Source organism: Nocardia jinanensis, assembly GCF_014645735.1.
Taxonomy (GTDB): Bacteria; Actinomycetota; Actinomycetes; order Mycobacteriales; family Mycobacteriaceae; genus Nocardia; species Nocardia jinanensis.
This window is the reverse complement of the sequence record NZ_BMMH01000026.1, coordinates 1-57,671: the sequence shown is the minus strand read 5'-3', so window position 1 is coordinate 57,671 and position 57,671 is coordinate 1. Positions and strand designations below refer to the sequence as shown.

The window sequence follows — 57,671 nt, the reverse complement described above, 5'->3', positions numbered from 1 at the left end:
TGACGATCTCGTCGTCACAGCGCACGGCCAGCACATGGTGTTCTCCCCGGCGGACCAGCGATACGCGCAGCATAGTCGGGGTCTCCCCCCCGCGGCCGTTGTCGAGTACCCGGATGACCAGCTCGGTATCCGGTCGATCCAGGCACCGCAGCCATCCGGCCACCACCGGGTCCACCTCGCCATCGGAGATGATCCCGTCGGCTGTGAGTTGTGCCGCGACCACGGCCCGGACCCGGTCGCGGTCGGAGATCCGGTAGATATTCGGCGTGATCGACAGGACAAGCGGGTAGGTGTCGATGCCGACCATGTCTTTCAGGACAAGGGCGGCATCGACATTCAGATCCACCGATACCGGATCGCCGGACTCCACCTCCGCCGATGCTGTACCCACCGGCGTATATTCGGTCAAACCACCACTCGCCTCAGAGCAGGTTCTGGAACATGGCGGCGACCCGCGTGTCCGCATCGCCGATCAGCGAGGCAGCGTGGTCCGTCGCCTTGTTGAGATCGCCGAGACTACCCGCGTAGGCGTTGACCCGCGACTCCAGCTGATTCGCCACGCTCTCGTAGCCCGAGGCACCGGAGCCTTTGAATTCCTCGAGCAGCATCTGCTTCAGCCCCTGCAGCTGCCCGAGATTCTCCTGCATACCTCCCACGACGCTGCGCACCTGGCCCAGCGCAGCTTCGATTTCGCCTTTATTGGTAAAAATTGGTTTGGTCATTGAATCGAACCTCTCGAATATGAAATGTCAACGAATTCGGTGATCGGACGGGAAAACCGTCACCAATCGATACTCGCCTTGCTCGGACCCGTCGTGTTCTCGAGCCCGGTGTTGGCCCAGGTACCCGTGGCGCCCGCGGTACTCCCGGTGAACGTACCGTCGGCGGCATCGCCGAGCTGGTTCGCGATTCCCTGCATCGCCAACCGGTCCTCTTCGTCGAACTTCGAGCTCGCGCCGATGATCTCCTGCATGATCTGTTCGATGAATTCCGCGACCTTGGAGCCGGTCGTGAGGACGTTACCGAAAGCGTTGTACACAGCGTCACCGGCGTTGCCCTTGAACGCGGTCTGCAGGGTGCCCTGCGAACCGGCAAGAGACTTGAGATGACCTTCCAGAGTCTGCAGTGGCGTCGCCATTTTCTTGGAAACCGCTACCAGGGTATCCGGATCCGCCTGTGTAAGTCCCGCCACACCGTCAGCAGCCATGGTGTTCTTCCTTTCGATAATTCAGTGAACCCCGGCCACTCACCGGGTGCTGTATCCATTCTCCGACTCGGTCTCTTCGTCGAGCCGATCCAGTACTCCCACGAGTGAGGAGTCCGCGACCAATTCGGTATCGGGCTCGTCGTCCTCGTATTCGATGACACCGATCACCGGTGGACGCTCGAGCTCCGGAACCTCGAATTGCTCGCCCGGGGTGAACACCTTCCCCGTTCGCTTTTCCTCGTCCCTGCGGCGACGCCGCATTCGCGCGGTCGGTGCCGATACACGCCTCGCCGCACTGCGGGCCGGGGCGGCCTGGGCCGCCGGATTGGCTGCACCGAAAGCGGTGCCCGAGGCGGGATTCCAGGCGCCCGGTAACCGGAAACCGGTTGCCGCACCCGGCATCGAGCCGATACCCCCGCGGGCCATCCCGAAGCCGGCCAGCACACCCCCACCGCCGAGGGCCGCCAGTGTCGAGGATTCCGAGGAAACTCCCAGCAGCGGACTCGAATACGTCGAATCGGCTCCGTAACCGTTCGATCCGGAATCGAACCCGGATTCGGATCCGATCGGCTGCTGAGGATCGGTGAGCGACTGCTCCGACCCCGACGGTCCCGGATCCGTCCCGTCGCCTCCGGTGCCCGAGTCCGAACCACCGGGTTTCGAATCGCCCGCGGATTCCGTTCCGTTGCCGGTGTGCTGCTGCGTCGTTGTCGGTTTGTTTCCGGGATAGTAGGTGCTGTCGGGCCCCTTGGTGATCAAGTCCTGTAGCGGAGTCACCGCGTCCTGCCCGACCGGTGGGACCGAACCAGGGCTCGGCACGACGATCGGGGGAGGTGGCGTGAACGCGCCTGCCACCCCGACGAGATCGACGAGCAGACCCAGGGCTCCTATTTCGTAGCCCATCATCGTAGCGGCGGCCTGCAACTTGAGGCGGTGGTACTGGATCTCCGCCGCGGCGTGCCACGCGGTCGCCGCCCCGAAGACCACGAGGGCGCCGGCGGAGACAGGCCCGGCCCCCGCGGCGGCGACCGTACCGGATGTTGCCATCAGAGAAGCCGATGCGGCCAACTGCGCGATGGCGGCTTCGATCTCGAGCCGCGACGGCATCGCCCCGAGGGCGCTGTTGTGCAGATGCGCCCCTTGATCGGCCAGCTGGGCGATCTTCGCCGCGTTTCCTGCCTGGTCACGTACCCACTGGTTGTGCTTGCCGAACGCCGCCTGCGCACGCTGGGAACTCAATCCGCGCGGCCACGCAACGCCCATGTTTCGGATCAGCTGGTCCGAATTGGCCGCCGTGGCTTCCAGCGCATTGTCCATCGCCGAGTAGGCCCGTGAAGCATTGTTCAGTGGTGCCGCGCCGGCCCCGGAATCGATCAGATCTCGATTCTGAAGCGGCTCCAGGGCGAAATATTCGAAGAACGGCATAGCATCCCTGCTCCGAACTAGTTACCGGTCAGCCGCCGAACACTCTGCCCGAAACGGCACTTCCGACCGCCGACACTCCCGCGCTGCCGGCCGTATCGGTGGACTCGAAGGTCACCGACACGGGCCCGAGACTGGCCCCGAAGAGTCCGCTTTCGGTGTTGCAGGCGGCGAGGTAAGCGTTCATTACGATATCGACGACACCGAGACCTGCCGTCATATAAAACCCCGGCGCACAAGCAACTGAGGGTTCCGGCACCGTGTACGGCGCCACCGATTGCAGGAACGAGGCCAGGCTGGATCCTTGGGCGTTCACCGCGGCGCCGATGGCCGGAAGCTCACCAGGATTGACTTCGAAGGGGATCATCGACAACTCCGATCGATCAGCGTCCGCGCCCGTTGCGGTTCGCGCAACACAGCAGTACATCAAGTACGCTAAGCCATTCCCATTTATGGGAAGTCCCACTGACCGGCCACGAAAGGCGGTCAGTCCGGCGGAATCCAGGCCGACTGCACCAGATCCTTGGTCGAGGTCAGCGGCTCCACCAGAATTCCCCGGCCCACCGGCTGTTTGGTGGGCTTCGCATCGCCGATGAGCATTCCGTCCATCTTCGTCCCGTCCATGATCAAACCCGAGGAGTTCAGGTTCTTCACCTGTCCGAGAACGCTGTCGTACATGGCCGTATCCGCCTGTGCGATATTGCGGGCGGCGATCAAGTGGAAACCGGTGTCGCGTCCGTCGACGATGATGTCCTTCAGCGGATCCAATGGATTCATCTGCCCGCGCTGGGCAACCATATGGTAGTCGTCGACCACCACGAAGATCTCCGGGCCGGTCCACCAGGACCGCTCTTTGAGCTGCTGGGACGTCACCTCGTCCGGGGGCCGGCGGGTTCGCAGCCGCTGCGCGACAGCCGGCAGATTCTCCACCAGGTCGCGGCCGCTGGTCAGATATCCGACCATCATCTCCGGCGGCAACGCGTCCATATGCTGGCGGCGGTAGTCGATCAGCAGTACTCGGGCCTCGTCCTTGGTGAAGCGTGCCCGGATGGATTCCAGTATCGCCGCCAGCACGGTCGATTTCCCGCAGCCGGACGATCCGAGGATCACGAAATGGGTGGAGACGCCGAAGTCGATGACGGCCGGTGCCAGATCGGATTCACGGACACCGAACGGAACCGCGAGGCGTTCGGCCAGATTCGTCGGATGGGGGACCCGGGCCAGGATCTGGGGCATCGTCACCTGAGCCGGCAGCAGCCGGACCTCGGGCGCCTGCCTGCCCGAATATGTCTGGCTCACCTGGGCGATCGCCGCACTCAATCCGGCGGCCGCGGTATCCGCGTCACCGTTGCCGTCGACACGTGGCAGCGCGGTGAGCATATGGAGGGCGTCGTTCGAGACACATCGGCCGGGCCGGTTCGGGGGTACCGCGGCCACCACTGCACGGTGGGCGTTGAACACCGTATCGGTCAGGTCACCGAGCCGCATCTCCAGACGGGTCTGGATCAAGTCCTTGAGCTGGGGCCGGATCGCGGCCCACCGGGAACTGGCGACCACCAGGTGCACACCGTAGTTGAGTCCCTGCAGGGCGATGGACTCCATGGTCGGCATGTACTCGTCGTAATACGGGCCGTTGATGGCGAATCCGATATCCCAGCCGTCCACCACGACGAAAACGTCGCCGTGGTCGTCGCCGTAGGACGACAGCTCGGCCGAACCCTCGGGCGTGTCCCGGCGGCGCCGGAATTCGCGCATGGAATCGATCCCGAGGTGGTCGAACAGTGATTGCCGGGAGGCGATCACATTCCGGATCAGCGCGAATGTCCGCCTGATCCGATCCACATCGCGCGCCGAGGCGACCGAGCCCACATGCGGCAGCGCACGCATCGGGGACAGGCCACCGGAGAAGTCGAAGCAGTAGAACTGCACCTGCTCCGGAGTATGGGTCAGCGCGGCCGACAGGATGAGGGTCTGCAGGGCGGTGGACTTACCCGACTGCGGACCGCCGACGACCGCGACATGGCCGCCCGCGCCGGAGAGATCCACCGACCAGACGTCCTGCCGCTGCTGGCGCGGTTTGTCGATGATCGCCCACGGCAGTACGAGCGTGCCGAGGTCGACCGCGGCGGTCAGCCGGTCCAGCGTGGGCGGAACACCCAGCGGTGGCAGCCACATCTTGTGGGCCGGACGACCGTGCCGCGAGAACTGCTGCAGCACTGTCTCCATCACGCTCACCGGTTCGCTGTCGGTGTCCTCCGGTTCGGGCGATTGCACGGCCGCCACCGGCGCCGGACGCGATTCGGCGATGAACGCGGCGGTGAACCGCTGCGGCGGCTTGTATCCGCCGCCCGGCCGGCGGGCCCGCTGTGCGCTGGAAGCGGTCGCCTGCGCGGGTGCGGTATACGGTCCGCCGACATAGGCGGCCTGGAATCGCTGCAGATCACCCGCGCCGACCCGCAGGTACCCGGATCCGGGCTTCTTCGGCAGGTGGTACGCGTCCGCGGTACCGATGGCATCACGGGAGTCGCTGGTCTGGTTGGTGCGCAGCGCGATCCGGTAGGACAGGTGCGCCTCGAGCTCACCCATCCGGTTCGCCGGCACCTTCTGTGAGGACAGCAACAGGTGGATTCGCAGCGAGCGGCCCAGCCGGCCGATGGCGACGAACAGCTTCGAGAAGCTCGGATGCTGCTCCAGCAGTTCGGCGAACTCGTCGAGGATGATCATCAGCGTGGGCAGTGGTTCCAGCCGGGCTCCCTGCTCCCGCGCCTTCTCGTAGTCGGCGACACTGGCGAAGTTCCCCGCGTCGCGCAGGATGCGCTGACGGCGGCCCATCTCACCGTTGATCACGTCTTCCATACGAGTGACGAGGTCGGCCTCCTCCTCCATGTTGGTGACGACCGCGGTCACATGGGAGAGCCGGTCGAAACCGAGGAAGGTGGCACCACCCTTGAAGTCGACGAGCAGCAGGTTGAGCACGTCCGGGGAATGCGAGGCGATCGCGGAGAGCACCAGAGTGCGCAGGAATTCCGACTTACCGGAACCAGTGGCGCCGATGCACATTCCGTGCGGGCCCATACCCTCTTCGGCGGATTCCTTGATGTCCAGATGCACCAGCTGGCCGGTGGGATCATGGCCGACCGGGATGTTCAGCCGGTTCCGGTCGGCGTCGCGACGCACCGGCCACTGCCGATCCACCCGGATATTGCCCGGATCGGCGATGCTGACCATATCCTCCCAGGAGGTGCTGCCGCTGGCCTGCTCGGCGGCCACCGCCTCCACCACGGTGGACAACCGGTACGGCGACAGGTTCCGGGCTACGGCGGTGGCCTGCGGGATCGACATCGCGTCGGCCGTGCCCACCAACCGGCTCCCGCGCGGCGTCAACTCCTGAAGTGTGCGATCGGCGGTGACGGCGAACTTCAGTGACCGCGGCAGCGTCTGCTCGGACTCGCCGAGCCGCAGCCAGGTGCAGCCGTCGATCCCGGAGATATCGCGGTCGGTGTTCGCAGCACCGGATTCCACGATCAGCACATAGTGCGATTTGTCCAGCGCCGGTTCGTTGTTCGCCGAGAACGGGCCGCGGTTGAGTCCGGCGAGCACCTTCGTCCGCAGTTCGGCCACGGTCCGGTACACCATGCGGCTGGAGCCGACAGCATCGGTTTCCGCGGGGTGCTGGGTATGCGGCAGCCATTTCAGCCAGGCCCATTGCGGCTCGTCCGGATTGTTGAGCACCGCCGCTACCGCGACCTGGTCCGGTCCGTGCAGAACCGCGATCTCGGCCAGCATGGCCCGGACCAGACCGGCCACCGCGTCCGGGTCGCCGTCGAGTCCGACCAGCGGCGCCGACAACAGATTGATCGCCACCGGCATGCCGCCGACCGTGGAATACGCTTTCGCGAAGCGGGTCAGCTCGACCACACCGACCGGATCCAGATCCGAGGTGGGCGCCGCCTCCGGAACGATGACCCGGACCTGGTTGGCGATCCGCCCCCGCCCCATCCGCACCCGCAGGAACTGAGGATTGGCGACCTGCACCTCCCACATCCGCTTACCGCCGACCAGGCGGCCCAGGCCGGCCGGGCCGGGATGGGTGTAGGAGAGGTATTCGTAGAGTTCGGTTTCGGCCTCGTGCACCGTTTTGCGGTTATCGGTGATCGAGCGCAGATAATCCTTGCGTTCCTCGTTCAAACCCGCGGCGGTGCTGTTGGCTCCGCCGCCGCCGCCGAGCTGGCCGCCGACCATGCCGAACATCGACACGATCATCATCATGGGGAACATCAGCATCATCGGCGACATGGCACGGCCGCCGGAGAACATCATCGCCATCATGCCGACCATTGCCGCCACCATGATCACGGGCATGATCATCTTGAGCTTGGACATCGGCACCGGCCGGGGCAGCTCGGTGGGTGGTTGCAGCCGGAGTTCGGTGACGGCGGGAGCCTTGGGGCCGCGGACCATACGGGCGGGGCGGACGAAACGGCGCGTCGCGGTCATTTGTTACCCGTCATCTGCACACCCGTCATATTGGGCGGTATCCCGTCGTGCTGGATCATGGCGTCGCCGACCGAGAGCGCCGGGCCCACGGCGAACAGCGCGACGATGCTCCACGGCGCCGGTACCGGATCTTTGAGAGCCAGCGCGGACAGTGTCGGGTCGCTCCGCCCGCCACCCTTCAGATCCGCGTCGATTCCGTAGCGGACACCGCTGTCGGATACCCAGAACAGCGATTCACGCAGCGGCGAGCCGGGTTCGGCGCCGGTGACCTGCACGAACTTACCCGAGGTGCGGGGCAGGTAGGCGTAGTCGGCGGTCGTGCCGCCCGAGTAAGGGGCGGTGACCAATCCGACGGTACGGCCCTGTTCCTGCTTCGTGAGCGGTAGCTGCCGGCCGAAGAGCAACCGGGTGTGCGCGTCCGGATCGCTACCGGTGCGTTCCCAGTGATAGCAGGTGACCAGATCACGGATGGGGTCGAGTATCTCGACCGGCTCGGCCGGATAGGTCGCGGTGCCCGGCCAGTCGCCCGGGCGCAGGTTCGCCGCCGCTACATCGGGCCCGATCGTGCTGGTGGCGACCGCACCGTGCGAGTTCGCATTGCGCACGATCGACGCCAGCACCGCGCTGACCCGCACCAGCCCGGCATTGGACACCAGGTAGTAGGTGGCCGGTTGATTCGGGGTGGACACCGTGACGATGGACCCGACCACCGCGTCGAGCGCCGGTTTCAGGGTCGTGGGCGTACCGGAGGCGGGAACATCCGGTACCCGGATCGGCGCGACCTCGGGTATCGCCCCCAGCAACCCCGGCGACGCGGCGGCCACCTGCGCGCCGCTGTCGATCCCGAGGGCCAGCATCACCGGCGAATCGGCGAGATTGATCTCGGCACGTACCACCCCCTGTATCGGATCGGAATATACGAGCCAGGTCGCGTCGTCGCCGCGTAGCAGCCGGGCCTGGTGACCGCTCAGCTCGTGGACGGCATCGTCGTCGACGGTGAGCGGCCCGGCGATGGCGGTGGTGAGCACCGCCGAACGCAACAGTGTCGGCAGGCCGGTCTTCTGGTCCACGGGTGCCGCGGCACCGGTTCGGGCGGTATCACAGACCGTCCATTCGGAATCCTTCTCGGCCTCGTCGTCGACCTGCCCGGGCGCACCCGGTATTCCGACCCACGGGCCACGCGGATACTTCGCGAGCTCGGACTGCGATACCTCCACCGGATTGGCCGCCTGCCCCACGATGAGCCGGGCCGAGGGGAGGTTGAGTGCGGGATGCAGGCGCTCTCCGAGCTTCACATACAGCGCACCGCTGTTCTTTTCGGCGAGGATCGGTGAGTCCCCAACGGGTTTCGCGGGTTTGAAGAACGCCAGCACAGCTGCCGCGGCGATACCCACGCAGGCCAGCGCGACCCCGATCGCCAGCGCGGTGGAACGGCCGCGGGACGGGTCGTCGATCATCGAGGCATCGCGGCGGACCAGGGCGTGTTCGATCCGGTGTAGCAGAAACCGCCAACCCGAAACCTGGTGCTTGGTCACCACCCGGAAGCGTGCCACCGGTATACGTTCCCTTCCGCCGACCTCGGCCACAACCTAACGCGCACGCCTGAACCGGCCACTCCCCAAAGTTGGGAACAGCCGGCCGGGCGGGTTTCGGGCGCTACTTGTCGACCGGCGCCAGCCCCTGGAGCGCGGTGGAGATATCGAAGGCGTCGACGGTCATCAGCTCTTCGTCGGTGAGCGCGGCGATATCCACATTGTCGCGGGTGAAGCGGAAATCGCGCTCCGCCTCGGCAGCCTCCACCACATTGCGCACGAAGCGACCGTTACCGGCGAGATCGATGAGACGGCGGCCGTTCCTGCTCTGCTCCGACATCACCGTGCACCGGTCACGCAGCACCTCACGGGCCTGATCCGACAGGATCGAATCCTTCTTGCCGGCGATATGGTCGGCGATCTGGACCAGTTCGTTCGGGTCATAGCTGGGGAACCGGACCCGCTTGGTGAAACGCGAGGACAGACCTTCGTTCGACTGCAGAAACCTGTCGATCTCGGCCTCGTATCCGGCGATGATCACCACCAGCTTGCTCCGGTCGTTCTCCATCCGGGCCAGCAAGGTGTCGACGGCTTCCTTGCCGAAGGCGTCACCACCGGACAGGCCTTCCTGGATCAGGGTGTAGGCCTCGTCGATGAACAGCACCCCACCGAGAGCGGAATCGATGAGCGCATTGGTCTTGGGCGCGGTGTGACCGAGGTGGGTGCCGACCATATCGTTGCGCGAGGCCTCGATGACCTCGGCGTTCTCGACCACGCCGAGACCGGCGAAGATCTTGGCGATGACCCGGGCGATGGTGGTCTTACCGGTACCCGGGGGGCCGGAGAAGATCAGGTGATTGGATCGCGAGTCGACCGCGAGACCACGCTTGGCCCGGACCTGGTCCATCAGCACACCGGATTTGAGCCGGTCCACCTGCTCCTTGACCGAGTCCATACCGATCTGCGATTGCAGCAGATTGGAGGCTTCTTCGAGCAGTTCGTCACGTTCGGCCTTGGCCGCGCTGGCCGCTACCTCGGCGGGATCGTCGCCGGATTTCGGATCCCAGATATCGGTCCGGGAGGCGACCACCGCCGGGGTCGTCACCTCGAGCCGGAAGTTCTTGTCCCGCACCGCCTGCTGCCAATGTGGGCGGTTCGGCCACAACCCCGAGCCCTGCAGACCTTTGAGGATCTTGTCGGCAGCATCGTGTTCGCCGTTGTGCCGCAGGACCATTCCGAGCAGATAGTGGGCGTCGGCCCAGATGTAGGACAGATTTCCGGACTGACTGTCCTCCACGATCCGCTGCGCCCGCGGCATCGCCTCCCCGAACCTGCCGAGATGGGCGAGCGCACTGGCCGACATCAGTTCGGCGGCGATATCCAGCAGCCCGTCCTCGATCACCGTTTTCGCGGCGCGCGCGGTGAGGACATCGGGCCAGCGCCCGGTCCGATAGAAGAAGGCGATCCGAGCGAAGTCCGCGACATCGTCACCGCGCACCTCGTCCAGGATCGCGACAGCTTCCTGCCATTCCCCACCGTCTGCGTACGCGCACGCCTGCGCGATGGCGATCTGATCGCGATCGGCCATCGCGACCCGCAGGCCGAAGACACCGATCTCGACCTGACACCACAGCGCCCGATCCACCAGACCGGCACGCTGCTGATCACGGTAGAGATTATGTGAGGAGCGGTAGGCCCCGTAGATGACCTCGGACGTAACCTCCCCCGCCATCGCGCGACCCAGCCATGCGTCGCACATATCCGGATCGATATCCGTGGCCGCCGTGAACGCTGCGCGAGCGTGCTCTTCGTTGCGCACCCCACCGGCGACCAGTCCCAAACTCTGCACGCCCGTGTAGAACGCGTCTTCGGCCGCTGACACCTCGGACTTCCCTTCCGCCAACCCTCGTCTGCTGGCAGGGTAAGCCACCCGGGGCCGGCGGTAGACATCGGGTATTTCCCGACGCTGGGAAGTAAGTCCGACTCACGAACGCGCAAGTGGAGTATTCGGAAGCCGTACTGGAACGGGCGGACCGCACCGGTGGGGATACGGACGAAAGCCGCAAACCTCCACGATTCACATTCCCATCAGCCAACGAGCCGTAATTCAGCGATAAAGTACTACTCCGGTTTCATGCCGTACCTTCGGCGCGGCCGGTCGGCCACTGCGGACCGACGCCTGGGAATCACATGAAATAGGTTGATACCGAAGGCTTTCAGCTCTGCGATCGGCAGATCGGCCGGCAACCCGGCCGCTACCCGAAGCCGACGGAATTCCCTCCCCTGAAAATAGTGCCGTTGTTGAACGGCACATTATTTGCGGCTATAGTTGGCGCCAGGTCACCAGTTCCCTCATCCCTGATGACCTCACCCGCGGCGGCCGGTGGAAACAGCGAGCCACCGGCCGCCGCACCTATCAATTCACCCGCGCGGCGGCGGCCCTTCATCTGCGCGAACCGGCGCAGACACCGCCGGCGCGACGACTTCCGGCCGGTGCGTATTTCCCGCCGATTCCCGTGCGGCACCATCCTTCCCCTCGGCACCGGGCGTCCGATCCCGATCGGACGATACGACGGGCGCCGGAGTGTCCCCCTCGGCCGCCACAGCGGGAACCGCCGGTTCGGCGCGCTCGGAAGGCTTGCCCCACGGAGTGCGCGCCGGTTGGGACGCCGCGGCCGGGCGGGCCGACCACGGGTTCGGCCGGGCGGCCCGGCGCCGCCGGCCGCCCGCGGTACGACCGGGTTTATCGCTGTCGGGCGCACGGCGACGACCGCGTCCCGCGGGTGCCGGGTTCCCTGGTCCGCCGGCCGGACCGCCCGTCGCGGACGGCTGCCGATTCCACGGACTGGCCGGACCGCCAGCACTTTCGGTCGAAGCGCCTCCCGGACCACCGATCTGCCCGGCCGAAACGCCGGGGGTTTCCACCGCCCGAACCGAATCCGTGCCGCCGGATCCCCCGGCCGGTGCCTCCGATCGCTCGACCGGCGCCTGGAGATCCGCGATACCCGCCGCATCGCCCACGGCCGTCCGGGCGGCGGCCGAGCCGGTTTCCTGGCTGCCCACCGCCGGTGGGCGCTCACCACGGGATTCGGCAGATTGCGCATCGGCGGAGGCTGTCCCGTCCGCGGGACCAGCGGTACGGAGGTCGCCCGGCCCCGCACCGGTCCCGGTGCCCGGCGCACCAGCTTGCCCGGCCGAGCCGGGCCCCGCCGCAGGCGATCCCGCCGCACTGTTCGGCGGCGCCGCCACCGGGGATTCGCCATCGGCACGGCCGGACGTTCCGGCATCCTGGGCCGGCGTGGCGCCGGCGGCTGCACCCGGTATCCAGTTCCGCGGCGCAGCGGTGGCTTCCGGGGGCACACCCTGCTGGGCCGGCACGTTCACAGCCGGGGTATTCGAGGGTCCGCCCGACTGGACCCCCGGACCACTCACGCCGGGCATCCCGACCGGAGTGGTGAAGTCGAGCGCCGCGACACCGTTGGCGAACTTCTCCGCGTGTTTCATGATGTCGTCGGCGTGGTCGTCGAGGACCTGGGCGTAGCGGCGCACCTCGTCCGGATCGATGTACACGATGTTGTTTCCGCCGCCGTCGACACCCAGCAAATCGGCAGCGGCGTTGTAGACCACACCGTTGATCATGTCCGCCACCGCGTCCTCGAGCGGTTCGATGGCCCTACCCAGCACCTCGGCCACGATGTACCCGATGAGCATCTCTTCCATGGCCTTGACCAGACGCCGGGCCGCGAGCGATATGGACTGGCTCAGCGCCACGGATGCGCCGGAGGTCACCACGGTGGCCGCCATGGCCGTGGCGAAGGCGGCGGCGAGCACCACGAGCTCGGTCAGTACCGCCACTTTCACCGCGGTGATCACATCAGCGGCGATCTCCAGAGCCCTCGCCACCCCGCGGCACAGTTCGTCCAGCCTTTCCATATGCGACGAGCTCAGACTCGCCCAGGACGCCACCAACGCCCGATACGACTGCCCCTGATAGACCGACCCCATCTCGCCGATCGCCCCGGTAGCCGCGTTGTGGGTCCCGGAGACCTCGTCGGCGAAAGTGCGTACGTGCCCGGCCAGCTCGCGGACCTGATCCTCGTTGATATCGGGATAAGGGACGCCGATGAAGTTCAGGAACATCGCCACTTCATGGGGTATTTCGATAGCCAAGGGCGAATGTTCCGCTCAGACGACTCGTACCACGACAGCGCTGTCCGGCATGGGCGAATATGTCACGGTGGCGCCCGAATAAGGCGCCTCGATCACCATACCGTTGCCCGCGGCGAGTTGAACATGTTCCGGCCCGCGGGAACTGAACGACGAGGCCGGGAACACGAGATCGCCGGCCCGCACATCGCGCGGGTCGATCCGTTCGCCGGCGTAGATCTGTTCGTATGTGGTCCGGGGCAGGACCACTTCCCCGTTCGTGGCCTGCGCGACGGCGTACTGGGTCAGCCCGGAGCAGTCGAAACCGCCCCCGCTGGGACCGCCGGCCCCGCCTCCGCCCCAGATATAGGGCAGGCCGAGCGCGCCGTCGGCGGCCTGGGCGGCCTTGCCACCCCGGGACTTGTCCCAGTTGCGCCGGATACCGCGGCGCGTCGGCTGGTGAGTGACCTGTTGCCCGGACACCATGCGAGGTCGCCGACGCCGTCGTTTCCGGGGTGTGGACGACGCCGTTCGGGCGCGCTCGGCGAATGCCACCGGCGGCATTATCTGAGCCGCTTGTCTACGTGCCGCGTCGATATCGGCGTTCACCTGCCTGGTCGCGTTCGTGATGGTCTGCTGGGCCGAATCGAGAAGCGCGGGACCGCTGAACCGGGTGTCACCGATGGTGGTGATGGCCTGGATCCGCGCTTGGAGATCGGAGATCTGGCTGCTCAGTACCCCGCGCCCGTTGAGCGTCCCCGTGCCCGACTCACCGACGGTCTTGGTCATGATGCCGTCCCGGCTGTATTGGGTGTCGAGCACGGTACGCTGGGTTCCCAGCGCGTCTCCGTAGCCACGGGCACCCCCACCGGACAATCGGGTCAGATCCGCCGCCATGGACTGCGCGAGGACGGCGGACGCACGCTCCGACGGCTGCCCGGCCCCGTACAGCCCGAGCAGCTCGCGCAACACACCGTGCACATCGTCGGTCAGTGCCGGCATGCGATCAGCTCGCCATCGCTCATCGCCCCGACTTACCTCTCTGCCCCAGCACCCCGGGCAATTTCTCGGCAATCAAGCCTTTGTTGTCCGTTCGACTATGCGACAACATGCGAATGAACGGCGCCCCTCCTATTCCCACCTCTAGGAAGACAACACAATGAAAAAGGACATCACGGGAGGCGACGACAGCGGATGGATACAGCGACGGCAGACGCGGATACCGACACCCCCGGGACGACAGCGGATAACCGGCGGCCGCCCGGCTCCCGGCCGGGCGATCCTCGCCCGGTCAACCCGGATCCCGGCACAGCCCAGGACCGGCTGACCGATCCGACGGGCACGAAGGATCCCGCAACCGGCGAGATCGTCGCGGTGAGCGCCGACGGACAGACCACCGAGGGCGGAATGCAGGTCATCGCCAGACCCGGCCCCGCGAAGCCGATGCACACGGTCGACCTGGTTCGGATGAAGGTGGAGACCGAAACAAACATCATTGTCAACAATTTCATCGCGGATGCCGAGGACGCGATGCAGAAATCGGTCAATGTGCTCGGTTTCGGCCGGTCCGATCCGCCGCCGCCGCCGAGAGGCGGCAAAACCCCGGACAAGATCCAGGCATTGAACCTGCCGGGCTCGGGTAAGGGCCTCGAGTTGTACAAACAGCAGGTGTCCTCCGCGAGCGCGCGACAGGACTCCTTGGTCGGTATGGATGCGCAGGTGGACGGGACCTCACAGGTGGTCGCCGCCGAACAGGCACAGACACTGCTGAAAATCGTGCATATCGAAGGTGACCTGAACTCCGCCTTGCTGACGGTCGCTTCGAAGAAACTCAAGTCCGCCGAAGCGGCCGCGGTAATGGACCGTATCGCCGCTGCGGTGGTGAAGGTGGACCAGATAGTGACGGCCGCACAGGATGTGAACGTCGGCGCCGCCGGTGGCGGCTCCGGATCGGGCGGGTCCTCCGGTGGTGGCGCCGGTGCCGCGGGGGCAGCCGGCGGTCTCGGCTCCATGCTGCCGATGCTGGCCATGCTGCCGATGGCACTGATGCCCATGCTGGGCCAGCTGCCGGAGCTCCTCGGCCAGAAGAAGGACGGCGAGGAGGAGGACGAGGATGCGCCGGCCGGCCAGCCCGCCCCCTCGGCCGCGGTCCCTGTCTCCGACCCGACGGTGGCCGCTCCGCCCCCCGGCGCAGCGCCGACACCGGGCGAGAACGCACCGCAGAATCCCGCGCAGGCGAACCCGCAGAACAATATTCCGTACGGCCCGGCATCTCCCGGCAATCAGGTCTAGTACCTATATCGAGATCGGTCACCTGGGCTATCCGAAACGGCTGCACGCACTCGTTCCCGCGCCGACTCGCCCCGGGTCGGCGGGCTCGGGCTCGGGCGCACGCTGTCGACAGCACGCGGGATCCGCTGTGATGGACTTCCGCTCCGCCGGACCGGAAGCCGAACCGGCCGACCACGGCACGACGGTCCACCAGTCCACCTGATCGGTATTATCTCGCGGTCGTTCCGGCCGTCGGATCCAGCCGTCTCCGTCCCGCTTGCCGAGGTCGGATCGAATGCTGCGCTTGTATGAAGCAGTCGGCCCGGTAACGCACCGGCGGCGGTCGACCCCGCCGGTGAGGGGACCTCGGCTCGCACCCTGTCGGTGGTCCGACCCATCCTCACCATAGATGTAGCCCGGCTATCGGTTCACTCCCGGAGCCCGGTCGTCCGTGCACCGTTCCTCCCGCGTAAGACGAGCGGGAGGACGGTTATCGAGATGTCAGGACGATGTTCCCCGCGATTCCGGTGGCGGCGTCACCGACGGGGGCATCGCACCGCGCGGCGGACCGCCGGCTTCCGGAGCGGCGACCGCGCCGGGCGGCGGTCCGACGGCATTCGGCGGTGCCGATTCCGCGGCCGCGCCGGTCTGTTCCACCGGTGCCGAAACTCCGGATACTCCACCGGCCGGACGCACCACCTGGTCCTCGGTGCCCGCGGCCACCGCGGCCGGGGCGGCCACGAACGACGGGTGGTCGAGAATCTCATGGTGCGCGTATACCGCATCGCGCAGAACCTGCCGGTTCGGCTCCTCCGCCAGAAGTGCCACCAGCTCGTTGCAGCGCCGATCCCACACCATGGCGCGCAACGCGTTCACTTCGTCGTCCACCCGGATGGCACCGAGATCGACGCGGCCCACATCGACGCGCTGCGAGATCATCGCCGCGGCCAGAAGGTCGTCCGCGTCGCGGAGCTCTTCCCACCAGGACTGCGGCACGTCCTCGCCGACCTCTACCCGGGCCAGGATCCGATCCCGGAGAGCACGGGAACCCGATGTGTCGAAATGTCCCAGAACGGAACGGCCGACCTGCGCATGGGCGTCCAGCGCGAGTTCCACGCAGCGCGTGTGTACCTGGACGTCCGGCACTGCCGCCACCGATTCCAGCGCGGGCACGGAACCGGTGAGGCCGAGCCGGTCGGTGGTATCGGGCGTCACCACCCGCAGATCGAGGTCGGAGCCCGGCTCGACGAGTCCCTGCATGGCGACTTCGCTCAGCCGACTGCGCAGGCCGGGGTCGATCGGACCTGAGGAAGCCACCGCGGAGAGCACCGCATTGGCTTTCGCGCCCCACGCCCGGCCGAATTCGACCAGGATTCGCGCCGGATCCGAAATCCCCTCCCACGGCGCGGCGGTATCACCGTCGGCACCGAGCAATTCGTCCCACAGCCACGGTGTCGACACCTGGCGCGGCAGGAACAGACCGGCGGGAAGCCAGCCCCGGCCCTCGTTGGAGGTGATGAACAGACCCGCACCGGCGGGGCCACGCAATACCGCTACCGCCCAGGTGATTCCGACCGCCCCGTCGGTGGCGGCGAGAACGGCGCCGAGCAGGGTCTTGGCGATGACCAGATCCTCGTTCACCGCATCGCCGACGATATAGGCAGGCTCGGCTTCCTGGTCCTTCGCCGAGGCCACGGCCGAATTGAAGGGTGTCGGGGCGCCGACCACCGGGACCGGGGCCCCGTCCTGCGCGTTCGCGCCGCTGGGCGGGGTCGTGGTCGAACCGCGGTCGTCGCCGGAGCCGGCACCGAGCGGCCCCCCGATCAACGCGCCACCGGGCGGAACCGTTCCGGCGCCGGGGCCACCGGACACGGCACCGGCGGCCGGCGCCGCTCCCGCGCCCGCGGTGTGTTCAGCGGGCGGCACGGTGCCGGGTGTTGCGGTGGTGCCGCCGGGTACGACGCCGTTCTGTCCTTGGCCGGGCGCGGCACCGCTCGGGCCTTGTCCGCCACCGTTCGCGGCGACAGCCGGATCCATCTGTCCCGGAGGCGTCGGGGAGCTCGGCGGAAGTGGGCTCGCGCTGCTGCCGTTGGGCCCCCCGGGTATCCCGACCTGATTGTTCGGGCCCGCCGAAATGGGGGCGCCCAACCCCGGGACGGGGTCGCCGAAGGTCCCGCCGGGTCCGCCGATGTTCTCGCCCGACCCGCTGACGCTCACCGCGGCCTCCGCATCGGTCCGCTCGTAGGCGTCCGCGGATTCACGCAGTGAGGCGGCGGTCTGCTCGTGCTCCCTGGCCAGGGCTTCGCCCGCGCGTAGCCGAGCGTCGTAATACCGTTCCAGCGCTTCCTTGACCGGATTGGCGATCTTGCCGTAGGTGGGTTCGAAGTTGGCGAGCCATTCCGATGGGGGCTGGGCCCATTCCCTGGTCTCTGCCGCTACCTGATCGTGCTGGCCGGCCAACTGACGCAGTACCGCAGGGTCGATATCCAACCAATCCGGCATGCTCGATCAATCCTTTCCCACCAGCGATTCTCCCCATTGTCGATTCTTCCCAATGTTGGGGAGACCGAACGGTCGGGCGATGTCCGGGCCGTCAACGGCGGGCACCGGTGGTGATCGTCGCCCGCCGCGGGGCCGGGGCGGCCGCCGGCGGCGCCGTGAACAGGGGATGCCCCAGTACCTGCGCGTGCGCGTACACCGAATCACGCACCGTCTGGCGCGACTTCTCCTCGGCCAGCAGCAGGACCAGCTCGTTGCAGCGCCGCTGGAAGGTGAGCGCGCGCAGAATCGACAACTCCGAGCCCGGATCGAGATCGGCCGCGTCGGAACGGAGTTCCCCGAGCCCGATCCGGCTGGTATCGGCGCGGTGCCCGAGCGTCGTCGCGGCGATCAGATCGTCGATGTCCTGGAGTTCCTCCCACCAGCTGTCGGCGAAATCGCGGCCGTCGCGCAGCGCGCGCAGGATCCGCAGCCTGATCTGAGGTGCCTCCATCGTGTCCACTGTCGCGAGTTCCGCCCGTCCGACCCGGGTGTGGGCATCGACCGCCAGTTCCAGGCAGCGCAGCGCGATATCGCGGTCGGCGACCTTGGCCGCGCGATCGAGCAGGCGAGGCGCGGCGGTGATGCCCAGCCGATCCAGCGTGCCCGCGGTGGGGCTGCGCAGATCCATGGTGTCCGAGGCCGGTACCGACCCCGCCAGCGCGACGGTGCCGAGCCGGCCGAGGGCGGGATCCATCGCCTGCGACGATGCCAGCGCGGATAGTTTCGCACCGGATTTCATGCCCCAGGCGATCGCGAACTCCACCAGGATCCGTGCGGGGTCCGCGACACCTTCCCACTCGGACCCCTGGGATACGGCCCACAGCCACGGTAGCGAGACCTCGGTGGGCAGGTGGAGCCGCGCGGGCAACCAGCCGCGTCCCTCGTTCGACGTGACGAAGGCACTGACCCCACTGGGGTGACGCAGGACAGCCACAGCCCAGTCCACACCGACCACCCAGGAATCGGTGGCCGCGCGGATCCCGCCCAGTAGGGTGCGGGCGAGGACCAGGTCCCCGTCGACGCGTTCGCCTACGACGAAGGCCGGCGCGGACGCCGAGATCATGGCCGCCCCCATCGCGTCCTGTACGAGATCCCCCGGGCCGTGGGATTTCCCCGTACCCGGATGGCTGTCCGGCACCGGCATCGGTTGCTTACCGACGGGCGCCGCACTCGCCCCCTGCGGGGACGCGGAGGTGAGGGGTTTACCGGTGGCTCCGGGCCCTCGATTCGCTTCGATCGGCCCCGACACACCCCGGCCGGCCTGCGTCGACGTCGCCGCGGCCGAAGTGGAGGCCGTGCCGCTCACCACCGAACTGCTCGCCGGCGCCGCGGCATTCGCCCCGGACACGGCCGAGGTAGTCGCCGCTACGGCGGCCGGGCCCACCGCCGGCGGGAGGACCGGCGGTACGGCACCGGGAGAGGCACTCTCGGCGGCGGGATCCTGCGAGAGGTGCGCACCGGCCTGGCGCGCGATCCCCCAGGGGTCGGGCGTATCGGTTCCCTCCCGGGCCGGTATCGCACGATCGGGCTGCGCGGATACGTCCGTCTCGCCGACAGCCTCGGTACTCGGCGAGTCGGCGGCCTCGTCGGCACCGGCCTCATCCACTCCGGCCTCGTCCACACCGGCCCCATCGACACCGGGTTCCGCCGTGCCACCACCGGTGTCCATCGGTGGGGCCGCGTTCTCCGCCTGCTGCCCCGGCTGCGGGACTCCGGGGGCCCCGTGTCCCGGGTTCGGCACGGCCGGCGCCGGACCCGTATCGGTCTGCCCGGGCGGATCTGTGAGCGCAGGAGGCATATCCCCCACGCCCACCGGTAGCTGCACGTCGAGGCCCGGCGGCATCCCGGGTAGCCCCGGGCCCGGTCCCGGATATAGCAGGTCGTCGATCAGGTCTATCAGGATCTGCCCGAGAATCGGATCGGGCCGCACCGGCCGGTCGAATCCGGGCACCCACGGTCCGGGCTCGAACCCGGGACGGTTGCGGCCCGGAACATCGTGGTGACGCCCGGGTCCGCCGGGGCCTCCGGGGTTGTGGGGTGCCACCCCGGGCAGACCACCGCCCTTCCGCCAAGGCCCCGGCTGCCCCAGGGCTTCGGCGATATCGTCCAGTCGCGGTAGCCCCTGCGGCCCCAGTGAACTCAGTGCGGCGGAGACGATATCGCGCACATCGCCCCGAGCATCGGCCACGATGGCGTCCGCGGCCTGACGGTCCGCCTCCGCCTCGGCCGCGTCGCCTACCTCGCCGTCGTCGTTGTTGTCGCCGCGGGTGGCCTTCTCGATCCGGTCGGTGGCATCCCCGACGACATCGAGGATCTGGTTACGGGTACGCCGGATCACATCACCGAAAGTGTCGAAGGTATCCGCGGCCGCCGAGAGGGCGGACGCGAACGCCCGCGGATTCTCCTCCAGGGCCAGGAGCGCCCGCCGGATCTCCGCCAGACCCACCGACTGCTGGACCGTCTCCTCGAACGCGTGTCGCGCCTGCTCCACATCGGCCAGGTTCAGGGCCGCGGCGCCCTCGCGCGCGTTGTTCGCCAGACTGTGCCAGGCCGAAGGCGGTATCTGCGGCCAGCGGTTTCCGACGATCCGGTCCCAGTACGGGCTGGTCTGCTCAGGCGCCATCGTGTCCGATCAGACCGCGGTCGAGCGCACGGAAACACCGCCGTCGAGATCGGCGTCGGCCAGCACGGTCGTACCGTAACCGGTGGCCTCGACAGTGATTCCGGACTGCTCGGCGACATCGGAGGCCGCGGCCGCGAAGGTATCGCGAATCCAATCCAGCTTCCCGGTCATATCGCGATCCAGCGGCGAATCTGCTTTCGATGCCAGCACCAGCGAATCCACGGTGGTGCCGACATCGTCGGTCATCACCGTGAGTGCCCCGGCGGCATCACCGACGATCGCCTTCACCGCGTCGAGGGAGACGATGTTCACCATGGTCGTATCCTGTCTGTCCTGTGGGGCCGGTCAGGCGGGGCGGAGGCCGAAAGCCTGGTCTTCCATGGCTTGATAGGCGGCCTCGGTCGGCAGGCCGAACGAGTCGACGGTGTAGGAGCGGGCGCCGTTGGTCTCCATCTCGCGCCGCAGACCGAGCCGCGATTTGGCGTGCGCGAGCCCGGCGATCTTGAGGATCTCCGCGCCCAGCCAGCTGTCACCGTTGTCCCGAGCCTCGTCGGTGATGTGCAACCCGACGATCTCGCCGTCGCGGTCACAAGCCACCCCGACGGTGTGATCGGGGTTGAACACCTCGTGCACCTGCGGAGCGGCCGTGGTTTTCGGGTCCGGGCCGTCGAGATCGTCCTCGGTGTCCTCGTAGTCGAATTCGTCGTTCATATCCTTCTCCTGCGGATCTAACCGGCTGCCCGGTCCAAAGTTTCCGACAGCGCCGACCACGGGGCGTCGTCGATGGTCAGCACCAGCCGTAGCGGCCACACCCGCGCTCCCAGGTACATCTCACCGCTACCGTCGTCGATCAGGTCCAGGTAGTCGGAGCCTTCCGCATCGGAGTTCATCGATACGGTGGTCACCGGCGGATTCCCGTCGTCGACACTGACGATCGAACCGGCACCACCGGGTATGAAGCTCTTCCGGCACCGTGGGCTGCTGCCGATCGCCACATCGGCGCTGTTGGTGGTCACGGTGATATCCGGGTTCAGCAGCAACTGCATCACCCAGGATCGTGCGGCCAATTCGGGCCGGCTGCCGTTGATCCCGATGACCAGCGATCCGGCCAGATCGACCACCAGTATCTGGTCGCTGTTGGTGATGCCGACGATCACCAGCCGGTTGGGGCCGTCCAACGGGGCGGGAAGATCATCGGCTGCGACGGTACTCGAATCCGCGCCGATACCGCCGTTGGCGGCCGGGTATTTGGTGACGATCCCCGTGGCGACGTCGACAACGAACGCGACGGCCGGGTTCGGCGAGCCGGAACCCAGCGCGGCGAGCCGCGTGAGTCCTTCCTCGTGCAGCCACCCGATGGCGTCGGCCGCCGATACCGAATCGTCCGCCGCGTCCACGCCCGCGACGTCGGGACCGGTCATCGCACCGCCTCGGGGACACCGGCGGGTTCACGACCGTCCGCCGCGCCGTCGGGCTCGGCGTGCTCGGTGATCACGGTTTCCATGATGGCCTGGTACTGCCGGGCCGCGTCCTGGGTGCTCTCCCGGATGGCGGCCATGATCTCGGTCGCCAGTTCCGCGCTGGTGAACCTGTCCACGGTGCCGGGTGACAGGTACAGGCTGGTGAGCCGTCCCATCGCGTCGACCTCCGGGATGACGGTGCCGCCGGGCGAGGGCCGCCGGGCGCGCACATCGTCGATACGCTCGCGCATATCGGCGATGCGATGCCGTAGTTCGCGGGCAGAGTCCAGCGCGGCCTGCACATCTGGGTGGATGCTCATGCGTTACCTCCGGAGCGGGTCGGGGCCTGGTTGGCCGGCGTCGGGGTCGGCTGGGTGACCGTCGGCGCAATAGTGGGCCGTTCCCCGATAACGGGTTCGGTGTGGGGGGTGTCGTCGACATACATCAGCCGGTCGGGATGCCAGGCGACCACACGGTTGCGTTCTCCGTTGCCACCACCGCCGCCGGCACCACCCATACCCCCGCCCATGGGCGCCATGGGCATCATGGGCGCACCGGCGGCGCCGCCGCGACCGAACGCGGTACCGCCCGCGCCTCCGGCGCCGCCGCCCAGCGGCAATTGGGTCGGAGAGCCGACATTGCTGCCGGTGGCGGCCGTCAACGGCACCGCGGTCGTCGCCGAGAGCACCTGCACATCGGCCGCGCTGGGAATCGTGCTGCCGGGCAGCGAGGGCGAGAGCGAGGGTGAACCACCGGAGGGGCCGCCGAGCGACGGTATCCCGTACTCCCCGAGTCCGTAATCGTCGTAGGAATCGTCGTACCAGTCGTCCTCGGAGATATCGTCGTTCTGCCCCAGACCGTCGCTGCCGAGCTGCATCATGCTCATCAGCTGCGGCAGCATCTGCATGAGCGCATCATTGGATCCGCCGGAACCGCTCTCCGCCGCCGCACCGGTGCCCTGGGACGAATTCGCGATACTGGTACCGGTCTCCGTGGCATAGGAACCGGCGGCTTCGCCCGAACGAACGTTCAATTCGTTGTATTCCGCGGTCGCGGCGGCGAGCGCGGCTTCGTTCTTCGCACGAGCGGCGGCCAGCATCCGCTTCCGGGCCGCCAGGATCTCCTCCGGCGTAGGGTGTTTCGCCTTCGCCCGGGAGAAGGCGCTGCCGTAGTCCTCGGCCCCCTGCGCCAGCTTCTCCATCGCGTCCCCCAAATGGTCCATCCAGCCGCGGTAGGTCGCGAATCGCTGGGAGACCTGCGTACCCACCGGCGTCCAATTCTGCAGAATCGAGCCCGCGCTATCCATATCGGCGGACGCCTGGGTACGCGAGCTGGTGTTGAACAGGCGTACCGAATCGGCGAACCGGTACGCCGGCTCCGGCCCCGGACCGTTGTGCAGCTGCTTGGCGAAGGTGAGCGGATCACCGGTGACGACAGGCATATTGCTCAGCCCTTCCGGCACCCGCCGGAATCCCACAGGTTCCACGGCCGGGACCGGGTTGCCGACCAGTTCACCACCCGAGGCGTTGACACGGCGGGCACCCTCGTCGTCCGCCCCGGAGTATTCCATCGCCGCCGCACCGATGTGGTGGGCGTCGCGCTGGATCTTGTTCAGCACTCCGATGGTCGCGTTGAACAGTGACGCGGCCTGCGCGTTGAGCTGGGGAACCGCCTGCGCCGAGATGGGATCCGCCCCGGCGGGCAGCACCCATTCGCGCGGCATCGCCGCTCCCGTGACCCGTGCGAGGTCCGCCGACCGGCCCGCGACGGACACCAGTTCACCGAGATCGACATTCAGTGGCATGCCTCATCTCCTCTCACCAAGCCCCTGTCACCGCTAGACCGGCATCGCGAGCGCCGGCACATCCGCTGTGGTCTGGTCTCCGGACGTCGCCATCGCCTCGGAGTCCTGACCCTTGTCGCCCCCGGACTCCACACCCTTCGGATGTTTGAAGCCCGCGAACTCGCCGAAGTCACCTTCAGTATCGGACATTTCCGTCTCGTACTGCCGAAGCTCCCCGTTCACCACTACTTCCAAGGTGCCACTCTCCCCTTCTCCGAACGCGACCAGCAGGGCGGTCCGGAAATTCGACTCATCGCTCGAGCCCGTATCCGGCTTGTCCTTCGGAGGCTCCTCGTTCTCGCCGGTAGCACCACCCACGGTGACCATAGCGGCGGGCTGGATCTCCGGCGCGCTGTCGGCTCGCGCCGGCACCGGCTCCGGCTTCTGCTGGTCGGCCTTCGGCTGCCGGATGATCCAGGTGCCGACATCGCCGGTGGCCAGCTGGAACGGGTCGACCCCGGGGCCGATATCCTTCGAATCCGCCCACGCTCCCGCTGTGCCCTGGTATGCGGCCTGGGCATCGGTGCCGTTCTTGTTGGCGAAGGCCTTGTCGAGTGCCTGCGCCACGGCGACCGGAACCCGCTGGGTCCGGCCGTCCGGGAACGCGTACGGCACCAGACCGTCGTCCCCGGGTACCCGCTTCGGTACCGCGGTGCCGGGCTGGGTGGAGGTGGCACCGTTGGGGGTATTGGTCGGTTGGTGTGCGGGCTGGGCCGGGGTCGCGGCGGCATTGTTCGCGGCGGCTTGATTCGACCACGGCGTGGTTCCTACGGGCTGCTGCGCCTGCGGCAAGGTCGGTACGGCGGCCTGGTCGAAACGTGACGGATCGATATCATCCATCCGGCCGGACATATCGGTGTCGGCCATATCGCGCATGGCCGCCTGCTGCATCATCATCGGCAACATCGAGCTCATCAGACCGCTCATCCCGCCCATCGGGTCGGTGGACCCGAGCGGGGAGGCGCCCGGGCTATAGGCGCCCGGATTGTAGGAGGCCGGGTTGTAGGAGGCCGGGTTGATATCCGAGGGGGTATTCGCGGACCCCACCATATCGTTGGCTTGATCCCGGAGCCTGTCGGCGGAATCCTTCAGATCCGCGGTACTCGGGGTCGAACCGGCGCCGGTGCCGAGATTACCGGGGTCCCAGGGGTTGTTCGCCCCGATCTGCGAGCTGTCGGGGTTGAGGCCCGGGTTGTTCAGCTGACCGGCATAGCCGTTGACGGAGTTGGCCAGGTTCTGCGCAGCGGCCTGGTCGGCTGCGGTGGGTTGATTGATACCCGCGGCCGCATTGTTGTTCTTCGCCGCCGCGGTCTCGAGTTCGTTGACAAGTTCGGCGAATGCCTGGCCCACCACAGTGATGAACTCGATATCCGAGTTGTTCTGCAGGCGTTCCACGATGTACCGGTTGACGCCGACGACCAGACTCCCGACATTCTCCTTGCCGGCCTTGCTGACTTCCTTCACGATCTTGAGCGCACTCGCCACATTCGCCTGCGTTTCGTTCAACATTGTCGCCGACTTGTCGAGAGATTTCGCCGCATCCGTGTACGACGCGCCTCCGGCGCTGCCGTCGACCCCCTTCACCGATGCGGGCATCTTCGGAATGTTGGTGATCGCGAGATCTTCCGTCTTCTTCAGATCTCCGAACATCTGATAGGTATCCACCAGCGAATAAGCGAGGGAATTGGAAGCGCCACCGTACCATTCGACAATGCTGGGATTGACGAGATCCACCGGTCGTAGCAGAAAACCCTGCCCTTTCACGGGGGACGACCCTTGTTCGAACGGCGGCTGGCCCATCACACCGGCCGCCGCGGCAGGTTTGTAGCCGTCCCACATCAAGGCGGACTTCTGCGCCCCGTCACCTCCGGACCCATCGGATGAGAAGGGCAAGCCGTGCACGCCGAGGAGCATGAAGCCCGCCGAGCCGAGACCCACGAGCGTACCCCGGTAATACTTGTTGAAGTTTTCGAGCTTCTTACCTGCGGCCTTGGCGGCATCTTCGGCCTTCTTGAAGCCTTCGTCCGCGTTGCGCGCCGCGTCTTCCACGCCTACCCAGTCGGCATCCGCGTCGTTGTACTTTTCGATCGCCACGTCGGCTTCTCGTTCCGCCACATCGACGTTGTCCTGAGCTGCCCGGGCTCGTGTCTCCGCATCGTCGAGCCGCCCGCGCGCATGGGACAGCTCCTGTTGCAGGAAGCCGTTGTTGGGATCGGCCTGCAACTGCCTGCTGAGATCGTCGACCCGGGCTTGTTGAGTAGCGACCTCGGCATTCACACGCTGGAGGGCCTGCTGGGCTTCGTCCAGCTTGGTTTCGGCGACCTCGAGACCTGCTTCCGCATCGTCGATCAGCCGCCCGTCGGCGTCGGTGGACTTCTTGACCGCATCCGCCTCTGCCAGGGCTTCATCGGCCGCGGTCTTCCCTTTGGTCATACTGCTCGACCACCATCGACCGAGGCCCGCGCCGGCAGCGCCGCCCAGCGCGCCGCTGATCGCGCCTTTCCCGAGCCCATCGATGCTGAAGCCGTCGGTGACCCACGCGCCCGCGGCCCCACCAAGACCACCCGCGGCCGCACCGACCCCGATGCCCCTCCAGACGCCACCGCTGCCGCCCTTCATGAAGTGCTCAGCAGCCATACTCACGCCGACGTCGGCGGCGAACCCCATCACATCCCGGAACTCGACCACTGAGCCTCCTACGCAGATACCACGAGACCGGGGCCGGTCGGGTCGACCGGCGCGGCGGGAACGGCAGTCGCGGCAGACTCGTCTGCCACCTTCTCGATACCGGGCGGATGGAAGATACCGACGAACCCACCGAATTCGCCCGCGCCATCGCGCATCTGCGTCAACTCGGCAACGGTCACCAACGCACCGTCGACCACCGCTTCGAGCGTGTCTTCGTCGTCGAACGCGATCAGCAGGGCGGTCCGCTCCTCCCAGACGCCGATATCGCCGGTCATCAACTCGTTCGGATCGACCCGGCGACCGATTCGCTTCGGATCGGTCCACTCCGCCGCGGTCCCCGTGTACGCCGCGCGAGCATCGGTGCCGGCGGCGTTACCGAACGCCGTGTCCAATGCGCGCGCCACCACGGCGGAGACCTCCTGCGTCCGCCCGTCGGGGAAGGTGTAGACCACATTGCCTTTGTCTGCCGGTGCGGTCGCGGGAAGCGGCTTTCCTGGTGGCGGCCCGGCATCGGGCCGAGTCGAAACGGTTTTGGCGTCGCCGCTCGGCGCGGCCACCGGCTGTCCCGGCGCCTGCGCGGCGGGAACATTCGCCGCCGGTGCGGGCCGCGGCGCCGCCGCGAGGGCGGCCTCGTCCTCGGCCCGTCCCCGATCGTCCCGGCGCGCCTTCCCTGGATCGCCCTGGGGCGCCTGGCGGTTCCGGCCCATCATGGCCTGCATCATCTGCGGGAGCAGCATCGATTGGAGTGCGGACCCCATTCCGTCGCTCGCGGCGGATGTCATGGGTGCCGCGGCGGCGACCGGGGAGATACCGGACGCGCCAGCTGCTGCGTCGAGTCCGGCGGCGCCCGTGTTCCCGAGCGTCGAATCATCGGCGAACGAGTTGCGGTCCGCATCGGCCCCGGAGCCGGCACCACCGGTGAGATTCCACGGTGTGGGCGCGGCGACCGTCGAAGGGCTGGTCCGGACGGCCGGCGTCGTCTGTGCTCCGGAGGCCGCGGGGTTGTAGAAGGGGTCGGCGCTGTTGGCCGCGGGCGTGTTCTGCGTGGTCCCGGGTTGCTGTGCGCTCTGCTCCGTGGCCGGCTTGTCGGCCTCGGTCTTCGCGCCCAGCGACTCGAATGCATCGGCGTAAAAGGACAGTATCGACCCGGCGTTACCGTAGCCCGCATCGACGAGCACCATCGCGTAAACATCCTCGCTCGGCACTCCGGTGCTCAAGCTGGCCGGATTCATCTGGAACACCGGTAGGCCGCTGTACTGGCTCATCTTCTGTGAGTACTCGGAATAGAGTGTGCCGATACGTTTCATATCGCGCGCGTCCAATCGGGCGAACCCTTCCAGCGCTTTCACCACCGCCGTGAAATCGATGCGTCCGGCATCACAGAGCTGACTGGTTTGGTCGTTCACCTCCTCGACTTTCGACGCCTTGGATCGCAGGTCCGCAAGTCGGGCGCGCATTTTCTCGACCTTTTGGGGATAATTCGCGATCCGGGCCTTATCCTCGCCCGAGATGTCTCCGACATTCAGTTCTTTCGGCGGGTCGAGTTTTCCCGGCTTATCCCCGAAGCTTTTCCAGTAGCCCGCATAGGCGGTGGGCAGGGTGCGATAGTTCGCCTCCACCGGTGGGTTCAGTTCGAGTTCCTTCGGCAATCGCGCCGGGTCGGGCATCATAATATGAGGCATCCCATCCGGGATAGGGGAAAGTTCCTCCTCGCTGATATCGATCAGCGGAATCTCGGGATAGCCGGTGTACTGATGCCATTTGTCCATGATCTCATCCGGAAGCCCCGCGATCATGTTCGAGTAATACGGGGTGAAGGCCGTATTCAATAGACCGACATAGGTCTTCCACGGTGACAAGTGCGCGCCACCGAGCATTTCGGGAATTCTCTTCATGAACAGCCCCGACCGCTCGAACGCGATACGGTCCACACTGCCGCCCATTCCCCTGGCTATATCCAGAGAGTGTCGCTGGCGGAGCAGCCCGCCGACGATACCCTTGGCCGAGCCCCTGAACGCGACGCCGCCCAGGCCGCCGACCAGCCCACCCGCGACACCGAGACCGGCTCCCATCAGAATGTTCTCGTTTTTCAAACTGGCCGCGACTCCGCCGGCGATACCTCCGGCCACTGCTGCTCCGAGTGGCCCGCCGACGGCGAACCCGGCTACGCTCACGGCGCCTACCGCGATATCGGCGCCGTGCTCGCTGAAGAAGTTCCCTACCCCGTCCAAGAAGGCCATGGCCTCACCTGCCGATGGTGGTGACGCTCGCTGTCGGCGTCATCCGGTCGTCATCGGCGCTGCAGCAGAGCATTCCGGACCGGCCGAACCGAAATCGCGGATACCGGCAGCCGACCATGCGCGCCTCTCCTTCCTGACAGGACTCATTGTCCGGGATTCCCAGCGGGGGGAAACGATGACCTGGTATGACAGGTCATCATCGAGTCAGCGACTCGTAAACTGACGTGCACGAACATGCCTTCTTTCCATCGAGGCCCGGATCAGGCGCAGGAGGAACAACCGGATGAACCTGCGTTCGACCCGGCCGGCAGCGAACGGCCGTCGGCAAATTTGCGAGCGATCCTTTCGCCGTGTTCCCGGACAACTCCCGGCCTTGGGCCGGCATCGCTCGCGTCCGGTGGTGAGCGCGGTATGACGGCGCCGGTCCGGCCCCCCCGGTTCGCTCGCGCCGACGATCTCCGATGTCGCCGCGGCGAAAGCACCGACTGGGACCCGCTGCGCTGGTACCCCGACACACTGGTTCGACGTGCTCGCGAATGGCTCGCCGAACGTCCGTGGCATCGGCGGACGCTATGGGTCCTGGCTATCCTCTTTGTTTTCATCGTATTCCCGGGAATGGTCGGCGTCGTCGCATCTGCTCAGGTCAGCAGTGGCGTCTCCCAGATCGACGGACTCGGATGGATGAACGTCACCGATTCCAACGGCGTACCGCTGTCCAGCTACACCTTCGCCGCGAATCGCGGCAATATCCTGGACCCCGGCACCACCGTGCTCTGGACGCTGCTCGGCCTGGAATTCGTCGGCTATATGGCCATCGTGACCACAGCCATCTGGATCATCGGCTTCACCTTCGGTTTCAAATGGCTCGATATGTTCGCCGACGCGCTGAACGGTGTCGCCGCCGCGCTGTCCCATCAGATCGCCACCCCGATCATGCTGATCACCGCCGCAACCATCGGCACCTTCTTCGTCGCCTGGTTCATCGTCCGTGGCTTTCCCGGCAAGGCCACCATGCAGGTGATCACCATGCTGGGTGTGGCGATCATCGGCCCCGTGTTCCTGGCGGAACCCCTTGCCGATGTCCTGTCCTCCGATGGTCTGCTCACCCAGGGCCGGGACGTGGGCATCTCGGTCGCCGCCGGGCTCACCGGTGACAGCAGTCCCAACCCGGTGCTGCTGGTGACCACGATGCAGGAGGATCTGGCGGATAATTTCGCCCGGAAACCCGTGCAGGTGTGGAACTTCGGTCAGGTCGTGGACAACTACGCCGCCTGTGAGGCGGCCTGGACCTCGGGCGTGCTGTCGGGTAAGGACACCAATGTCCTGAAGGGGATAGAACGGTGCGGTAACGACTCCGCGTATTCCCGAGCCGACAACCCGTCGATGGGACAGGTCGGCACCGGCCTCATGCTGCTGATCTGCGCGACTTTGCTGCTGCTCTTCGCGATCTATCTCTCGTTGAAGGTCATGAAAGCGGCCATGAACACGATCTATCACGGCTTCATGTCGATATTCGGCTTCGCGGCCGGCGGTTTCGTCTACGGCCCGACGCAGACCTTCCTGGTGCGCAATATCGTCGACGGCTTGATCGCCGCCGCCCGCATGACCGTGTTCACCATCTTCCTCGGTGTCTACATCCTGTTCATGAGCAATCTCTTCGATCAGGCGCAGGGCGAGGTGATGTCGGTCATCGTCATCGCCTGCGTTGTGGAGATAGTGGCGATCTCCCAGGTCCGGCGGCTCAACCGAAGCCTGTCCCGCGGCAACGACTGGGTCGCCAACCGGTTCTCCTTGGCCATCCAGGGCAACCAGTCCGGCTCAGGAGGCGGCGGCGGCGGTACCGCCATCGGTATGGGCGGTGTTATTGGCGGCGGTGGTGGTGGGGGTGGCGGCGGCGGATCACTGAGCGGTCTCGCCGCGATCGCCGCCCTGAACACCGTGAACAGCTCCCCGATCACCGGGTGGCTGATGGCCGCGACACCGGGCCCGCTCAACCCACTGGCGCGCGGCAAGAAACGATCCGATCTGGCCAACATCGCTACTGCGGACCACCGCGTCGAGCAGTACCAGTGGGGCGCGCTGGGTCGAGCGAACTGGCTGCTCAAGGCCAAAGCCCGGTCCGATCCCTACGGTGGTATGACCGCACCGCTCGGTATCGCCAATGCGCTCGACGGCCTCGGCGACAGCCGGGTACCGGACAGCTACCTGGCCGCCGTGCTGCGGGCCGGCCGGACGCCGGACGAGCAGGTGCACCAGGTGCTCCGGGCGCAGGCCGCCATGAAGGCGAGTATGTCGACCAATCCGTACGGCTGGGCACCGCTGCAGAAGGCCATCGCCGCTTCCCGTGCGGTCGAGAACCACCTGCGGCCCACGGATTCCGACCCGACCAAACGAGCGTTCGCGGCACAGGCAGTGGTAGCCGCCGAGAACTTCGCACGGCATACGAGCGCTCCGCCCCCCGGCGCGGTGATCGACCAGGGATTCGTGAGCAGGGTGAGGCAGCACTGGGATTCCGATATCGGCCTGCGCAGCTCGATCAGCGCAAACGAATGGAACGCGGTGGGTCGCGATACGCGCTGGGCCATCGCCAGTGATGTGGCGGAACAGTTCCGGGCCGCGTCGATCAACTACTACAACACCCCCACCGAATCCGCGCGGCGTGAGCTGACCCGCTGGAGTACCCGCGTGGCGAATCTGGACCACCTCGATCCGGGCGCGGGGCTGGACCCCTGGGATTCGTAATCATTCCGAGCAGGGGCGCGGGGCCCGGTGGATACTGTTCCCACCGAGCCCCGTACCTATGATTCAGGCGTAGCGGCGGGCCTCGTAGCTCCGCGGGAGATTCGTGATCTTCACGCTCTCGCCGCTTCTCGGCGCATGGACCACCTGCCCGTTGCCGATGTACATCATCACGTGACCCATCTGACCGTTCTTGTAACTGGTGGCCGGGAAGATGAGGTCGCCGGGCTGGATATCACCGGGATTCACCGCGGGCAGTTGCCGGTATTGATCGTTGGCTATACGCGGGATGTTCACACCTGCCTGCCTGGCGGCGTATTGCGTAAGTCCCGAGCAGTCGAAGCTGTTCGGGCCCACAGCACCCCACACATAGGGGTCGCCGATCTGGGCGAGTGCGGTCTTGACCGCGAATTGCGCACGCTCCGAACCGCCTTGAACAGGCGCCGCGGCCGCCGCCGCGAACTTCACACCGCCGGGAAGCGGTTTACCGATGATGTTGTACAGGTACTGGTTGGTGAGCTGATCTATCGCCGACGCCGAATCGCCGTTGTTCGCCGTACCCCCGGATACGATCTTGTGCGCGGTCTGCAGAGCCGCGGTCAGGATCTGACGGACCTTCTGCTGCCCTTCTTTGGTGTAGGCCATCGGACCCAGCTCGGCCAAGGCTTCGTTCGTCATTTTCAACAGCCGTCGGATAGCGTTCTGGTCGACTTTGTTCGAGGCCCCCAGGGTCGAGAGGTAGTTCACGAACTGCTTGTCCAGATTGTTGAAGGCGCCGGCGCGATTGGCCTGGAACAACCGCTTCGCCTTGACCATCGCCGGACCGTCTCCACTGCCCGCCTCCGTATCAGAGACTTTCTCCCGCAGTTTCTTCGTTCCAGGGTCGGTCGGCTCCCCCTCGCCGTATACCGACTCCAGAGATTTCAGCGCCTTCATGGCCTGTTGGGACTCCGGGTCCATCGCCGTGCCGCCGCCCGCCGCGGCGGGGGCAGCACCCCCACCGGAACCACCGCCGAGTAGACCCGAGAGCGCCGAACCGATCATCGGGAGCAGGGCGGCGCCGGCCATCATCGCCATGGGCGCCATCTGCGCCACGGTCTCCGGGTCGACCAGCGGTTCAGGTTCCGGCCGGTTCTCTTCCCGCACGGGAGGAGCAGCAGCGGGCGCAGCCGCCTGGACCGGAGCCGGAGGGGTCGCGGTCGCGGCTGCCGGAGCCTGCGCAACAGCAGGCACCGGCGGAGCGGCGGATACCCCCGCACCGGGCGCTGGGGCGGGGGCCGGTGCGGGTGGGGGTGCGGAACTCGTCGCGGGGGGCGTGTTCGGGGCCGGCGTCCCCGAACCGGGCGGTGTAGCCGGTGCTCCCGGCACCGAACCGTTCTTGCCGCCGCTGGGGGATCGACGGTCGCCGGGTTGCCACGGCCCGCCGGGCTGGGCCGAACCGCCGTCCCGCTCTTCTCCCACGACTTCGGCCTCTATCAGGTAGGGGCCGAATTCCGCGCTGGTCACACGCTCCCCCCCAGAACCCGTTTGATCTGGATCTCGGCATCCTGGGGAATGGTGAGGCGCACGAACTTTCCGCTGTCCACCGTTACCAGTTCGCTGGGTCCGAGCGCGATACCGACCCGGGTGGCGGCACGGTCACGGTACTCCCAGAACACCAAGTCACCGGGAGACGCTGCCTCGGGGGCGACCAGCTGCCCGCAATATCCCTGGTCGCCGACCGTTGCCGGCAGCACCACGGAGGCAACAACCCTGGTGGGGTCTCCGCAGTTCTCCATTGCGACCGCCGCCGGCGCACGGGTCGGGGCGCACTGCCCGGTCGACCCGACGATCGAAGCGCTGTAGATCACATCACGCGCATAGTCGGCCAGTGTCGCGGTACCACCGGATTCCGGATATCGCAGTGCCAGATCGGCCGCACACGCGACCGCCGGACCGGTATTGATCTCCTGCCACGGCTCGTCCTGTAGAGGCGCCGTTTTCATCGCCGATTGGCATGCCAGGTCGCGGTCGGTGACATTCGGATCATCGGCATCGAAGTCCAGCGCCGCGTAGGGATTGGTTTCCGGCCGCTGCTGCCGCGCAGCCGATTCCGGACTCGACGCGGTGGTCGTGGTCGGGGGCGCCGTCGTGGTCGACGCGCCGGGCTCCGGCCCGAGCGCGGTATCGCACTGCAGATTGTAGTGTCTCTTACCGACCGACATCATCTCGCCCATGGGGACGAACGCCGTGATGCCGCCACCACAGCAACAGCAGATCAACAGGACGGCCACGACCACGATCAGCCGCAGTGTGCCGTTCGAGCCGCCCGAACTCGATCCGCCTGCCATCGTCACGTCCCGGTCACCGCACCGCCTCCGGTTCTCGCCGCTCGGTCTTCGTGGCGACGGTCGGGGTGCTGGTGATAGCTTCGGCTCGGTCCATCCGGGCCGGACCGAGCACCTTGCCGCGCCCGATCCGGTTCAGCGCGTCTCGCATGAACATTTCGCCACGGCGTTCCTCGGGAATCTGCCGTCCCGCGCCCACCGGCGGTGAGGTCTCCTCACGCAGGGCCTGCAGCAGGAACGGCGCCTCCTCCAGATCGACGCCCAGCCACTCCAAACTGTTGCGGGCCAACGTCTCGTCGCGCTGGCGGAATACGAAACGGTTCGGGATCAAGTTGTGCGCGGCGCCTTGGAAGTCGGTGGCCGGATCGTGGGAGGCCAGTCCGATCGCCGCGAGGTGTTTACGTCCGTCTCGGCTGAAATCCGAGGTCACCGCCGATCCCACCTGGGTCTGGGTGAAGTGGTGCGCCTCGTCGCCGACCAGCAGACCGAATCGGCCGTTATCGGAGAGGAACGCTTCCCGCGCGGTCACCCCGACCAGTTCGTACAGGGCGGTGCCGAGCCGTTTGGTCAGCGGCAGCCGGTTGTACAGGTGCGGGGTGGTGAGTTCTTCGGCCGTGGGCAGCGCCAGCCGGTGACTGCGGACCACCGTGGCCGCGGCGTCCAGCCGGATCGGTGCGAGGTTCGGATCGAACAGGACAGGCACCCGCTCCACGATGGTGCCCAGCCGGGCCGAGAGATCCGAGTACTCCTCGAGCGATCCCGGTTCGTCGCGCAGCCGGCAGACCACCCGGAACAGGTCCAGCAGGCTGGTGATCCCGTGTTCGGCGATCCCGCGCGGAGAGAGGAGATTGCTGATCACCGCGCCGGTACCCGAGGTAGGTGAAAGATCCAGCAGCGGCAGCACGGAGTCCAGCGCCCGTTCACCGGCCACGCGCGGATCGAACAGGCGCAGCGGATCCAGTGACACCGTGGGATTGGCCAGATCGATGATCACGGCGTCGTCGATGGCCGAAGCGAAATGCTCCCACTCCCCGACCTGACTGCGGTCGATGGCCAGGAACTGCCCACCCATATCGTGGACGAGTACTGCCATGAGCTTGAGGAAATACGATTTACCGGACCCCAGCTCCCCGGTCACCGCGAACGATGCCGACAGATCGTGCAGCGCCGCCTCCATGATCCCGAAGTGGATCGGCTCGAAATGACCGGACAACAGGTTGATTCCGATGACCGGTCCGCTGTCGTCACCGATCTGGCTGGTGGTGAACGGAACGAATCCGGCCCACATATCGGAGGGCAGGATATGAGCGAAATCGTCGAACGCGCGCCGCGGCGGGCTACCCGGCACCAGCAGCGACCACAGGTCGACCTGCGCGCCGACCGGCGCGGTCATCTCCACCTGGAACCGCTTGTACCGGCGTCGCAGGGTATTGACCGCATCCATGGTCTCGTCGCGCGACGCGCTGCCCACCGCGATGACGGTGGTGAAGGAAATCTCCGATTCGCCGCCGTTGACCTCGAAGTGCTGATTGTACTCGCCCAGCATCTGCGCTTTGGACATCAAAGTGTTCTGCGCGAAGGAGATCTCCTGATCGCGCTGGTCCATCTGCTCACCGAGACGCCGCAGGTTCACTTCGTTGGCCTTGAGCACCTGGTCCGCGGGTTTCGTGGAGATCCGCATTCCCCAGTCGACAGTGACATCACCGAGCCCGTCGATCACATTGAGGAATTCACTGCCCCCGGGAAACATCATCCCCGCATACGGGAACGAACGCGGGGTGAGCATCGCCTGGTAGGAGGGCCGGTAGCCGGTGTCGGGCTGGACCACCTTGATCACCGGAACGAAGGAGGGACGCAGCCGACGCTGCGAATCGGCACGGGCGCCCTCGTCCAATGCGGCGGATTTGAATACCGCCGCGGTCGCGTCGTCGAGGGCACCGGCCCGGGTCGGCGCCACTGGATCGCCGACAGCTCCCCGGGCCAGATAGTGCTCCCACAGCCATTGGAACATGGCCGCCGGAACGGGTACCGGATCGAAGTCGCCGCCGATACGGGACAGGATCTCGTTCGCCTCGCTCTCGTAGGCGTCCAATTCGGCACGCGAGATCGCGGTGGCATCGATCGTGGTGGTGCTGCCCCGCCACATTCGCGAGAGCGCGGAGATACCGCCGGTGTTGGCGGTACCCACGGGAATCGAGAGCAGGAAGATCCGGGTCTGCGGGGCGATGGCGCGGACCCGCTCGTAGGAGGCGAATACCTCGTCGGCGTAATCGGCGCATTCGTCCAGATCCACACCCTCGACCATTTTGCTCAGCACATCGATCGTGTTCTGCCGAGCCTGGATCCCCAACAGCAGCGACCCGTTGGGCAGATTGTTGACCAGGGAATGGTGTGCGAGTTTGACGTCGAATTTATCGCTGGCCTTGCGCAGTCCGTAGCCGAGCGGAGTGATGAAATAGGTCGCGGTGACCAGTCCGGTATGAGTGAACTGTAAATGTCCGCGAATCGCGGCCGTGGGCTGTAGATCCCGGTTGAACCCCATCAGCGTCCCTCTCCGCTCTTCGGCTGCCCCCCGTTACCGTTGATCATCGTCCGCCAATTCGACGGCGTACCGGGCGCGGCGGGTTCGACCACCTCCACCGGCCGCAGGAAACGATTCGTGCTCAGCATTTCGAGGAGTTGGCCACCACGGGCGGCCCCACGCCTGCTACGTTCCTTCGCCGAAACCGGGATCACCGGCTCGTGCGGCAGGATGGCCACTACTGTTTCCTCGACGAACATGGTGATCCGGGCCGATTCCGGAGTGACCGGCATACCCGAGGCGAGCGCCGGTTTCGGATACAGGATCAATCGGCCGAACCATACGACCCGGGACAGCAGCCGTACCCCGGTATAAGGGATCAGGCCCAGCCCGAACCCGATCACGACGGTCAGCGCCACACCGACCAGAAAGGCGATCGCCGGATTGACCGGCAGGGTCATCGCGCCGAGGCCCGTGAGGATCAATCCCACGGCCACACCCGCCACCTGCGGCAGGGTGTAGGGCCCGAACGGCAGTTTCTGGCCGTTCTGGGCCTTGCCGATCATGGTGGGGACACGTTTGACCGGCGTGAAGACCTTGATCACCTGGGTCACCTATAACCACCCACGGGGTGGTCCGGCACGATCATGTTGGCATCACCGCGCGCGTAATTGACCAGCGTCGGCAGCATCCAGAACAAGACTGCCGCCAGGATCGCCGAACCCGCCACACCGAGTATCTTCGCCGGAGACAGTTTCGATTTCGCGGCCTCGGAGATCATCACGCCCATCGAAACGATGGTGATCAGAATCAGGCCCGCCCAGCGAACGAAGACGAGAATGCCGTACAGGATATTGGATATATTGCCCATGTCTTGGTCGCCTCATGTCAGTTCTGGGTGGCCGGTGGAATCTCCACGGTTGTAGTCGGAACGCCGGTGGTGGCACCGGGCGCCGGGACTGTCTTCTCCCCCTGCCCCACGACAGCGGTGAGCGGTTCCTTCAGCGCCGGCAACGTTTCGATGACCCGCACCTGCCATTGTCCGTCCCCGCGGACCATCGTCAGTGGATAGGCGAGCGCCGGTGCGGGGCCGGCCTGTCCTCGGGGAGTAACGGTGGCCAGCACGCGTGCGGTGTCGCCGGCGGTGCCGCAGGCGGAGTCCTCGGCGGTGACGGCCACGGTGGTCAGCTCGGTGAACGGGGCCGGGCGCAGCGCCGCGATTCCGGATTCGACACTCACGTACCGCGCGACATCACCCGAACCGGTCAGATAGGCGGTGAGGAATCCGGTGGCCACCTGTGTGAACGCGGTCTCCTCACCGCACGGCGCCGAATACGCCTGCGCCAGATCGGCTCCGATACCCGGCGGCTGCACCGCCGCGGGCAGCGTGAGAGCCCGTAGATTCCCCTCCGATATCGAGACGGGCACACGATAATACTGGCGGGGCCCGTCGGCCTGACCGCGTCCCGTGTGCACCGAAATCGTCACCGACCAGACCTCCACGGTCCCGGCGGACAGCGTCCGGTCGGTGTACACGATGATCGGGTCGCGCACCTGCTGGCCGGTTTTCGGCAGTGAGATCTGCTGGGAACCGCCCACATACCGTGACAGCGACTCCTGTTGCGCCGTTCCGGCGCTCAGATAGGCGACCACGAAATCCTCGGCGAAGGAACCGGCCAGGCGGTCGTGACCGGCGACGGTCACCATCGCATCGTCGCCGGGAGGCTGCGGATCGGAGGCGAAGAAGTCGTAGACCGCGTGTCCACCGCCCAGTACGGCGAGGACGGCGAGAACGACCACGACGATATTGTCGCGACGCCTGCGCGCGGCCATCTGGCGAAGCAGCGCTTCGCCCGAATCAGCACGTCCGGCCACCCCAGTCCTCACTCTCGAAATGGTAAAGAGCGGCTGGGCAACCGACCGGAGATCTCTTCCCACATCTGGGGACTCGACCGGCCCGCCACACCCTTCGCCACCCTCAGGACATCGCGCTGTGCCGCAACCGGCCGGCCAGCCGGTATCGGAGTTGATCGTCGTATCCGATCGGTGCTCCCGGCGCGGCGAGATCCATCGGCTCCGGTTCCACCATGGGGATATCGTCGGCAACCCGCACGAGCTGAGCGATGGCCAGTTCGTGATTGGAGAACCCGGGGTAGGGATAGAGCAGCAGCGAGGTCGGGGTATAACCCCCGGCGTAGTTGAGCGCGCGTAGTGTGACCCCGGCACTGTCGCCACTGCGTACCCGGGAGCCGAGGTCCACCAACCGGACCCGATCGTCGGGATGGAAGACATCGACCGGCCGGAACAGATAGTCCCACCGGATCCACGGCGCCGGGTCGGTCAGCCAATGGGAAATGCTGGCGTGCGCCAGCTGAACCACAGCCAGGTGGTTCCCCGCTCGCCGGTGCGCCTCACGCAGTCCGACGCTTTCGAGCGTCGGCCAGATCGCCGGGTCGTTATCCGAGGTGATGTCCTCTATGAGCCACCAGGCGCCGCGCACGTACTCGTCGTCACGCGCCCGCACCGTGATCCGCCATCGGGTGGCGCGGCCCGCGTTACGCAATACCGAAACCTCGAACTGCAGTTTGTCTCCGGGGACGGGCCGATAGAGGAGATCGAGTACTTCGGCGTGCCGGTCGAAGGCCGAGACCCGGTGGAAGAATTCCGCGATGGACATCCGCGGCACATATTCCTCGGGCGCGATCCCCGACAGGGCGGTGATACCGCTGGGCTGCGCGAGGGTCTGACTGTCCAGATCCCAGATCACGCCGACCGCGCCGGGCAACGGGGGAACCGGATCTTTTTCGGGTCCCGCCCACCACCGGACCGCATGGACCTCACCACCGGGTCCGAAGACCGGACGCACCATCAGCTTGTGCGGGCCCGAACGTGTCGACACGGTTTTGTCCACATCGACCGCACCTTCGATCGAGGCACGGAGGGCCTCGGTGATATCACGGGTGCTCAGCCCGTCGTACAGTGCCGGCGTGCGAGCGAGCTGCCGCTGCAGTACTCGACGCCAGTCGGCGAACTCACGTGCGGTATCCCCGACCGACGCGACCGAGAATCCTTCCGGCGCCAAAGTTTCGACCGTCACCCAGGGGATCACTGCGCCCTCTCATCGCGTGCGTCCTACTGTTGCGCGGTGGGTGCCTCAAACGAGACAACGGCCGCAAAACATAATGTACCGTTGCGCAGCGGTACGTTCAACAGTGGACCTTAAGCATTCTGCGAAGAGCGAGCCCCGCAACCGAATGGGCCCGCAACCCCCGTTGACCGAGTCCCGGGCCGACCGACTGGGAGATTCTACGGAAACCATTGGCAACACGAACCGTTCGGGTCGCGGATCGGCGACCCGCACCGGCAATCGCCCGGTCCGGAGACCGGTAACGAACTCCACCGAGGAGGATCGCTAATCATCGGCAAACCCTCCGGCGGGGCACGCGGCTCGATGAACACCACGGCACGGACGCCCACCGCGACATCAGGAACGGGCAGCCGACTCCGGCTCCCGTTTTCCGGGAAAGGGATTCACTCGCTCTGTGACGTCAGCGCGATAACGCCCGCGCCGGCCAGCAAACCGAGGTCCTCCAGTTCCGAGGACACGGCCCGCAGCCCGGTGAGGAAAGGCAGCCGTGCATGCATCGCGGCGGCATTGTGCAGCGATTTCCACAGCGGCGAACCGGGTGTGGCGATAGGGCCGCCGATCGCCACCCGGTCGATGTCGAGCAGGGGCGCCACCGAGGCGATCGCCCGGCCCAGCGCCGTACCGGCCCGCTCCAGCGCCGCGACCGCGATCCGGTCGGCTGCCTGCGCGTCCGCCGCCAGGGCCTCGACCGAATCCCCGTCCCAACCTTGCTCGCGCGCCCATTTCGTCAGCGCCGCACCACCGGCCACCGACTCCAGGCATCCGCGGCCACCGCATACACAGCGGTCGTCATAGCCGGGCACCAGCACATGGCCGATCTGGCCCGCGTTGCCGGTACGCCCGACCACCACGAAGCCGCCGACCATCACGCCACCGACGATCGTGTCCCCGATATATATCGATAACGAGTCCATGACCTCCTGGGTGGCGCCGAAATGCCGTTCGGCCAGCGCCAGGCACACACCGTCGAGGGCCATCGCGACGGTCGCCGCGGGGAACAACTTCTGCACCGATTCCACGAGCGGGAAGCCGGCTTGCCATTCCCTGACCTGATCCGGCGCCACCACCCCGGAGGCCATATCGATCGGACCGTTCGAGGCGATGCCGACCGCCGTGACATCTCGTCCCGCGGCGATACCGAGCAGCAACGCCCGAACCCGGTCCCAGGCCCCGTCCCGCGGGACGGGGATCCGCTGGACCAGGTCGGCTCCGACGTCGTCGGCGATCTCGATCGCGGCGAACCGGGTCGGACCGATCTCCAACGCCAGGATTGTCATCTACGCACCACCAGAGTTAGATCCGCGTTTGCCCCCGCAGCATAGTCAGACGGCCGCGGACTCCGTCGGGCGAAGTGGGCGGCCCAGCACGATATGCCGTTTGGGAGCACCGGCGACCGCCGTACCATGGGTCGGGCGCGGGCCGTTCCGGATGATCCGCATCGGGCGCTTGTGGTCGATGGGCACGGTGCGATGCCGGTCGAGGTTCTCGATGACGTTGCCCGAATTGTCGTAGGCGACGCCCGCCCAGATCATGGCTCGCGGCGCATCGCCACGCTCGATGAGTGTCTGCGCCAGGCTGCTGCACTGCGCGAAAAGCGGGCACCCATAGCAGATGCGCACTGCTGAATGCCAGGCCTCCGGCGTGCCGGAATCCAGGTCCCAGCTGTCGGGGACCTCCGCGCACGGTGGCCGTTGCGCCGATTTCACCGGCGCCGGCAGCGGTGCCGCGGGAGGCCGAGAAGTGGTGGTGGCGCGGGGTGTAACCACGCTGAGGGAACGAACTCGCATTGCGCTCATTACCGTCTCCGGAACTGCCGAGGGCACGCCGGGGTGAACCGATACGTGTCCCGTTGGTCGGGCGGATCGTCAGGGCTGCTCAACAGTCCCCGGAAACCAGCTGATGTCAGCTGTATCACGCACGTTAAAGCACTACCGGCCCTTCAGGCAAGGCCTCATGCCGTTAAGTAACGGGACGTTGACATGTTTTTCACATCTTCTAGCCGCTGCTCAGCGGTTCGTTTGGTTACGGACCGTTTATCTACGGGCCCGATTATGGTTTCCTATACATATGGCTGGCGAATCCGAGTACACGATCGACGAGCTGGCGCGGGCTGCCGAGACCACCGTGCGCAGCGTCCGCGTGTACCACGAGCGGGGGCTGCTGCCCTCGCCCGACGTCCGGGGCCGGATCGGTTACTACGGTTCCGACCACCTCAACCGGTTGCAGACCATCAGCCGTCTACTCGGCCGGGGTATGAAACTGAACGGCATCCGGGAACTGCTGGCCGCCTGGGACCGCGGCGACGGGCTCGGCGATGTCCTGGGTGTCACCGACCAGACCGTCAGCACACCCGGACGGCAGGCCCCGGCCGGCCCACCACAGCCCGAGCCCGAAGAGCCGGTGCACGAACTCCCGGAGTACGTCCAGCAGGCGCTGGCCGCCAGCGACGACCCCTTCGATGTATACCGGGTCACCAATCCGCGGTGCAGCGATCTCGCCACCCGGCTCACCGACGCCGGCCTGCCCGCCGCCGCCACCTTCCATTTGGTCGAACGAATGCGCGCGGACTGCGACCGCATCGCCGACCGCTACGCCGCCGAGATCTTCTACGTACTGGCGGGCCGGTCCTACGAGCAGTCCGAGCGAAACCCCAAGGACCGCACCAAACTGGAAACCGATCTGGCCATCGCCCGGCTGATCGTCACCCGGGCCTCCTCCGAGCTGATCGACCACGCCTTCGGCCGCCGCGCGGAACTCCCCCCGCCGGGAGTGGATATCGCGCTTCCACGCCCGGTTCAGCAGGGTGCGGTGAAAGACGAGAAACAGCCCTCACGCACTCGTATCTGAGGGAGATGTGGGCCGAATCCGCGGCATCGGTAACGAACTACTGTCGGGGTGACAGGATTTGAACCTGCGACCACCCGCTCCCAAAGCGGGTGCGCTACCAAGCTGCGCCACACCCCGTACTACCCCCCGAAGGGGGTGATCACCGGTCTGGAGCGGGTGACGGGAATCGAACCCGCACCATCAGCTTGGAAGGCTGAGGTTCTACCATTGAACTACACCCGCGTGCATACGACGCCGATGGGATCGCCACAAGGTCGTGTGCACAGCGACTCTACCCAATCGCGGTTTCATTTCGCCAATCAGCCCCCGCGCCCGTGCCGATATCGCGATCCGCGCGGGGAAACGGCCGGATCACGACAGTTCCCCAATCCTGGGAAACCGCTGGTCCCGGATTCGGCAACCCATCTCTGGGAGGTCCAGAGTGCCCGGCGCCGAAAAATTCTGCAAAGGTGTGTAACACAGGCGATTCCGCAACGATAGGCGCAGAGATCGCTGTTGTTCCGGGACCCGATAACTCGTTGCAGAACGCAGGTCGGCGGGTTCCACCATCTTGCTACGATCTTCTTGCCGGACGGGGTATCTGGAAAGGGGGCGGTGGCGTGCACCCGACAAGGTGGACCATCCGCACAGCAGTGCGACGAAGCCGGACGGACCCGGCACCTACGCGGCAGACCCTTGTCCGTCGCGCGAGCTCCACCACCGGTGGTCGATATGACCGCTGAGCACCGGCCGCCCGTCCGTTCCACCGCGCGGGAGTGGGCGTTGGCCGCCGTCGCGCAGCCCGACGCCGATACCAGCGCGGCCGAGATCGAACCTGTTCTCGTCGAGATCCTCGAGCAGTTACTGGACCTCACGATCTCCGACCCCTTCCCCATCCGCGCCGCCCGCCGGCTCGGCGCGCGGCTCTGCGCCGAACCCCTGCACCGGGTCCGGATGCTGGCTCTGGTCACGCGTACCCTGCTCGGTTTTCCGGCCGGGTCGCGCGGATCACTGGTGGCGACGCAGTGGCCGCTGGTGGCCAGTCAGGCCATCGACAGCTACGCCCAGGCGCTACAGGAGCTGGCACTCGCCCAGCAGAAGAAGAACTTCTCCGACGAGGCCACCCAGCGGGTCCGCGAGTTCGCCGCATTGCAGCAGCGTCTCGAACACGAGGCGACCCACGACGCGCTGACCGGACTGGCGAACCGCACCCTGCTGCGCAAACGAGTACGCAAGATGGCCGAACATACCGACCGCGGGGTGGGGCTGCTGGTCGTGGACCTGGACCGGTTCAAACAGATCAACGACAACTACGGGCACGCGGTCGGCGACGAGGTGCTGGTGGAACTGGCGAAACGCCTGCGGGAGGTGGCGCCGCCCGGCGCGGTGGTCTGCCGCTACGGCGGGGACGAGTTCGTCCTGGCCGCCGGTCTGACCAGCGATTCGGTCACCGAACTCGCCCACGATATCGTGCTCGCACTCAACGATTCGGTGTGGTCGTCGGCCGGACCGGTACCGGTATCGGCAAGTGTCGGCACGACCTACGCGCCACCGGCGGACCACTGCGAACTGGCAGAGCTGCTCCGCCGCGCCGATCTGGCGATGTACTCGGCGAAAACCGCCGGCGGGCGCCGCTACGCCGGAGCCGAGTCGCTGGATACGGCCGTCGATACCGCCGTCGCGGGCTGAGCGCGGCGGTTCAGACCGGCTGGCACCGCGCACACCAGAACAGGTTCCGGCCCTCCAGCACGGTGTGCCGCACCGGATCGCCGCAGCAGCGGCACGGTTCACCGGCGCGGCGGTAGACGTAGGTGCGCGGCCGGTCCGCGGCGTACGATGGCGCGCCGTGATCGTGCTCGGGCCGCACCACGTGCATCTTGCCGCGGCGCACACCCACCCGCATCAGTTCGACCAGGTCCGCCCACAGCGCCGACCATTCCCCGGCGGTGAGCTCCACGCCCGGACGCTCCGGGGATATACCGTGCCGGAAAAGGACTTCCGCGCGGTAGACGTTGCCGACTCCGGCGACGACCCGCTGATCCATGAGCAGGGACCCGATACTGCGCCGTGAGCGGCGGATTCGCGCCCAGGCCAGTTCCGGGTCGGCGTCCGGGCGCAGCGGATCGGGTCCGAGGCGGGCGATGAGGGCCGCCGTCTCCGGCGGCGTGAGGATCTCGCAGGCGGTGGGACCACGCAGATCGGTGCCGAATCCGCGCGCGTCGCGGCCCGCCCCGGTCAGACGCATCCGCACCTGCCCCACCGGTTCGGGCATCGGTGGCTCCGATTCGGTGAAGGTGCCGTACAGCCCGAGGTGGACGTGCACGTACAGCTCACCCTCGTATTCGTGGAGAAGGTGTTTGCCCCACGCCTGTGACCGCACCAGGACCCGCCCGTCGACGCGGGCTGCGCCCGCCGCGAACTTGCCCTGCGGACTCGACACCCGCACCACCGCGCCGGCCAGGCGCTGCTGATGCCGGCGCGCGAGACGGTGCAGAGTATGACCTTCCGGCACCCGACTACTCGCCTGCCCGGTGGATCAGTCGGCGGGCAGCGCCGGCGGTACGCCGGACTTCTCGTAGTCGGCGAGGATATCGATCCGCCGCTGATGACGCTCCTCGTCCGACCACGGGGTCTCCAGGAAAGCGTCCACGATCGCCAGCGCTTCCTCGCGGGAATGCATACGACCACCGATACCGATCAGCTGCGCGTTGTTGTGTTCCCGCGCCAGCCGGGCGGTTTCGACACTCCAGGCCAGCGCGCACCGCGCGCCGGGCACCTTGTTCGCGGCGATCTGCTCGCCGTTGCCGCTACCGCCGAAGACCAGCCCGAGGCTGCCCGGGTCGGCGACGGTACGGCGGGCCGCCTCGATGCAGAAGGCGGGATAGTCGTCGAGTGCGTCATAGACGAGGGCGCCGCAGTCGGCGACCTCGTGACCGGCCTTTTCCAGGTGGTCCTTGACGGCGTTCTTCAATTCGAAACCAGCGTGATCGGCACCCAGGTATACGCGCATGGCTGCGATTCTGTCAGGCCCCCGGCCGAGAGCCGACGGCGGGCGGGCCGACCGAGTTACTGCTTAGAGTCGTGGGTATGCAGCCGCACGACCCTCAGCAGCCGTCCGGATACGGCCCCGGCGCCGCCTGGTCCGCGAGTACGCCGGAGCCCGGGCCCTACCCGTGGCTCACCGACCATCCCGCATCCTCGGTTCCGCTCCCGGGCGGATACCCGCCACCGCAGGTGCCGCTGCACGAACCCCGGGGATTGTCGCCGTTCGGGATGCCCGCCCGGCACAGCTGGGAGATTCCCCTGCTGGTCGTAATCGTGCTGTTCACCGCAGTCGCCTACCTGCTGGCATTCGTGTTGCTGTTCCTCGGCGCGGTCAACCAGTACGTACTGATCCTGGTGGCGGCGCCGCTGCTGATCTGGTTCGGTCGTGGGGTCAACTTCTCGTCGCAGCGGGTGAACGGGGTGAAGATGTCGCCCTCACAGTTCCCCGACGGATATCGGATGGTGCAGGAGGCGGCGGCCCGATTCGGGATGGCCGCTCCCCCGGACGCCTATGTGGTCCTCGGCAACGGGCAGATCAATGCCTTCGCGTCCGGGCACGGTTTCCGGCGTTATGTCGTGGTGTACAGCGATCTGTTCGAGATCAGCGGCGCCGCCCGGGAACCGGATGCGCTCGCATTCATCATCGGCCACGAGGTGGGCCATATCGCGGCCGGTCACGCGTCCTACTGGCGTCAGCTCGGCATGTTTCTGGTGCCGTTCCTGCCTATCCTCGGTAATTCGCTGATCCGGGCCCAGGAGTACACGGCCGACAATCACGGTTACTGCCATCGACCGCAGGGGGCGCCGGCCGCGATGGGGACCCTGGCGGCCGGTAAGTACCTGAACTCGGTGGTGGGGTTCGACGAGATGGCCGACCGCGCCGCCCAGGAACGTGGTTTCTTCGTCTGGATGGTCAACGCGATGGCTTCGCACCCGGTGCTGACCTGGCGGATGTGGGCACTGCGTGACCGCAGCCGGCACGGGCGGCTGTTCTGGCGGCCGAACCCGGTGCCACCGCGGTTCGGCCCGCCGGCCGGACCTCCGCCGGCCTCCGGTCATGGTGGTGACGCGATCACACTGTCCAAAGCCCCGCTCTGACCCGGCCCGCGAGCGAACAGGGTTCCGGATCCCGAGCGGAATCCGGAACCCTCGCGCTCAGTCGAATTCCGGACTCTCGTCCCGGGTGCGCTTCAGTTCGAAGAAGTGCGGGTAGGCCGCCAGCGTGACCACGGCATCCCACAATTTGCCCGCCTCCTCGCCCCGTGGGATACGGGAGAGCACCGGGCCGAAGAAGGCGACACCGTTCACATGGATGGTGGGCGTACCGACATCGGGACCGACCTTGTCCATCCCGGCGTGGTGACTGCTGCGCAGCGCCTCGTCGTAATCGCCGCTGTCGGCGGCGGCCGCCAGTTCGGCCGGCAGCCCGGTCTCGGTGAGCGCGTCCGCCACGATCGCGGCGAAGGTGCCCAGGCGATCGCCCTCGAGCTCGAACTCGGCCCGGCGGTTGTGGAACCGGGTACCCAGCGCGGTGTAGAGCGGGGGCAGGATCTCCTCGCCGTGCTGCTGGGCCGCGGCCACGGCCACCCGGACCGGGCCCCAGGCGTATTTCATCAACTCCTGGTACTCCGGCGGCAGATCACGGCCCTCGTTGAGCACCGCCAGACTCATCACGTGGAAACGCGTCTCGATATCGCGCACCTTCGCGACTTCGAGGATCCATCGGGAGGTGATCCAGCACCACGGGCACAGGGGGTCGAACCAGAATTCGGCAAGGTCCTTCTTATCGGCCGAGTCGGACACGTTTCGTTCCTCTCCACAGGTCTCGGCGGATTCCGCCCGCCGGCGCGGTTACCGCCGTACGGCCGGCGAGATACCGGGCACAGGCGTTGATACGAGCAACCCCGGCCGGGTGGTTTTCGTTCCCGAACCGTCCCAGCGATCGGGGACGTCCTTTGTAGGCTGGCGGGAGGAATTCGGATCGTCGCTGGAACAACCCACCACAAGGGAGTGTCAGCTATGACATCTGCGCAGCATTTCGTCATCGTCGGCGCCGGCCTGGCCGGAGCGAAGGTCGCCCAGGCGTTGCGGGACAACGATTTCGACGGCCATGTCACCTTGCTCGGCAGAGAGGACCGGCTGCCCTACGAGCGGCCACCGCTGTCCAAGGAATATCTGGCCGGTAAGAAACCGGTCGAGAAGTTCACGGTCGAGACCGCGGCCTGGTACCGGGACCACAATGTGGACCTGCGGCTGGGCACCGAGGTCACCGCGATCGACCGAGGTGCCCGGACGGTGCGCCTGCCCGACGGCTCGACGCTCGAATACGACAAACTCGCGCTGGCCACGGGCTCCTCGTCCCGCACACTGCCCATTCCCGGCGCCGATGCCGAGGGCGTGTACACCCTGCGCACCCTGGGCGAATCGGATGCCCTGATCGAACTTTTCCGTACCGCACGACGGCTGGTGGTGATCGGGGCGGGCTGGATCGGTCTCGAGGTCACCGCGGCAGCGCGCGCGGCGGATGTCGCGGTCACCGTCGTGGAAACGAGTTCCGCGCCGCTGCTGGGCGCGCTCGGCCCGGAAATGGGCGAGGTGTTCGCCGCGCTGCACCGAGAACACGGGGTCGATCTGCGGTTCGGTGCGCAGGTTCAGCAGATCACCACCGCGAACGGCCGCGCGAACGGTGTCGCGCTGGAGGACGGCACCGAATACGGCGCCGACGCGGTTCTCGTCGCGGTGGGCGCCCGGCCCGAACTCGGGCTGGCCGAAGCGGCCGGGCTGCTGACCGGTACCGGCGTGCTCGTCGACGCGAGCCTGACCAGTAGCGATCCGAATATCGTCGCGGTCGGCGATATCGCCGAGCAGGATCATCCGGTGCTGGGTCGCCGGATCCGGGTCGAGCATTGGGCGAACGCCCTGAACCAGCCGGCGGTGGCGGCCGCGGCCATGCTCGGCCGAGCAGCGTCCTACGAGCGGCTCCCCTACTTCTTCACCGACCAGTACGACCTCGGTATGGAGTACACCGGATTCGCCGCCCCCGGCGACTACGAACAAGTCGTCGTGCGGGGTGATCGCGACGGCCGGGAGTTCGTCGCGTTCTGGCTCGACCCCCAGCATCGTGTACTGGCGGGGATGAATGTGAACGTATGGGATGTGGGCGACCGGATCACCGAGTTGATCTTGTCCGGCGAACCGGTCGATCCGGCCCGCCTGGCCGACACCTCGACCACGCTCTGAGCCGTGCGGTTCACCTCGTCCTTCGCCGGGCGGCCCGGGTGCCGGAATCGGCGGCCGGGCTCCCACCTTTTCGCCACCGCCGGGGTGGACGGTCCGCGAGACCGGTGACTACCAGGTGCGACCGGTGATCAGCTCATAGGCTTCGACGTACTTGCTGCGGGTGGCCGCGACGATATCGGCCGGGATCTCCGGGCCGGGAGGTTCCTTGTCCCAGCCGGTGGAGGTGGCCCAGTCCCGGACGAACTGCTTGTCGAAGGACCGCTGCGGGCGACCGGGCTCCCATTCGGCGGCCGGCCAGAAACGAGAGGAATCGGAGGTCAGGAGTTCGTCACCGAGGGTGAGCACATCACCGTCCCAGCCGAATTCGACCTTGGTATCGGCGATGATCACACCGCGTTCGGCGGCGTAGGCGGCACCGCGGGAGTACAGATCGAGTGTGAGGTCACGCAGCCGCGCGGCGACCTCGGTGCCCTCCTGCGCGACCACATCGTCGAAGGTCATGGGCTCGTCGTGACCGGTATCGGACACCTTGGTGGTCGGCGTGAAGATCGGTTCGGGCAGTTTGTCGCCTTCACGCAACCCGTCGGGTAGCCGGATCCCGGAGACCGAACCGGTGCGCTGGTAGTCCTTCCATCCGGAGCCCACCAGGTAACCGCGGGCAACGCACTCCACCAGCACCATCTTCAACGGCTTCACCCGGACGGCCCGGCCCGCGAACTCCGGCGGGACGTCCGTGGTGGAGAGCACGTGGTCGGGGATATCGGCGAAGTACCCGAACCACCAATTGGACAGCTGAGTCAGCAGCGCACCCTTGTCCGGTATCGGGGTCGGCAGCGATACGTCGTAGACCGAAACACGGTCCGAGGCGACCAAGAGCAATGTGTCACCGTCGGTGTACAGGTCGCGCACCTTACCGGCGTGCACATGCTTCACGTTATCGCTCCGATCCTGGTCGAGTGGCCGGCGGGTTCGACTCCCGCGCGGGCAACCTTACCCACGTGGCATTGTGGACAACGCCCGTGCCCGTTCCAATCGTGTCCCCGAAGGAGCCCGATGTCCGCACCGAACCTCACCCGCGAACAGGCGATCGAACGCGCCGAGGTCGTCTCGGTCGAGAACTACCGCATCGAACTCGACCTGACCGGCGGGACGGGCCAGTCGGGCCCGGAGGCGGAAGCGGAGCGTAACCACGCAGGGGCCTCGCTCATCCCGAACGAACACGGAACGGGGAAACCGGGCGAACAGACGTTCCTTTCCCGCAGCACGGTCACCTTCACCGCGAAACCCGGTTCGTCCACGTTCATCGATATCGTCGCCCGGAAAGTGCGCTCCGCGGTGCTCAACGGCACCCCGCTCGATATCGCCGGCTACGACGAATCCACCGGCATCACGCTGACCGATCTCGCCGAGCGCAACGAGCTCGTAGTGGAGGCGGACTGCGAGTACTCCCATACCGGTGAGGGCCTGCATCGGTTCGTCGATCCGGCCGACGACGCGGTCTACCTGTACTCGCAGTTCGAGACCGCCGATGCCAAACGGATGTTCGCCTGCTTCGACCAGCCGGATCTCAAGGCCACCTTCGATATCGAGGTCGCCGCTCCGGCGGACTGGAAGGTGATCTCCAACGGCGCCGGCACCGTGGACGGTGGAAAGCACCGTTTCGCCACCACCCCGCTCATGAGCACCTACCTGGTCGCGCTCATCGCCGGTCCGTACGCCGCATGGACCGATACCTACACCGACGATCACGGTACGATCCCGCTCGGCATCTTCTGCCGTGCCTCGCTCGCCGAATACATGGACGCCGACCGGCTGTTCACCGAGACCAAGCAGGGTTTCGGCTTCTACCACAAGAACTTCGGGATCCCCTACGCCTTCGGGAAATACGATCAGCTCTTCGTCCCGGAGTTCAATGCCGGCGCCATGGAGAACGCGGGCGCGGTCACCTTCCTCGAGGACTACGTGTTCCGGTCGAAGGTCACCCGGGCCTCCTACGAGCGGCGTGCCGAAACCGTGCTGCACGAGATGGCGCATATGTGGTTCGGCGATCTGGTCACCATGAAGTGGTGGGACGACCTGTGGCTCAACGAATCCTTCGCGACCTTCGCGTCGGTACTGTGCCAGGCCGAGGCCACCGAATACACCAGTGCCTGGACCACCTTCGCCAATGTCGAGAAATCGTGGGCCTACCGGCAGGATCAGCTGCCCTCCACCCACCCGATCGCCGCCGATATCCCCGATCTGGCAGCAGTGGAGGTGAACTTCGACGGCATCACCTACGCCAAGGGCGCGAGTGTCCTCAAACAACTCGTCGCCTACGTCGGTCTCGAGCCGTTCCTGGCCGGACTGCGCGCCTACTTCGCCGACCACGCCTACGGCAACGCCACCTTCGACGATCTGCTCACCGCCCTGGAGAAATCATCGGGTCGTGACCTGTCCACCTGGGGCGCCCAGTGGTTGAAGACCACGGGCCTCAATACCCTGCGCCCCGAATTCGAGGTCGACGCCGAAGGCAAGTTCACCTCTTTCGCGGTGGTCCAGGAAGGCGCCGCGCCCGGAGCCGGTGAACAGCGGGTGCACCGGCTGGCCATCGGTGTCTACGACGACCGCGACGGCAAACTGGTTCGCATCCGGCGGGTGGAACTCGACCTCGACGCCACCGAACGCACCGAAGTGCCCGATCTGGCCGGCACCGAACGCGGTAAGTTCGTCCTGGTCAACGACGACGATCTCACTTACTGCTCGGTCCGCCTCGACGCCGATTCGCTCGATGTGCTGGTCAACCGGATCGCCGATATCGCCGAACCACTCCCCCGCACGCTGGCCTGGTCCGCGGCCTGGGAGATGACCCGGCAGGCCGAGTTCCGCGCCCGCGATTTCGTCGCGCTGGTACAGCGCGGGATCGGCGCGGAATCCGAGATCGGCGTGGTGCAGCGGCTGCTCATGCAGGCCAACACCACGCTGCGCAGCTACACCGACCCGGCCTGGGCCGAGACCACCGGCTGGCCGGAGTACGCGAATCGGCTCCTGGAACTGGCGCGGGAAGCGGCCGCCGGATCCGACCATCAGCTCGCGTTCGTCAACGCCCTCACCGGCGCCAAACTGGCCGCCTGGCATACCGAGGTGCTGCGCGAATTGCTCGACGGCGATCCCGCCGATGTCGGTCTGCCCGGACTGACCGTCGACACCGACCTGCGCTGGCGGTTGCTCACCGCCCTCGCCGCGGCCGGCGAAATCGATGCCGACAGCCCGGACACCCCCACGATCGATACCGAACTGCGCAACGACGAAACGGCCGCCGGACGGCGTCAGGCCGCCACCGCGGCGACCGCCCGCCCGCTGGCACAGGTGAAGGAATCAGCCTGGGCGACGGTGGTGGGCGACGATTCCGTGCCCAACATCACCGCGCGCTCCATCGTCGGCGGTTTCGCGCCGGCCGGACAGGACGGCCTGCTGGCATCGTTCGTGGGCCGCTACTTCGACGAGATCCCCGCGGTCTGGGAGCGCCGTTCCAGCGAGGTGGCGCAAACGGTGGTGGTCGGGCTGTACCCGGCCTGGGACATCAGCGATGAAGCAGTCGCGCGCGCCGACGAATTCCTGGCCGCCGACCACCCGCCGGCCCTGCGGCGGCTGGTGAGCGAGGGCAAGGCGGGCGTCGAACGTTCGCTGCGCGCCCGCGCCTTCGACATCGCCTGAGCCCGAACAGCGAACGGCGCGTCCACCCAGTGGGTGGACGCGCCGTTCTGCGTCCGGTGCGAGCGCTCCCGGCTACCGGCCGGTCCGCGCGATATCAGCGACCGATGGCCGCCGACATCACCCGGACCGCCGAAATCAACCCATCGATCAGCTCACCCTGCCGCAGCGAACTCAACGCGGCGGTGACGCCGAGCTGGCACACCCGGTCGTTCGCGCGGTCGGCCACATCCCTACCGGAACGGACCTCCACGGAGTGGTCGTTCGGGGAGACGGCGATGAGCACCGAACGCGCCGCCTCCGGAGTGGTGGGGAACAGCGCGTCCACCGCGGCTGCGGCATCAGGGCCGAGATCGCCGATGAAGACGTTGAACCGCACCTTGGTGGCACGAGTGGCCTCGGTGAGCACATTGTCCATGGCCAGCCGCTCGTTGTTGTCGAACGGAGCCTCTTTGAACACGTCACCGGCCTCGTGCACACCGGAGACCCGGCCACTGCTGGTGAGCGCGTATCCGCGCGGCAGGTCGGACTCGACCACCGCCGGCCAATTAGTACTTGCCACTTGCCCGGCCTCCGATCAACGCTTCCTTGGGTGCCTCGAGGGAGTCGAACGCCACATGCGAACCGTGCGACGACTCACCGGAGTCATAGGAGTGACCGCGACCGGTCACTTCATCGGTGGCACTCCACAGCACCGGGGCGGCCGTCCACTTCTTGCTCATATCGAAGTGAACCGGCTTCTCACCGGGCAGCGGCTTACCGATGAACGACAAACCAGCGATTATGAGGTAGATCCCCAGTGGGATACCGGCGAAAATCGCCACCGTCTCGAGAATGCTCACGACCTAAAGGTAGACGATCCTCTGTAGTAGTTCACCGAGGGATGGGTCGTGTCCACGGCGACACCACCCATACCCCGTGGTCGAGCCACCGGTCGAAACCCTCGAACACCAACCCGGCCGCCCGAGTCGAGTCTTACGAGACACCTCGAAGGGTTGAGGCCGTCTCGCCGTTCAGGCCTCGAAGCGCATGCGCCGCAGGCGCGAGTCTCGAGGCCTGAACGGCGAGACTCAGGGCCTCAACCCCCGCGCGCACCGGCGCGCCGAAAACACAGCACCTTCACGAGCAGGCCCACCCCGACCTTCGCCAGCAGCCCCGCCCCCACCGTCACCAGCAGCCCCACCCCGACCTTCGCCAGCCGTTCGCGCCGCCCAACCGCCTCCGGCTCACCACCTCCGGCCCGGATGAAGCGGGTCCGCTCAGCTCACCAAGCGGAGTTGACCAGCGAGTTCGCCGCCATCTCCAAGTAGTCGAGGAGCTGGCGCCGGTGCTCGTCGTCGAGGGCTTCCGGCTCGATCTCGGCGACGGCGATGCGCATACAGCGCAACCAGGCGTCGCGTTGCACCGGGCCGATCTGGAACGGCATATGCCGCATCCGCAGCCGCGGATGTCCGCGTTCGTCGGAGTAGGTGCGCGGGCCGCCCCAGTACTGTTCGAGGAACATCCGCAACCGGCGTTCGGCCGGGCGCAGATCTTCTTCCGGATACATGGGGCGGAGTACCTCGTCGGCGGCGACCTCGCGGTAGAACACGGCCACCAGCCGGTGGAAGGTCTCCTCCCCACCGACGGCCTCGTAGAAGGACGGCGCGGCCTGTGCGTCGGCCGGAGTGCCGGAAGCGGCATTACCCGAAGTCATGAACCCTCTCGTTTCACCGGATGCGCCGTCCATTGTGCCCGCGCCGGCGCGGGTTCGCAGATTCGCGCTGGTGGGTAGAGCTCGCACCTGGTGTTTCCTGCTCTGTGGCCGGTGGGCGTCGCTTCAGCGGCAGTTAACCGGCCATTGTGCAAAATAACCGTGCGCTGCGGGGCTTTCCATGGTCAACTGGTTTCTGTCTCTGCCGAGATACCATATGATCTTGAAACGCAGAATTTGGGGTCGACATGAAGCAACGGACCGGCGCCCGATCACCGGAGGCGATACGCCACCGACAACTGAAGCCCGCCGATGTCCACGCTCGTGGGTCGGGGGCTCCTCCGTTGCAACTGCTGTCCGATCACGCGGCCAACCGGCACAACGCCGATACCGCTTCCCACCTCGAATCCCGTTCCGAGAGCGAGTCCGCTCACCATCTCGTACCGCAGCCGCTCAGCTGGCTGAAACGCCGCGTGCTGCTCCTCAACGCCACCTACGAACCGCTCACGGCGCTCACCGCCCGTCGTGCGATCGTGCTGCTGGTCTGCGATAAGGCCGATGCGGTGCACCACGACCCCACCGGGCCCGTACTGCACTCCGCCGGGGCCGCTGTGAGCATTCCGTCGGTCATCCGGCTGCGGACCTACGTCCACGTCCCCTACCGCGCCCGCGTCCCGATGACCCGGGCCGCCCTCATGCAGCGTGACCGATACCGCTGCGGGTATTGCGGCGGCAAGGCCGAAACCATCGATCACGTCATCCCACGCAGTCGCGGCGGCGAGCACAGCTGGGAAAACTGCGTCGCGAGTTGCGCACCGTGCAACCACCGCAAAGCCGACAAACTGCTCAGCGAGCTGGGCTGGGCGCTGCGCGCACCCCTGGTCTCCCCCAAGGGGCCGCATTGGCGCCTGCTGTCCACGGTCAACGAGCTGGACCCGGTCTGGCTGCAATATCTCGGCGAGGGCGCGGCCTGACGCGTCGACGGTCCGACGGCCGCACGTAATCGCGTCAGGACCCCGTAGTCGGGGTCAAGGAGAGCCCACCGGTTCGACGACGTGCGACCGAACCGTAGCGGGCATCCAGCCGGAGCCAGGTAGTGCTCGCACGGACCCGGACCAATTCATCGGGCGCGATCTGCTCGGCGCCCGCTCGGTCTCCCGCGTGCGGAATGAAGTCCATGGCGGTGAGGGCGAAGACCACCCGCATCGGCACCTGCACCCGCACCTCGCCCGCGGACACCGTCAGCACGGTCTGGTCCAGTAACGAGGCGGGCGGGCCGTGCTCGGAGCCGTGTTCCTTCGCCAGGTCGGCCCCGCGTTCGGCGAGTTCGACCAGGGTGCGGGCCGGCAGATCGTCGATATGGCCGAACCCTTGGTCCGGCGGCAGCGCGCCCCGCCATGCCGAATCGAGCGAATAGCCCAGATCGATCGGGCCGGCCGCGGACAGGCCGACGAGAACAGTGTCCGCGTCGGCCGTCACATCGTCCACGGTCAGTTCGGCGGCGACCGTACGGGTCGCCAGCGCCTCGAAGCCGGTAGTGACCCAGGCAGCCACCAGCCCGCTGCCACGGCGGCGCAGCCGTACCACCGCCGCCGGATCGAGTCGCTGCGCCCGGGTGAGGAAAGTGGCCAGGTTCTCGCGTTCGGCCGGGTCCGGTACGGACAGGACCCGCTGGTCGGATATCACCATCGACCCGGTGCCGCCGGACCGCTCATCCGTCCAGCCAGTGGGCCAGATAGTCGCGTTCGGGCAGGCTGAGGCGGCGCAGTCGCTGCGTCTCGATATCGAACGCGGCCAGTTGGGTGGTCGCGGTGACCGCGGCGGGCGAGTCGGGTGCGGCGCCCGCGGCCCGCACCTCGTAGGCGACGGTGAAATCGACCGCCCGCAACTGCTCGATCCACATGGCGATATCGAGCGGTGTGTCCTCGTGCCGCAGCTGACCCCGGTACTTCACATGCAAATCCGCCAGCACACAGCCGTTGCGCAGGGCCACGGTCGGCCGGTCGTCTTCGAACAGCCAGGGAATCCGCGCCTCCTCCAGCAACGTCACCATACGAGCATGGTTGACGTGCTGGAAGACATCCATATCGGACCACCGCACATGCACAGCGGTATGGAATCGACGTGGCGATGCCACGGCGGGCACCTCCACTTCGGGACTGGTCCCGTTGCGGGGAGCAGCGTTCGTCACCGTGGTACCTCCGATTGGGCACCCACCCCACTCACCATGCTGCGCACCTGCCGCGCCGCAACCGACAGTGTGGCGAGGTCGTGGGTTCCGGACTCGAACAGTTCCGCCAGCGCCGCGCGAGCACGGCCGAGCCGGGACTGATTCTTGGACTCCCAGTATGCAATCTTCTCGTCCGCGCTCTCCTCGGGGTCGCCACCGGAGAGCACATCGAGGGTCAGCGAACGCAACGAACTGTACATATCGTCACGCAGCGCGAGCCGGGCCAGCGCGTGCCAACGGTCGCCGCGTTCCAGATGACTGACCGCCTCGAGCAGCCAGTCGATCTTCAGATGCTCGTTCAGCGCGTAGTACAGCGCACCGACTTCGGCACCGGAGCGGTCGGTGATATCCGCGATATCGATGACGTCGAGCAGTGGGAACAGGTGCAGCAACCCGAAGACCTCGGTCGCGAGATCCAGTGGCGCACCGTGCGCGACGAGGTCGGCGGCCTGGTCGGTGAGTGTGGTGACATGGTGGCCGCGCAACCAACCCGGCACCTGAGGTGCGAGTTCACGCACTCCCACCCGGTACCGGTTGATCTCGGCGCCCACGGCCACGGGCTGTGGACGGTTGGTGAGCAACCAGCGCGACGCCCGGTCCAGGGTGCGTTTCGTCTCCAGCTCGAGCTGGTCGCGCACATCCACGTTTGTATCCGCGGCACGGATCCGAGCCCAGATATCGTGCAGGCCGAAGATCTCGGTGACCGCGGCGAAGGCCCGCACGGTATCGGTCGCGGTCGCGCCGATCTCCTCGGCGAGCCGGTAGGTGTAGGTGACGCCGCCGTAGTCCACCACCTCGTTGGCGATCATGGTGGTGACGATCTCCCGGCGCAGGCGGTGCTTCTTGATGGCCGCGCCGAATCGGTCCCGCAGTGGGGTCGGGAAGTACTCCGGTAGCCGGGCGGCGAAGAAGGCGCTGTCCGGCAGATCGCCGGCCAGCAGGTCCGCTTTGAGCGCCAATTTCACGTGGGCCAGCAGATTGGCGAGTTCGGGCGAGGCGAGTCCGGTGCCCTCCTCGAGCCGGCGTTTCAGCACCACGTCGGTGGGCAGCGCCTCCAATTGCCGGTCGAGGCCCCGCCGGGTCTCCAACTCTTCGATGAGGCGCCGGTGCACATTGAGCATCCGCGCCGACTCGGTCCGCGATATACCCATCACATAGTTCTGCGAGATATTGTCACGCAGCACCAATTCGGCGACCTCGTCGGTCATTTCGGCCAACAGCGGATTGCGATCCTCCACCGCCAACTCACCCGCCGACACCACACCGTCGAGCAGAACCTTGATATTCACCTCGTGATCCGAGCAATCCACACCCGCGGAATTATCCAGCGCGTCGGTGTTCATCTTCCCACCGTTACGACTGAACTCGATACGCCCCAGCGCCGTCGCACCGAGATTACCGCCCTCACCGATCACACTCACCCGCAGACGATCCGCATTCACCCGGACAGCATCATTGGACTTATCGCCGACATCGGCATTGGTTTCGGTGCTCGCCTTGATATAGGTACCGATACCGCCGTTCCACAGCAATTGAGCCGGCGCTTGCAGAATGGCACGGATCAATTCCGGCGGGGCGAGTTTGACCACGTCATCGGGCAGACCGAGAGCCGCGCGGGCCTGAGCGCTGATCGGAACCGATTTCACGGTGCGGTCGAACACACCACCACCCGTACTGATCAACGAACGATCATAATCGGCCCAACTCGACCGAGCCAACCCGAACAACCGCGACCGCTC

46 protein-coding genes and 2 tRNA genes (1 of these 48 running past the window's edge) are annotated in these 57,671 nt (G+C 66.8%); 8 read left to right on the top strand and 40 right to left on the bottom strand.

Annotated features, from left to right (window positions below):
- The 10 genes from IEY68_RS31475 to IEY68_RS31430 all read right to left on the bottom strand — a co-directional run.
- Positions 1–391, bottom strand: the 5' end (the start) of a protein-coding gene (locus IEY68_RS31475) for an ESX secretion-associated protein EspG (protein ID WP_229719155.1). Its footprint begins 470 nt before the window's first position; only the first 391 of its 861 coding nucleotides appear in the window; it begins with the start codon at positions 389–391; its stop codon lies beyond the left edge, outside the window.
- 31 nt (positions 392–422) lie between these two features.
- Positions 423–722: a WXG100 family type VII secretion target gene (locus tag IEY68_RS31470; protein WP_062999135.1), complete on the bottom strand. Its 300-nt coding sequence runs from the start codon at positions 720–722 to the stop codon at positions 423–425.
- Positions 723–781: 59 nt separating this feature from the next.
- Positions 782–1,207: a WXG100 family type VII secretion target gene (locus tag IEY68_RS31465; protein ID WP_062999137.1), complete on the bottom strand. Its 426-nt coding sequence runs from the start codon at positions 1,205–1,207 to the stop codon at positions 782–784.
- A 39-nt stretch (positions 1,208–1,246) separates the two neighbouring features.
- Positions 1,247–2,632, bottom strand: a complete 1,386-nt coding sequence (locus IEY68_RS31460; RefSeq protein ID WP_062999139.1) for a PPE domain-containing protein — start codon at positions 2,630–2,632, stop codon at positions 1,247–1,249.
- 28 nt (positions 2,633–2,660) lie between these two features.
- Positions 2,661–3,002: a hypothetical protein gene (locus tag IEY68_RS31455; RefSeq protein ID WP_189094597.1), complete on the bottom strand. Its 342-nt coding sequence runs from the start codon at positions 3,000–3,002 to the stop codon at positions 2,661–2,663.
- A gap of 113 nt (positions 3,003–3,115) precedes the next feature.
- Positions 3,116–7,126: a type VII secretion protein EccCa gene (eccCa, locus tag IEY68_RS31450; protein WP_062999143.1), complete on the bottom strand. Its 4,011-nt coding sequence runs from the start codon at positions 7,124–7,126 to the stop codon at positions 3,116–3,118.
- Positions 7,123–8,661, bottom strand: coding sequence for a type VII secretion protein EccB (gene eccB, locus IEY68_RS31445; protein ID WP_229719154.1), 1,539 nt, complete (start codon positions 8,659–8,661; stop codon positions 7,123–7,125). The genes eccCa and eccB overlap by 4 nt, the downstream gene beginning before the upstream one ends.
- Before the next feature lie 121 nt (positions 8,662–8,782).
- Positions 8,783–10,540: a type VII secretion AAA-ATPase EccA gene (eccA, locus tag IEY68_RS31440; RefSeq protein ID WP_062999145.1), complete on the bottom strand. Its 1,758-nt coding sequence runs from the start codon at positions 10,538–10,540 to the stop codon at positions 8,783–8,785.
- Positions 10,541–11,079: 539 nt separating this feature from the next.
- Entirely contained in the window at positions 11,080–12,828 is a 1,749-nt protein-coding gene (locus IEY68_RS31435; protein WP_189094596.1) for a WXG100-like domain-containing protein, read from the bottom strand.
- 15 nt (positions 12,829–12,843) lie between these two features.
- The gene (locus IEY68_RS31430; RefSeq protein WP_062999149.1) at positions 12,844–13,806 is read right to left on the bottom strand and encodes a C40 family peptidase; all 963 of its coding nucleotides are present in this window, start codon (positions 13,804–13,806) and stop codon (positions 12,844–12,846) included.
- A 192-nt stretch (positions 13,807–13,998) separates the two neighbouring features.
- Here IEY68_RS31430 and IEY68_RS31425 point away from each other — a divergent pair, with 192 nt between their 5' ends.
- Positions 13,999–15,096: a hypothetical protein gene (locus IEY68_RS31425; protein WP_062999151.1), complete on the top strand. Its 1,098-nt coding sequence runs from the start codon at positions 13,999–14,001 to the stop codon at positions 15,094–15,096.
- A gap of 480 nt (positions 15,097–15,576) precedes the next feature.
- On the opposite strand, the gene IEY68_RS31420 is transcribed toward IEY68_RS31425, so the two are convergent.
- The 9 genes from IEY68_RS31420 to IEY68_RS31380 all read right to left on the bottom strand — a co-directional run bounded on the left by IEY68_RS31420 (position 15,577) and on the right by IEY68_RS31380 (position 28,470).
- The gene (locus tag IEY68_RS31420) at positions 15,577–17,577 is read right to left on the bottom strand and encodes a type VII secretion target (RefSeq protein ID WP_062999153.1); all 2,001 of its coding nucleotides are present in this window, start codon (positions 17,575–17,577) and stop codon (positions 15,577–15,579) included.
- A gap of 91 nt (positions 17,578–17,668) precedes the next feature.
- Positions 17,669–20,239: a hypothetical protein gene (locus IEY68_RS31415; RefSeq protein ID WP_062999155.1), complete on the bottom strand. Its 2,571-nt coding sequence runs from the start codon at positions 20,237–20,239 to the stop codon at positions 17,669–17,671.
- Between the two features lie 9 nt (positions 20,240–20,248).
- Positions 20,249–20,554 carry a hypothetical protein gene (locus tag IEY68_RS31410; RefSeq protein ID WP_062999157.1) on the bottom strand — a complete coding sequence of 102 codons (306 nt, stop codon included), beginning with the start codon at positions 20,552–20,554 and terminating at the stop codon, positions 20,249–20,251.
- Positions 20,555–20,584: 30 nt separating this feature from the next.
- Positions 20,585–20,950, bottom strand: coding sequence for a hypothetical protein (locus IEY68_RS31405; RefSeq protein ID WP_062999159.1), 366 nt, complete (start codon positions 20,948–20,950; stop codon positions 20,585–20,587).
- A 17-nt stretch (positions 20,951–20,967) separates the two neighbouring features.
- The gene (locus IEY68_RS31400; RefSeq protein WP_062999161.1) at positions 20,968–21,660 is read right to left on the bottom strand and encodes a hypothetical protein; all 693 of its coding nucleotides are present in this window, start codon (positions 21,658–21,660) and stop codon (positions 20,968–20,970) included.
- Positions 21,657–22,019: a YbaB/EbfC family nucleoid-associated protein gene (locus IEY68_RS31395; protein WP_062999163.1), complete on the bottom strand. Its 363-nt coding sequence runs from the start codon at positions 22,017–22,019 to the stop codon at positions 21,657–21,659. Before IEY68_RS31395 ends, IEY68_RS31400 begins: the two co-directional genes overlap by 4 nt.
- Positions 22,016–23,503, bottom strand: a complete 1,488-nt coding sequence (locus IEY68_RS31390) for a PPE domain-containing protein (protein WP_062999164.1) — start codon at positions 23,501–23,503, stop codon at positions 22,016–22,018. The genes IEY68_RS31395 and IEY68_RS31390 overlap by 4 nt, the downstream gene beginning before the upstream one ends.
- Before the next feature lie 33 nt (positions 23,504–23,536).
- Positions 23,537–26,230, bottom strand: a complete 2,694-nt coding sequence (locus tag IEY68_RS31385) for a hypothetical protein (RefSeq protein WP_062999165.1) — start codon at positions 26,228–26,230, stop codon at positions 23,537–23,539.
- Positions 26,231–26,238: 8 nt separating this feature from the next.
- The gene (locus tag IEY68_RS31380) at positions 26,239–28,470 is read right to left on the bottom strand and encodes a hypothetical protein (RefSeq protein WP_062999166.1); all 2,232 of its coding nucleotides are present in this window, start codon (positions 28,468–28,470) and stop codon (positions 26,239–26,241) included.
- Between the two features lie 615 nt (positions 28,471–29,085).
- On the opposite strand from IEY68_RS31380, the gene IEY68_RS31375 reads away from it, so the two are divergent.
- Complete coding sequence (locus IEY68_RS31375) at positions 29,086–31,212, top strand: hypothetical protein (RefSeq protein WP_189094595.1); 2,127 nt, start codon at positions 29,086–29,088, stop codon at positions 31,210–31,212.
- A gap of 63 nt (positions 31,213–31,275) precedes the next feature.
- Here the strand turns inward: IEY68_RS31375 and IEY68_RS31370 are convergent, their stop codons facing one another.
- The 9 genes from IEY68_RS31370 to IEY68_RS31330 all read right to left on the bottom strand — a co-directional run bounded on the left by IEY68_RS31370 (position 31,276) and on the right by IEY68_RS31330 (position 40,992).
- Complete coding sequence (locus tag IEY68_RS31370; protein ID WP_062999169.1) at positions 31,276–32,355, bottom strand: C40 family peptidase; 1,080 nt, start codon at positions 32,353–32,355, stop codon at positions 31,276–31,278.
- Positions 32,356–32,711: 356 nt separating this feature from the next.
- Positions 32,712–33,539, bottom strand: a complete 828-nt coding sequence (locus tag IEY68_RS31365; protein ID WP_062999171.1) for an NlpC/P60 family protein — start codon at positions 33,537–33,539, stop codon at positions 32,712–32,714.
- Between the two features lie 13 nt (positions 33,540–33,552).
- Positions 33,553–36,078, bottom strand: coding sequence for an ATP-binding protein (locus tag IEY68_RS31360; RefSeq protein ID WP_062999173.1), 2,526 nt, complete (start codon positions 36,076–36,078; stop codon positions 33,553–33,555).
- Complete coding sequence (locus tag IEY68_RS31355; RefSeq protein WP_063916354.1) at positions 36,078–36,671, bottom strand: hypothetical protein; 594 nt, start codon at positions 36,669–36,671, stop codon at positions 36,078–36,080. The genes IEY68_RS31360 and IEY68_RS31355 overlap by 1 nt, the downstream gene beginning before the upstream one ends.
- Positions 36,668–36,928, bottom strand: a complete 261-nt coding sequence (locus IEY68_RS31350) for a hypothetical protein (RefSeq protein WP_030525365.1) — start codon at positions 36,926–36,928, stop codon at positions 36,668–36,670. Before IEY68_RS31350 ends, IEY68_RS31355 begins: the two co-directional genes overlap by 4 nt.
- A 17-nt stretch (positions 36,929–36,945) precedes the next feature.
- Positions 36,946–37,944, bottom strand: coding sequence for a conjugal transfer protein (locus IEY68_RS31345; protein WP_229719153.1), 999 nt, complete (start codon positions 37,942–37,944; stop codon positions 36,946–36,948).
- A 91-nt stretch (positions 37,945–38,035) separates the two neighbouring features.
- Positions 38,036–39,154, bottom strand: coding sequence for a GAF domain-containing protein (locus IEY68_RS31340; RefSeq protein WP_062999213.1), 1,119 nt, complete (start codon positions 39,152–39,154; stop codon positions 38,036–38,038).
- Between the two features lie 434 nt (positions 39,155–39,588).
- Positions 39,589–40,482 carry an ROK family protein gene (locus IEY68_RS31335; RefSeq protein WP_062999175.1) on the bottom strand — a complete coding sequence of 298 codons (894 nt, stop codon included), beginning with the start codon at positions 40,480–40,482 and terminating at the stop codon, positions 39,589–39,591.
- 45 nt (positions 40,483–40,527) lie between these two features.
- Complete coding sequence (locus IEY68_RS31330) at positions 40,528–40,992, bottom strand: hypothetical protein (protein WP_189094594.1); 465 nt, start codon at positions 40,990–40,992, stop codon at positions 40,528–40,530.
- A 280-nt stretch (positions 40,993–41,272) separates the two neighbouring features.
- Here IEY68_RS31330 and IEY68_RS31325 point away from each other — a divergent pair, with 280 nt between their 5' ends.
- Positions 41,273–42,052 carry a MerR family transcriptional regulator gene (locus IEY68_RS31325; RefSeq protein WP_189094593.1) on the top strand — a complete coding sequence of 260 codons (780 nt, stop codon included), beginning with the start codon at positions 41,273–41,275 and terminating at the stop codon, positions 42,050–42,052.
- Between the two features lie 43 nt (positions 42,053–42,095).
- Here the strand turns inward: IEY68_RS31325 and IEY68_RS31320 are convergent.
- A tRNA-Pro gene (locus tag IEY68_RS31320) sits at positions 42,096–42,169 on the bottom strand.
- Positions 42,170–42,200: 31 nt separating this feature from the next.
- Positions 42,201–42,274: transfer RNA gene (locus tag IEY68_RS31315), tRNA-Gly, on the bottom strand.
- Positions 42,275–42,763: 489 nt separating this feature from the next.
- Between IEY68_RS31315 and IEY68_RS31310 the strand changes: the two genes are divergently transcribed.
- Entirely contained in the window at positions 42,764–43,720 is a 957-nt protein-coding gene (locus IEY68_RS31310) for a GGDEF domain-containing protein (RefSeq protein ID WP_062999180.1), read from the top strand.
- Positions 43,721–43,730: 10 nt separating this feature from the next.
- On the opposite strand, the gene IEY68_RS31305 is transcribed toward IEY68_RS31310, so the two are convergent.
- A complete protein-coding gene (locus IEY68_RS31305) occupies positions 43,731–44,543 on the bottom strand; it encodes an Fpg/Nei family DNA glycosylase (RefSeq protein ID WP_062999183.1) in 813 nt (270 codons plus the stop codon).
- Positions 44,544–44,567: 24 nt separating this feature from the next.
- Positions 44,568–45,041, bottom strand: coding sequence for a ribose-5-phosphate isomerase (locus IEY68_RS31300; protein ID WP_062999184.1), 474 nt, complete (start codon positions 45,039–45,041; stop codon positions 44,568–44,570).
- Positions 45,042–45,118: 77 nt separating this feature from the next.
- On the opposite strand from IEY68_RS31300, the gene IEY68_RS31295 reads away from it, so the two are divergent.
- On the top strand, positions 45,119–46,174 hold the full coding sequence (locus tag IEY68_RS31295; protein ID WP_062999185.1) for a M48 family metallopeptidase: 1,056 nt from the start codon (positions 45,119–45,121) through the stop codon (positions 46,172–46,174).
- 57 nt (positions 46,175–46,231) lie between these two features.
- Here IEY68_RS31295 and IEY68_RS31290 read toward each other — a convergent pair whose 3' ends face one another.
- Positions 46,232–46,879, bottom strand: coding sequence for a mycothiol-dependent nitroreductase Rv2466c family protein (locus IEY68_RS31290; RefSeq protein ID WP_062999186.1), 648 nt, complete (start codon positions 46,877–46,879; stop codon positions 46,232–46,234).
- 216 nt (positions 46,880–47,095) lie between these two features.
- Between IEY68_RS31290 and IEY68_RS31285 the strand changes: the two genes are divergently transcribed.
- A complete protein-coding gene (locus IEY68_RS31285) occupies positions 47,096–48,316 on the top strand; it encodes an NAD(P)/FAD-dependent oxidoreductase (protein WP_062999187.1) in 1,221 nt (406 codons plus the stop codon).
- A 108-nt stretch (positions 48,317–48,424) separates the two neighbouring features.
- Here the strand turns inward: IEY68_RS31285 and IEY68_RS31280 are convergent, their stop codons facing one another.
- Positions 48,425–49,249 carry a phosphoribosylaminoimidazolesuccinocarboxamide synthase gene (locus IEY68_RS31280; protein ID WP_062999188.1) on the bottom strand — a complete coding sequence of 275 codons (825 nt, stop codon included), beginning with the start codon at positions 49,247–49,249 and terminating at the stop codon, positions 48,425–48,427.
- Between the two features lie 120 nt (positions 49,250–49,369).
- Here IEY68_RS31280 and pepN point away from each other — a divergent pair, with 120 nt between their 5' ends.
- Positions 49,370–52,012 carry an aminopeptidase N gene (gene pepN, locus IEY68_RS31275; RefSeq protein ID WP_062999189.1) on the top strand — a complete coding sequence of 881 codons (2,643 nt, stop codon included), beginning with the start codon at positions 49,370–49,372 and terminating at the stop codon, positions 52,010–52,012.
- Positions 52,013–52,106: 94 nt separating this feature from the next.
- Here pepN and IEY68_RS31270 read toward each other — a convergent pair whose 3' ends face one another.
- From IEY68_RS31270 to IEY68_RS31260, 3 genes are all read right to left on the bottom strand, one after another.
- Positions 52,107–52,571 (bottom strand): DUF5130 domain-containing protein, encoded by a 465-nt coding sequence (locus IEY68_RS31270; RefSeq protein ID WP_062999191.1) that lies wholly within the window; start codon positions 52,569–52,571, stop codon positions 52,107–52,109.
- Positions 52,558–52,851, bottom strand: a complete 294-nt coding sequence (gene ctaJ / locus IEY68_RS31265; protein ID WP_062999193.1) for an aa3-type cytochrome oxidase subunit CtaJ — start codon at positions 52,849–52,851, stop codon at positions 52,558–52,560. Before ctaJ ends, IEY68_RS31270 begins: the two co-directional genes overlap by 14 nt.
- Before the next feature lie 422 nt (positions 52,852–53,273).
- Positions 53,274–53,705: a globin gene (locus IEY68_RS31260; RefSeq protein WP_062999195.1), complete on the bottom strand. Its 432-nt coding sequence runs from the start codon at positions 53,703–53,705 to the stop codon at positions 53,274–53,276.
- 245 nt (positions 53,706–53,950) lie between these two features.
- Between IEY68_RS31260 and IEY68_RS31255 the strand changes: the two genes are divergently transcribed.
- A complete protein-coding gene (locus IEY68_RS31255; RefSeq protein ID WP_229719152.1) occupies positions 53,951–54,676 on the top strand; it encodes an HNH endonuclease in 726 nt (241 codons plus the stop codon).
- 34 nt (positions 54,677–54,710) lie between these two features.
- On the opposite strand, the gene IEY68_RS31250 is transcribed toward IEY68_RS31255, so the two are convergent.
- The 3 genes from IEY68_RS31250 to IEY68_RS31240 form a co-directional block, all read right to left on the bottom strand.
- Positions 54,711–55,391 (bottom strand): DUF8185 domain-containing protein, encoded by a 681-nt coding sequence (locus IEY68_RS31250; protein ID WP_062999197.1) that lies wholly within the window; start codon positions 55,389–55,391, stop codon positions 54,711–54,713.
- 22 nt (positions 55,392–55,413) lie between these two features.
- Positions 55,414–55,839 carry an acyl-CoA thioesterase gene (locus IEY68_RS31245; protein ID WP_268241637.1) on the bottom strand — a complete coding sequence of 142 codons (426 nt, stop codon included), beginning with the start codon at positions 55,837–55,839 and terminating at the stop codon, positions 55,414–55,416.
- 50 nt (positions 55,840–55,889) lie between these two features.
- Positions 55,890–57,671: NAD-glutamate dehydrogenase domain-containing protein (locus tag IEY68_RS31240; protein WP_189094592.1), on the bottom strand; the 1,782-nt coding region annotated here is incomplete at its 5' end.

What these genes read in the sequence shown, in the direction of transcription:
- IEY68_RS31465 (WP_062999137.1), bottom strand. Translation starts at nt 1,207, where the DNA reads ATGGCTGCTGACGGTGTGGCGGGACTTACACAGGCGGATCCGGATACC.
- IEY68_RS31360 (WP_062999173.1), bottom strand. Translation starts at nt 36,078, where the DNA reads ATGGGGTTCAACCGGGATCTACAGCCCACGGCCGCGATTCGCGGACAT.
- IEY68_RS31260 (WP_062999195.1), bottom strand. Translation starts at nt 53,705, where the DNA reads ATGACTTCGGGTAATGCCGCTTCCGGCACTCCGGCCGACGCACAGGCC.
- IEY68_RS31425 (WP_062999151.1), top strand. Translation starts at nt 13,999, where the DNA reads ATGGATACAGCGACGGCAGACGCGGATACCGACACCCCCGGGACGACA.
- IEY68_RS31405 (WP_062999159.1), bottom strand. Translation starts at nt 20,950, where the DNA reads ATGAACGACGAATTCGACTACGAGGACACCGAGGACGATCTCGACGGC.
- IEY68_RS31380 (WP_062999166.1), bottom strand. Translation starts at nt 28,470, where the DNA reads ATGGCCTTCTTGGACGGGGTAGGGAACTTCTTCAGCGAGCACGGCGCC.
- IEY68_RS31430 (WP_062999149.1), bottom strand. Translation starts at nt 13,806, where the DNA reads ATGCCGGCACTGACCGACGATGTGCACGGTGTGTTGCGCGAGCTGCTC.
- IEY68_RS31470 (WP_062999135.1), bottom strand. Translation starts at nt 722, where the DNA reads ATGACCAAACCAATTTTTACCAATAAAGGCGAAATCGAAGCTGCGCTG.
- IEY68_RS31395 (WP_062999163.1), bottom strand. Translation starts at nt 22,019, where the DNA reads ATGAGCATCCACCCAGATGTGCAGGCCGCGCTGGACTCTGCCCGCGAA.
- eccCa (WP_062999143.1), bottom strand. Translation starts at nt 7,126, where the DNA reads ATGACCGCGACGCGCCGTTTCGTCCGCCCCGCCCGTATGGTCCGCGGC.
- IEY68_RS31400 (WP_062999161.1), bottom strand. Translation starts at nt 21,660, where the DNA reads ATGACCGGTCCCGACGTCGCGGGCGTGGACGCGGCGGACGATTCGGTA.
- IEY68_RS31410 (WP_062999157.1), bottom strand. Translation starts at nt 20,554, where the DNA reads ATGGTGAACATCGTCTCCCTCGACGCGGTGAAGGCGATCGTCGGTGAT.
- pepN (WP_062999189.1), top strand. Translation starts at nt 49,370, where the DNA reads ATGTCCGCACCGAACCTCACCCGCGAACAGGCGATCGAACGCGCCGAG.
- IEY68_RS31420 (WP_062999153.1), bottom strand. Translation starts at nt 17,577, where the DNA reads ATGCCGGATTGGTTGGATATCGACCCTGCGGTACTGCGTCAGTTGGCC.
- IEY68_RS31335 (WP_062999175.1), bottom strand. Translation starts at nt 40,482, where the DNA reads ATGACAATCCTGGCGTTGGAGATCGGTCCGACCCGGTTCGCCGCGATC.
- IEY68_RS31350 (WP_030525365.1), bottom strand. Translation starts at nt 36,928, where the DNA reads ATGGGCAATATATCCAATATCCTGTACGGCATTCTCGTCTTCGTTCGC.
- IEY68_RS31365 (WP_062999171.1), bottom strand. Translation starts at nt 33,539, where the DNA reads ATGGCAGGCGGATCGAGTTCGGGCGGCTCGAACGGCACACTGCGGCTG.
- IEY68_RS31255 (WP_229719152.1), top strand. Translation starts at nt 53,951, where the DNA reads ATGAAGCAACGGACCGGCGCCCGATCACCGGAGGCGATACGCCACCGA.
- IEY68_RS31250 (WP_062999197.1), bottom strand. Translation starts at nt 55,391, where the DNA reads ATGGTGATATCCGACCAGCGGGTCCTGTCCGTACCGGACCCGGCCGAA.
- IEY68_RS31330 (WP_189094594.1), bottom strand. Translation starts at nt 40,992, where the DNA reads ATGCGAGTTCGTTCCCTCAGCGTGGTTACACCCCGCGCCACCACCACT.
- IEY68_RS31300 (WP_062999184.1), bottom strand. Translation starts at nt 45,041, where the DNA reads ATGCGCGTATACCTGGGTGCCGATCACGCTGGTTTCGAATTGAAGAAC.
- IEY68_RS31295 (WP_062999185.1), top strand. Translation starts at nt 45,119, where the DNA reads ATGCAGCCGCACGACCCTCAGCAGCCGTCCGGATACGGCCCCGGCGCC.
- IEY68_RS31375 (WP_189094595.1), top strand. Translation starts at nt 29,086, where the DNA reads ATGGTCGGCGTCGTCGCATCTGCTCAGGTCAGCAGTGGCGTCTCCCAG.
- IEY68_RS31285 (WP_062999187.1), top strand. Translation starts at nt 47,096, where the DNA reads ATGACATCTGCGCAGCATTTCGTCATCGTCGGCGCCGGCCTGGCCGGA.
- IEY68_RS31460 (WP_062999139.1), bottom strand. Translation starts at nt 2,632, where the DNA reads ATGCCGTTCTTCGAATATTTCGCCCTGGAGCCGCTTCAGAATCGAGAT.
- IEY68_RS31415 (WP_062999155.1), bottom strand. Translation starts at nt 20,239, where the DNA reads ATGGCGCCTGAGCAGACCAGCCCGTACTGGGACCGGATCGTCGGAAAC.
- IEY68_RS31310 (WP_062999180.1), top strand. Translation starts at nt 42,764, where the DNA reads ATGACCGCTGAGCACCGGCCGCCCGTCCGTTCCACCGCGCGGGAGTGG.
- IEY68_RS31325 (WP_189094593.1), top strand. Translation starts at nt 41,273, where the DNA reads ATGGCTGGCGAATCCGAGTACACGATCGACGAGCTGGCGCGGGCTGCC.
- IEY68_RS31390 (WP_062999164.1), bottom strand. Translation starts at nt 23,503, where the DNA reads ATGCCACTGAATGTCGATCTCGGTGAACTGGTGTCCGTCGCGGGCCGG.